The sequence below is a fragment of the Xanthocytophaga flava genome (assembly GCF_030068545.1).
GTDB classification, from domain to species: domain Bacteria; phylum Bacteroidota; class Bacteroidia; order Cytophagales; family 172606-1; genus Xanthocytophaga; species Xanthocytophaga flava.
On sequence record NZ_JASJOR010000006.1, the window covers coordinates 115343 to 173013 of the forward strand.

The 57671-nt window shown below is 39.1% G+C and carries 44 protein-coding genes (2 of these 44 running past the window's edge); 22 read left to right on the plus strand and 22 right to left on the minus strand.

Features of this window, described 5'->3' with window-relative positions; translation table 11 throughout:
• The 8 genes from QNI15_RS11090 to QNI15_RS11125 form a co-directional block, all read left to right on the plus strand.
• Positions 1–4, plus strand: partial view of a glycosyltransferase family 4 protein gene (locus QNI15_RS11090; protein WP_314031792.1) — the 3' portion only. 1238 nt of this gene lie to the left of the window's left edge; only the last 4 of its 1242 coding nucleotides appear in the window; its start codon lies beyond the left edge, outside the window; its stop codon occupies positions 2–4.
• Between the two features lie 193 nt (positions 5–197).
• Complete coding sequence (locus QNI15_RS11095; protein WP_314031793.1) at positions 198–1445, plus strand: efflux RND transporter periplasmic adaptor subunit; 1248 nt, start codon at positions 198–200, stop codon at positions 1443–1445.
• A gap of 30 nt (positions 1446–1475) precedes the next feature.
• The gene (locus tag QNI15_RS11100; RefSeq protein ID WP_314031794.1) at positions 1476–2975 is read left to right on the plus strand and encodes a TolC family protein; all 1500 of its coding nucleotides are present in this window, start codon (positions 1476–1478) and stop codon (positions 2973–2975) included.
• Positions 2976–3061: 86 nt separating this feature from the next.
• Positions 3062–3727: an ABC transporter ATP-binding protein gene (locus QNI15_RS11105; protein ID WP_313977158.1), complete on the plus strand. Its 666-nt coding sequence runs from the start codon at positions 3062–3064 to the stop codon at positions 3725–3727.
• Between the two features lie 53 nt (positions 3728–3780).
• On the plus strand, positions 3781–5028 hold the full coding sequence (locus QNI15_RS11110; RefSeq protein WP_314031795.1) for an ABC transporter permease: 1248 nt from the start codon (positions 3781–3783) through the stop codon (positions 5026–5028).
• Between the two features lie 33 nt (positions 5029–5061).
• Entirely contained in the window at positions 5062–6228 is a 1167-nt protein-coding gene (locus QNI15_RS11115) for an ABC transporter permease (protein WP_314031797.1), read from the plus strand.
• Positions 6229–6320: 92 nt separating this feature from the next.
• Entirely contained in the window at positions 6321–7691 is a 1371-nt protein-coding gene (locus QNI15_RS11120) for a sigma-54-dependent transcriptional regulator (RefSeq protein ID WP_314031799.1), read from the plus strand.
• The gene (locus QNI15_RS11125) at positions 7675–8964 is read left to right on the plus strand and encodes a sensor histidine kinase (protein ID WP_313995378.1); all 1290 of its coding nucleotides are present in this window, start codon (positions 7675–7677) and stop codon (positions 8962–8964) included. Before QNI15_RS11120 ends, QNI15_RS11125 begins: the two co-directional genes overlap by 17 nt.
• A 467-nt stretch (positions 8965–9431) precedes the next feature.
• On the opposite strand, the gene QNI15_RS11130 is transcribed toward QNI15_RS11125, so the two are convergent.
• From QNI15_RS11130 to QNI15_RS11140, 3 genes are read right to left on the minus strand one after another with little or no spacing between them, the layout of a single operon-like run.
• The gene (locus QNI15_RS11130) at positions 9432–10394 is read right to left on the minus strand and encodes an alpha/beta hydrolase family esterase (RefSeq protein ID WP_314031801.1); all 963 of its coding nucleotides are present in this window, start codon (positions 10392–10394) and stop codon (positions 9432–9434) included.
• A 57-nt stretch (positions 10395–10451) separates the two neighbouring features.
• Positions 10452–10994 carry a sigma-70 family RNA polymerase sigma factor gene (locus QNI15_RS11135; protein WP_314031803.1) on the minus strand — a complete coding sequence of 181 codons (543 nt, stop codon included), beginning with the start codon at positions 10992–10994 and terminating at the stop codon, positions 10452–10454.
• Positions 10995–11035: 41 nt separating this feature from the next.
• Complete coding sequence (locus QNI15_RS11140; RefSeq protein WP_390902181.1) at positions 11036–11758, minus strand: arylesterase; 723 nt, start codon at positions 11756–11758, stop codon at positions 11036–11038.
• A 235-nt stretch (positions 11759–11993) separates the two neighbouring features.
• On the opposite strand from QNI15_RS11140, the gene QNI15_RS11145 reads away from it, so the two are divergent.
• The gene (locus tag QNI15_RS11145) at positions 11994–12683 is read left to right on the plus strand and encodes an ABC transporter ATP-binding protein (protein WP_314031805.1); all 690 of its coding nucleotides are present in this window, start codon (positions 11994–11996) and stop codon (positions 12681–12683) included.
• 55 nt (positions 12684–12738) lie between these two features.
• On the opposite strand, the gene QNI15_RS11150 is transcribed toward QNI15_RS11145, so the two are convergent.
• The 5 genes from QNI15_RS11150 to QNI15_RS11170 form a co-directional block, all read right to left on the minus strand.
• The gene (locus QNI15_RS11150; protein WP_313977175.1) at positions 12739–13113 is read right to left on the minus strand and encodes a hypothetical protein; all 375 of its coding nucleotides are present in this window, start codon (positions 13111–13113) and stop codon (positions 12739–12741) included.
• Between the two features lie 517 nt (positions 13114–13630).
• Positions 13631–14983 carry a UDP-N-acetylmuramoyl-L-alanine--D-glutamate ligase gene (gene murD / locus QNI15_RS11155; RefSeq protein WP_314031806.1) on the minus strand — a complete coding sequence of 451 codons (1353 nt, stop codon included), beginning with the start codon at positions 14981–14983 and terminating at the stop codon, positions 13631–13633.
• Between the two features lie 47 nt (positions 14984–15030).
• Complete coding sequence (gene mraY, locus QNI15_RS11160) at positions 15031–16272, minus strand: phospho-N-acetylmuramoyl-pentapeptide-transferase (protein ID WP_313995390.1); 1242 nt, start codon at positions 16270–16272, stop codon at positions 15031–15033.
• A gap of 63 nt (positions 16273–16335) precedes the next feature.
• Positions 16336–17790, minus strand: coding sequence for a UDP-N-acetylmuramoyl-L-alanyl-D-glutamate--2,6-diaminopimelate ligase (locus tag QNI15_RS11165; RefSeq protein ID WP_314031934.1), 1455 nt, complete (start codon positions 17788–17790; stop codon positions 16336–16338).
• A gap of 177 nt (positions 17791–17967) precedes the next feature.
• The gene (locus QNI15_RS11170; protein WP_314031807.1) at positions 17968–18714 is read right to left on the minus strand and encodes a metallophosphoesterase; all 747 of its coding nucleotides are present in this window, start codon (positions 18712–18714) and stop codon (positions 17968–17970) included.
• Between the two features lie 223 nt (positions 18715–18937).
• On the opposite strand from QNI15_RS11170, the gene QNI15_RS11175 reads away from it, so the two are divergent.
• Entirely contained in the window at positions 18938–21334 is a 2397-nt protein-coding gene (locus QNI15_RS11175) for a TonB-dependent receptor (RefSeq protein WP_314031808.1), read from the plus strand.
• A 39-nt stretch (positions 21335–21373) separates the two neighbouring features.
• Positions 21374–22258, plus strand: a complete 885-nt coding sequence (locus QNI15_RS11180; protein ID WP_313995396.1) for a DUF4249 domain-containing protein — start codon at positions 21374–21376, stop codon at positions 22256–22258.
• 89 nt (positions 22259–22347) lie between these two features.
• Here the strand turns inward: QNI15_RS11180 and obgE are convergent, their stop codons facing one another.
• Complete coding sequence (obgE, locus tag QNI15_RS11185) at positions 22348–23334, minus strand: GTPase ObgE (RefSeq protein WP_313995398.1); 987 nt, start codon at positions 23332–23334, stop codon at positions 22348–22350.
• A 123-nt stretch (positions 23335–23457) separates the two neighbouring features.
• Complete coding sequence (locus QNI15_RS11190) at positions 23458–24036, minus strand: adenylate kinase (protein WP_313995400.1); 579 nt, start codon at positions 24034–24036, stop codon at positions 23458–23460.
• Positions 24037–24421: 385 nt separating this feature from the next.
• On the opposite strand from QNI15_RS11190, the gene QNI15_RS11195 reads away from it, so the two are divergent.
• Entirely contained in the window at positions 24422–25717 is a 1296-nt protein-coding gene (locus tag QNI15_RS11195; protein ID WP_314031809.1) for an esterase-like activity of phytase family protein, read from the plus strand.
• 27 nt (positions 25718–25744) lie between these two features.
• On the opposite strand, the gene QNI15_RS11200 is transcribed toward QNI15_RS11195, so the two are convergent.
• The 3 genes from QNI15_RS11200 to nuoK all read right to left on the minus strand — a co-directional run bounded on the left by QNI15_RS11200 (position 25745) and on the right by nuoK (position 29864).
• Positions 25745–27331 (minus strand): complex I subunit 4 family protein, encoded by a 1587-nt coding sequence (locus QNI15_RS11200; protein ID WP_314031810.1) that lies wholly within the window; start codon positions 27329–27331, stop codon positions 25745–25747.
• A 122-nt stretch (positions 27332–27453) separates the two neighbouring features.
• Complete coding sequence (locus QNI15_RS11205) at positions 27454–29472, minus strand: NADH-quinone oxidoreductase subunit 5 family protein (protein WP_314031811.1); 2019 nt, start codon at positions 29470–29472, stop codon at positions 27454–27456.
• Between the two features lie 71 nt (positions 29473–29543).
• Complete coding sequence (gene nuoK, locus QNI15_RS11210; RefSeq protein ID WP_313995409.1) at positions 29544–29864, minus strand: NADH-quinone oxidoreductase subunit NuoK; 321 nt, start codon at positions 29862–29864, stop codon at positions 29544–29546.
• Positions 29865–30015: 151 nt separating this feature from the next.
• Between nuoK and pbpC the strand changes: the two genes are divergently transcribed.
• Positions 30016–32412, plus strand: a complete 2397-nt coding sequence (gene pbpC, locus QNI15_RS11215; protein ID WP_314031812.1) for a penicillin-binding protein 1C — start codon at positions 30016–30018, stop codon at positions 32410–32412.
• Positions 32413–32436: 24 nt separating this feature from the next.
• Here pbpC and def read toward each other — a convergent pair whose 3' ends face one another.
• Entirely contained in the window at positions 32437–33015 is a 579-nt protein-coding gene (gene def, locus QNI15_RS11220; protein ID WP_314031813.1) for a peptide deformylase, read from the minus strand.
• Positions 33016–33141: 126 nt separating this feature from the next.
• Here def and QNI15_RS11225 point away from each other — a divergent pair, with 126 nt between their 5' ends.
• The 4 genes from QNI15_RS11225 (at position 33142) to QNI15_RS11240 (ending at position 40484) form a co-directional block, all read left to right on the plus strand.
• On the plus strand, positions 33142–33963 hold the full coding sequence (locus tag QNI15_RS11225) for a helix-turn-helix domain-containing protein (protein WP_313995414.1): 822 nt from the start codon (positions 33142–33144) through the stop codon (positions 33961–33963).
• Between the two features lie 167 nt (positions 33964–34130).
• Positions 34131–37067, plus strand: coding sequence for a glycoside hydrolase family 3 N-terminal domain-containing protein (locus QNI15_RS11230; protein WP_314031814.1), 2937 nt, complete (start codon positions 34131–34133; stop codon positions 37065–37067).
• A gap of 68 nt (positions 37068–37135) precedes the next feature.
• On the plus strand, positions 37136–39190 hold the full coding sequence (locus QNI15_RS11235) for a sensor histidine kinase (RefSeq protein WP_314031815.1): 2055 nt from the start codon (positions 37136–37138) through the stop codon (positions 39188–39190).
• 196 nt (positions 39191–39386) lie between these two features.
• Positions 39387–40484: an oxygenase MpaB family protein gene (locus tag QNI15_RS11240; protein WP_314031817.1), complete on the plus strand. Its 1098-nt coding sequence runs from the start codon at positions 39387–39389 to the stop codon at positions 40482–40484.
• A 9-nt stretch (positions 40485–40493) separates the two neighbouring features.
• Here the strand turns inward: QNI15_RS11240 and QNI15_RS11245 are convergent, their stop codons facing one another.
• Positions 40494–43871 carry a two-component regulator propeller domain-containing protein gene (locus QNI15_RS11245; protein ID WP_314031818.1) on the minus strand — a complete coding sequence of 1126 codons (3378 nt, stop codon included), beginning with the start codon at positions 43869–43871 and terminating at the stop codon, positions 40494–40496.
• Positions 43872–44283: 412 nt separating this feature from the next.
• Here QNI15_RS11245 and QNI15_RS11250 point away from each other — a divergent pair, with 412 nt between their 5' ends.
• Both QNI15_RS11250 and QNI15_RS11255 read left to right on the plus strand, forming a co-directional pair.
• Positions 44284–45132 carry a hypothetical protein gene (locus tag QNI15_RS11250; RefSeq protein WP_314031819.1) on the plus strand — a complete coding sequence of 283 codons (849 nt, stop codon included), beginning with the start codon at positions 44284–44286 and terminating at the stop codon, positions 45130–45132.
• Entirely contained in the window at positions 45113–47218 is a 2106-nt protein-coding gene (locus QNI15_RS11255; RefSeq protein ID WP_314031820.1) for a ComEA family DNA-binding protein, read from the plus strand. Before QNI15_RS11250 ends, QNI15_RS11255 begins: the two co-directional genes overlap by 20 nt.
• Before the next feature lie 626 nt (positions 47219–47844).
• Here the strand turns inward: QNI15_RS11255 and QNI15_RS11260 are convergent.
• On the minus strand, positions 47845–48480 hold the full coding sequence (locus QNI15_RS11260; RefSeq protein WP_313995426.1) for an NAD(P)H-dependent oxidoreductase: 636 nt from the start codon (positions 48478–48480) through the stop codon (positions 47845–47847).
• Between the two features lie 54 nt (positions 48481–48534).
• Here QNI15_RS11260 and QNI15_RS11265 point away from each other — a divergent pair, with 54 nt between their 5' ends.
• The gene (locus QNI15_RS11265; protein WP_314031822.1) at positions 48535–48762 is read left to right on the plus strand and encodes a hypothetical protein; all 228 of its coding nucleotides are present in this window, start codon (positions 48535–48537) and stop codon (positions 48760–48762) included.
• Between the two features lie 113 nt (positions 48763–48875).
• Positions 48876–50516 carry a pyruvate dehydrogenase complex dihydrolipoamide acetyltransferase gene (locus QNI15_RS11270; protein ID WP_314031824.1) on the plus strand — a complete coding sequence of 547 codons (1641 nt, stop codon included), beginning with the start codon at positions 48876–48878 and terminating at the stop codon, positions 50514–50516.
• A 483-nt stretch (positions 50517–50999) separates the two neighbouring features.
• Here the strand turns inward: QNI15_RS11270 and hslV are convergent, their stop codons facing one another.
• From hslV to QNI15_RS11295, 5 genes are all read right to left on the minus strand, one after another.
• Positions 51000–51539 carry an ATP-dependent protease subunit HslV gene (gene hslV / locus QNI15_RS11275; RefSeq protein ID WP_313977211.1) on the minus strand — a complete coding sequence of 180 codons (540 nt, stop codon included), beginning with the start codon at positions 51537–51539 and terminating at the stop codon, positions 51000–51002.
• Between the two features lie 206 nt (positions 51540–51745).
• A complete protein-coding gene (locus QNI15_RS11280) occupies positions 51746–52174 on the minus strand; it encodes a DUF5684 domain-containing protein (protein WP_314031825.1) in 429 nt (142 codons plus the stop codon).
• Between the two features lie 237 nt (positions 52175–52411).
• Positions 52412–52771 carry a hypothetical protein gene (locus QNI15_RS11285; RefSeq protein WP_313995432.1) on the minus strand — a complete coding sequence of 120 codons (360 nt, stop codon included), beginning with the start codon at positions 52769–52771 and terminating at the stop codon, positions 52412–52414.
• A gap of 20 nt (positions 52772–52791) precedes the next feature.
• On the minus strand, positions 52792–54024 hold the full coding sequence (lysA, locus tag QNI15_RS11290) for a diaminopimelate decarboxylase (protein ID WP_313995657.1): 1233 nt from the start codon (positions 54022–54024) through the stop codon (positions 52792–52794).
• Positions 54025–54471: 447 nt separating this feature from the next.
• Positions 54472–55323 carry an L-type lectin-domain containing protein gene (locus QNI15_RS11295; protein WP_313995434.1) on the minus strand — a complete coding sequence of 284 codons (852 nt, stop codon included), beginning with the start codon at positions 55321–55323 and terminating at the stop codon, positions 54472–54474.
• A gap of 363 nt (positions 55324–55686) precedes the next feature.
• On the opposite strand from QNI15_RS11295, the gene QNI15_RS11300 reads away from it, so the two are divergent.
• The gene (locus tag QNI15_RS11300) at positions 55687–56559 is read left to right on the plus strand and encodes an NADAR family protein (RefSeq protein ID WP_314031826.1); all 873 of its coding nucleotides are present in this window, start codon (positions 55687–55689) and stop codon (positions 56557–56559) included.
• Positions 56560–57034: 475 nt separating this feature from the next.
• On the opposite strand, the gene QNI15_RS11305 is transcribed toward QNI15_RS11300, so the two are convergent.
• On the minus strand, positions 57035–57671 hold the end of the coding sequence (locus QNI15_RS11305; protein ID WP_314031827.1) for a GAF domain-containing protein. 797 nt of this gene lie beyond the right edge of the window; 637 of the gene's 1434 nt are visible here — the last part of the coding sequence; its start codon lies off the right edge, out of view — the gene reads right to left on this strand; its stop codon occupies positions 57035–57037.

A 57671-nucleotide genomic window follows, 5' to 3' on the forward strand; every position in this document is an offset into this window, starting at 1 on the left:
ATAAGTATCTGTTGCATTAGATACTATAGAGCTTTCCCGTAAACGAACAAAGTGTTCAGAAATGAACACTTTTTCTTTTTTCAGTACTTGAGCACAAAAATCTCAAAAAACATATAACTCACTAGATATCAACACAATACCTCGTTTGGCACAAGAGTTGAAATATACCTGTCACCTTTCAAAAGAATTTTACGAAAATGGACAGAGAACTTTCAAACCAAACCCTTCGCCAACGAAAAATAAGAACCTATCTTAGCGGATTAGTAGGAGTTGCTATTATCACATCCGGATTTCTGTTTTTCCGTTCTTCTCTCAAGACAAGTATTTCTGTCAATAAAATCCGAACAGCCACAGCCGAACTGGGACCTATCGAAAATACGCTGACGGCATCCGGGGTGCTTATACCAGAATTTGAACAAGTAATCTCCAGTCCTATCAAAGCAGAAATAAAGCGGGTCATTGTCACACCCGGCACAACTGTAAAAATTGACCAACCTATTCTGGAGCTGGATAAGTCACAGACCATCAATGACTATGAGAAGCAGAAGGACCAGCTTGATTTAAAACGAAATGCGATTACGCAACTCCGTATCAAACTCCAGAAAAGTCTTTACGAACTCGAAGTAGATAATGCCATAAAAGACTTAAATATTGGAAGTCTGCAAGCCAAACTAAACAATACGCAACATCTTAAAACAGTTGGAGGTGCAACACAGGAAGAGGTAAACGAAGCGGACTTTAATCTGAAGACAGCCGAACTTGAAAAGAAAAAGCTTGCCAATGAATTGAAAACAATGAAACAGTCTGTTACAACAGATCTAAGAGAAATGGAACTACAGGCAAGTATTCAGGAAAAAGATCTTCGGGAACTTGAAACGAAACTGAAACAAGCCGAAATCACAGCTAAACGTAATGGAGTAGTTACCTGGGTAAATGAAAACATTGGCTCTAGTGTATCTGAAGGGGAACAACTTGCTAAAATAGCTGATCTGAATGGGTATAGCATAGAGGGTAGCTGTTCAGATACCTATTCAGAGATGTTGCGTACCGGCATGAGTGTCATTGTTAAAATAAACGAAATTATACTTCGTGGAAGTATCACCAACATACGTCCTACCATCAAAAACAACATCCTGACTTTTATTGTCGCACTGGAAAAGAACAATCATCCAGCATTAAGACCCAACATGAAAGTAGAAGTTTTCATTGTTACCAATGCATCTTCACGAGTGGTTAGGGTAGCTAATGGCCCTGCCTTTTCAGGCAAAGCAGAGCAATCTGTTTTTGTACTTGAGAATGGTGTAGCTCATCGCAGACAGGTACAGATCGGTGCTTCAAACTTCGACTTTGTAGAGCTCAAAAATAACATCAAGCCAGGTGAGACAATTATTATCTCTGATATGAGTGAATATGAACATTTGAATGATATCTCTATCACCAAGTAACTTATCACTCATTCTCTGACTACTACAACTATGTATTCATACTCACATAAATTCACATTACTCATTCTTCTTGTGCTATCACCTTTTGCGACGAAGGCAGTAGCACAAACGCTCTGGACACTTGACGATGTGATTGGTATGGCCAAGAGTCAATCTATTGCATCTAAACAGGCTGAAACCGAGCGAGAAACCAACTACTGGAAATGGCGGACCTACCAGTCGAACTATAAACCCCAACTCTCACTATATGGGAATCTGCCCGATTATAACCGTTCGTTTACACAGGTATATCAACCAGATGGAAGTATTCAGTTTCAACCTGTTATTAATAATAATGCACTAGCTAGCCTTTCACTTAGCCAGGGTATTGCAGCTACAGGAGCCTCCATCTTTGTCAATAGTCAGCTACAACGTTTTGATGATTTTAACAACAATGTAACCCGTTACAATAGTAGTCCGGTGTTGATTGGTTTCTCTCAGCCACTATTTGCTTATAATACGCTGCGGTGGGATAAAAAGATTGAACCTATCAAGTATCTGGAATCCAAACAAGCATATATTGAATCCATTGAAACTATTGCCATTAATACGACAGGTCTGTTTTTTGATCTTCTCCTGGCACAAACTAACCTGCAACTGGCAGAATTAAACCGGGAAAACAATGAAAATATCTATAAAATAGCTCAGGAAAGGTATAATGTAGGAAAATCTTCTACCAATGACTTGCTACAGTTAAAAATGGAGTTACTTAAAGCACAGAAAGCACTGATAGCCGCCCGCCAGAATGAGGAAACCTATTCACGTAATCTGAAATCATATATCGGCTATAGAAGTAATGAACATATTGTGCTGGTGATTCCGGATAGTATCCCTGATATGTACATAGATGCGACTGTAGCCTTAAGAGAAGCACTGGAAAACAGAAAAGATGCTCTGGCTTTTCGCAGAAAAATACTGGAAGCAGAGAGTGAAATTGCCAAAGCTCGTGGTGAGGTAGGATTCAAAACCAATATCAATGCCACGCTGGGTTACTCCAAGGCAGCGTCTACAATTTCAGATGCTTACAAGTCACCTCAAAATCTGACGACTGTGCTGGTTGAGTTTAATCTGCCTATTATGAACTGGGGACGTGCCAGATCACGACTGGAAACCAGCAGGGCCAACAAGAAACTTATTGAATATACAGTAGAACAGGACCGAAATGATTTTGAGAGAGGCATTTATACACAGGTGAATCTGTTAAATATGTTGAAAGAACAACTTAAGCTTACCAAAGAAGCAGAGGATATTGCCCAACAGCGTTATCAGATTGCCAAAGACCGATACATTCTTGGAAATCTCAGCATTACAGATCTTAGTCTGGCTTTGCAGGAAAAGGATTTATCTAAGCAGGATTACATTACTTCTTTGCGTAATTTCTGGACAGCCCATTATACTATCAGAAATCTAACGTTGTACGACTTTCTGAAGAATGAAAAAATCACAGTACCTGCATCCAGTGAAAGAACCTTCAGAAACAGCTCTCTATAAAAAATACTATCCAAACGCTATATCCTACAACCCGGTAGAGTCACCTAAACAAACTTCCTTCGGGATTCAGGAAGTATCAGATTACTATGATTAAGTTAGAAAATATCGAAAAAGTCTATCAGACAAAAACAATTGAAACACTTGCTCTTAATCAAATCAATGTGGAAATAAAGAAAGGCGAGTTTTTATCTATTATGGGTCCATCCGGATGTGGCAAATCAACCTTGCTGAATATCATGGGACTTCTGGATGAGCCATCCAAAGGTAATATAACCATTGATGATGAACCGATTACAAACTACTCAGACAAAAAACTGGCAGCATTTCGGAACAAAACCCTTGGTTTTATTTTTCAAAGCTTTCATTTGATCAATGATCTATCTGTTGTAGACAATGTTGAACTCCCTCTTTTATATCGGACCAGCAGTGCCAAAGAACGCCGAAAACTGGCAGAAGAAGCACTTGAAAAAGTGGGGCTCAGCAACCGAATGAAGCATTTTCCTACACAGTTATCCGGCGGACAGAAGCAGCGGGTTGCCATTGCCAGAGCTATCGTAGGTCGTCCACGAATTATTCTGGCTGACGAGCCTACAGGTAACCTGGATAGTGTAATGGGTAACGAGATCATGAATATTCTCACGCAACTCAACGAAAAAGATGGAGCAACAGTAGTGATGGTGACTCACGATGAACAAATGGCCAAACGTACCCACCGACTTGTCCGGTTATTTGATGGCAGCCAGGTTTTTTAGAGTTCTCTCATTTTAACAACTTAATTCCACAGGAAGATTAATCAAAGAATAATATGCTTATAAATTATCTAAAAATTGCCTGGAAGGTGCTGGGACGGAATCGGTTCTTTACATTCATTAGTCTGTTTGGGATCAGCTTTACTCTCATGATCCTACTGGTAATCACGTCCTTCCTGAGTCATCTTCTGGGCGAAAACTATCCGGAAGATAAACGAGACCGGTCACTTTATGTGATGCGTTCTGTAATGCGAAACACCAAACAGAATGGACAGATGACAGGCCCGATTTCTGCTTATTTTGTCATAAACTACCTGAAAAAGATGCAAACTCCTGAAAAAGTAGCATTCATGAGCTTTGTACCTAACAATGTTAATACGTTTGTAGGCAATAAAAAGCTCTCTCTTTTTGCCAAGTATACAGATGCTGAATTCTGGAATGTATTAAACTTTAGGTTCATCGAAGGCAAACCGTATCAGACAAACCAAGTCACCAATAGTGAGAAAGTGGTAGTTATTACAGAAGATACCAGACGACAATATTTTGGTGAGGGTGTGTCTGCTGTAGGAAAATATATCAATATCAACAATGAATCGTATCGTATATCCGGAGTTGTAAAAGAAGTTCCTATTACGCGTATCCACGTTTCGTCAGATGTATATATGCCTTATACACATGACAAAATAAATCTGAAGAATCTTGAGTACAATGGTCGGTATTGTGCCATTTTACTGGCTTCCACATCCGCTGACGTTCCAAAAATGCGGGCAGAGTTTGATAATATGGCAGCAAAGCTACCCTTACCTGATCCTAAATCATTTGATAAGTTAATTATCCATGCTGACGACTTTATTGACGGTATGCTTCGCAACTTCACAGGCATCGATGAAGAAAGTCCCAGAGATTACTTCATGCGAATTGGTGCTATCTTCGCCTTTCTGTTTATGCTGCTTCCTGCTGTGAATCTGATTAATGTCAATATCAGTCGTATTCTGGAACGTTCTTCTGAAATAGGTGTCCGCAAAGCATTTGGAGCGTCTTCTCCTCATCTGGTATTGCAGTTTATTGTCGAAAACATTGCCATCACCTTTATCGGTGGACTGATTGGTTTTGTAGGTGCAGGCCTGGTAGTATACATTATCAATAACAGTGGCCTTATTCCCTATGGAGATCTGACAATCAATTTCACTGTGCTGGCAACAGGTTTGACTCTCTGCCTCTTATTTGGAGTACTTTCGGGTGTATATCCCGCCTTTCGGATGTCTCGTCTTCATATTGTTAAGGCACTGAAAGCAGGTGAATAATTTTATTTCTTTTTGTTTTAAGACATTACTGATATGATAAAGCACTTATTCAAATTAATCTGGAATCAAAAGCGAAAAAGCTTTTTACTGATAACAGAGATCTTTTTCTCTTTTATGGTTCTTTTCGCAGTATTAAGCCTTATGGTTAAATACATTCAAAACTATTCAAAACCTATGGGCTTTGAATATGAGAATGTGTGGGTTGTAAACCTGGATAATCTTACAGAAACAGAAACTGATTCATTAGGTACTCCTTTTCATCAAGCCAGAGAGTTTATTGCCTCCTTTCCAGAAGTGGAAGCAGTCAGTTTTGCTTCTCAGAATCTTCCTTTTGCGGCATCCACTCACAACTCATCGGTTAAATATGGTAATATAAGCTCTATGGCACATATCTACACGGTAGAAGATACCTATCCTAAAACCATGAATTTACAAATGAGTAAAGGAAGATGGTTTAATAAAACAGATCAGGGTACTAAATATCAGCCCATTGTTATTACAGAACAACTAAGTCAAAACTTATTTGGCAATGAAAATCCAATTGGAAAAATTATTAAAGCTGATACTACCCATAAGGTTGTAGGTGTGGTGGCTAGTTACAAAGACAAAGGCGATTTTACAGACCCTGTTGCTGGGATATTTTTTCCTATTTCTGCTGGCAAAGACTATAAATCAAATATACTGGTTAAAGTAAAACCAGGAACTGGGGCTATCTTTGAAGCAAAATTATTCAAAGGGCTGGGTGGACTTCTAAGAGGATGGAATGTAGAAATTGAACACCTCACAGACAAAAAAGCCAATCAGAACAAATTGGTATTTATTCCTATGACCGTTCTACTTATTGTCTGCACATTTCTGATCTTTAATGTTTCTCTTGGCTTGTTTGGCATACTCTGGCAGAATATTAACCAACGAAAAGGAGAAATTGGGCTACGTAGAGCCATTGGCGCTACAGAAAAAGATATTTCCAAACAATTTATTGGCGAAGTAATGGTAATTGCAACGTTCGCTCTCATAATCGGTTTATTCTTTGCAGTTCAATTCCCATTATTACATGTCTTTGATTTAGCGGCTGATATTTATCTGATTGCCATGCTGATATCTGTTATTGTCATCTATCTGTTAGTAATGGTCTGTGCATTTAACCCAAGTCGGCAGGCTGCCAGCATCCAACCCGCTATGGCATTGCATGAAGAATAGACGTGGCGTACTTTCACAACTTGTTTTATGTTCAGGATAGTAAAGTAAAATCAAAAAAACCTTTACATCTTTGTTTATCTTAGATTCGAATCATGATCCTTATTATTGATGATGATAATGCTGTTGCCATTTCACTTCTTTTGTTACTGAGACAGGAAGGATTTGAAGCTCAGACAGCCAGCTCCCCATCTGAAGCCATACAGTTTGTCCAGAACAGCAAACCTGAACTGATTATCCTTGATATGAATTTTTCTATTGAGACATCAGGAGAACAAGGATTGAAGTTGTTGGAACAAATCCTGAAAATACATGCCACAGTCCCGGTTATATTAATTACCGGATGGGCAACTATTGATCTGGCAGTAAAGGGCATGAAAGCAGGTGCAAAGGATTTTGTAAGTAAACCCTGGAGCAATACACAATTGCTCCAATCTATTCGCACCATTCTGAGTCTTTCACAAACAAAGACCCAATCAATCAGTCGTAAAAAGCTAAACGAGAAATACTATTTTGACAATATCATTGGAGAAGACCCAAAACTATTACAGGTCTTGGAAACGGTTGGCCGTGTCAGCACTACCGATGCCTCTGTATTAATTATGGGTGAAAGTGGTACGGGCAAAGAACTCATTGCAGAAGCGATACATTACAGTAGCCACCGACAAAAGAAGTCCTTTGTCAAGGTAAATCTGGGCGGCATTTCGACAAGCTTATTTGAAAGCGAGATGTTTGGTCATAAGAGAGGGGCATTTACAGATGCCAAAGCAGACAGAGCTGGCCGATTTGAACTGGCACACAAAGGAACTATATTTCTGGATGAAATTGGAGAACTGGAACTAAGTAATCAGGTGAAATTATTGCGGGTACTACAGGATAAGACATTCGAAGTACTTGGTAGCAGCCAAACCCGAACTGTTGATGTACGTGTAGTAAGTGCCACAAACCGTGATCTTGAAAAGATGGTAGCAGAAGGAACATTTCGGGAAGACCTTTTTTATCGGATTAATCTTATCACGGTAAAGGTTCCAGCCCTGCGTGAACGCCCTGGAGATATTCCCTTGCTGGCAGACTTCTTTGTAAATAACCTGAAAGTCATTTACAATCGACCGGAACTCACTATTAGTAAACGAGCCAAACAATGGTTACAAACCCAGCCTCTGCCTGGCAATATCCGGCAGTTAAAAAACCTGGTAGAACGAACTGTACTTGTGACACAAAAGGATATACTGGAAGTAGAGGATTTTAGTTTGCAACCTGGGGTATCAACAACTGTACAACCAGTGGTAAAACAACCTGAAACTGGTATAATGACCCTGGAAGAAATGGAAATACAGTTGATCAGAAAGGCACTTGATTTTCATAAACATCGTATAGCCAGAGTAGCCCGGTCGCTGGGCCTTAGCCGCAGTGCACTCTATCGCCGGTTAGAAAAATACAATATTCCTTATGACGCTGAAAGTTAAGTATATCCTCTTTATTGCTCTTGTTCACTCTATTTTACTGGTATTCAGCTTTTACTGGCTCAAGGATAACAAAATACTATTCATTGTCACAGAGGCACTAATCCTTCTATCCATAGGTGCCTCTGTCATGCTCTATCAGGACTTCATTCAGCCTCTGAAGTTGATTATGACGGGGATTGATTCAATCAAAGACAAAGACTTCAATGTTAAGTTTGTCAAAACAGGAAAATATGAAATGGATCAGTTGATTGGTGTATACAATATGATGATTGATAAACTTCGGGAAGAACGAACGTTACAACAGCAACAACATTTTTTTCTTGAGAATCTGATCCAGGCCTCTCCTACTGGCATTATTATATTGGACTTTGATCAAAAAATAGCTTCAATCAATCCCAAAGCTGCACAATTTATTGATCTAACAGATCAAACTATCTTTGGAAAGGCGCTTAATGAAGTCTCACATCCATTACTGGAGGCATTAACAGACCTCCCTTCCGGCGAATCCAAAACAGTAAGTATTAATGGCATTGAAATGTATAAATGCCAGAAATCGCATTTTGTTGATCGTGGCTTTCAACGCTATTTTATCACCATTGAAGAATTGTCCGCAGAATTGCTCAAAGCAGAAAAGAATGCCTATGGAAAAGTAATCCGGATGATGGCCCATGAGGTAAATAATTCCATTGGTCCCATCAATTCCATTCTGGATTCAGCGCTTACCTATAAGGCAATCGAGAAACCTGAGTATATACACGCTTTACAGGTAGCAATGGAGCGCAATCAACGTCTCAATATTTTTATGCGTAATTTTGCAGATGTAGTGCGTCTTCCTCAACCACAAAGGGAACAAGCAGATATACATCATATTATCAGAGATGTAGCGACACTTATGGAGCAACAAGCTATAGCAAGTGGCATTGAGTTTGACATTGACATACCTGATTTGCCTTTTCTTGTATTTATTGATGTTCAGCAAATAGAACAGGTGCTGGTAAACATTATAAAAAATGCCATTGAGTCTATTGAGCAGAATGGCAAAATAGAATTTATCAGCAAACCAGACCTTCGCACCCTGATAATTCAGGATTCGGGCAAAGGCATTTCAAAAGAAGCTGCTGCACAGTTATTCTCTCCCTTCTTTAGTACTAAACGTGAAGGTCAGGGAATAGGCCTGACTTTAATCCGCGAAATCCTTCTTAATCATAACTGTGATTTCTCTCTTCAAACCCTGGCTACTGGCTACACAGAATTCCAAATTGTGTTTGAGTGATCATTTATTTTCTCTTACTATTCTTCAGACAAATTCCTCTTATAGAACCTTAACCAAGATTCTAGTTATATACAGCGAATATCAGAATACTGATCGTGTTTTATACTTATCAGAACTCTGATAATTCGTAGAAATAACTGGAGTTCCGATTACTGATAAAAGCGACCGGAATTCCAGTCAAACTCAAAAGTGAACAGAGTTTAGGTCAAATGAGAAAATGACCATTATTCGAATATTTTTTCAATATGATCGGTATTCCGGTCAAAACTCAAAACGATTCGAATAATGGTCATTTTATACTTTAATCAAAGAATCTGAGGCGTTCCCAATTATTTTCTTGTGAACAGAATTCCGGTCATAATCTAAATTACATACCAATCATTGACCACCCGCATCTTTTTAAAACTGGTAGCAAAAGCCATAAGCTGTCTATAACCTGGTTTGTTTTCACAACCATTGTAGAACAGCTATTTCAGACTCATAAAAAATTCCCAGATTAAAACCGGGACATCTACATCAGTGTTCATGTATCCCATCTTTTTAATAGGTATTCGGAAATTCCGATTGGAGATAGTATGCCCTCCATTAGCAATACGTATAAAACAAATACGTTTTTCTGTAACTGGAGCCATGTAGTCTTTCCGAAACACAGTAGGATTTGTATTGGGAAAAGAAGAACTTTTATACTTATCAGAGAGACATTGGCTAATTGTAAGCCAGTGCGCTACTGTTTCTTCTACGCTTTTTACCAATCCAAAATTTTTGCCATCCAGTATAATTTCACCTCCCTGATAAGGAACAATGGGATCATTTTCTCCACTTACAAACAACATTGATACAGGTTGGCCAATATCCTCACAATCATCATTGCTAGCAGCTGGCATATTGCTACCAATAACGGCGAACCCTTTAAACCATTCCGGGTGTTGTCTGGCAAGTTTCATTACCATGGTACCTCCATTTGAAAAGCCAACTGCATAGACTTCCTTTTTATCAATCTGATACCCATTACTAAAAAAAGCAATGATCTGCTCTGTAAAACCAACATCGTCTATCTGCAACTGTTTAGCAGGATAAGGAGCAGTTTTTCGGCAATCGTTCCAATTGCTCTCGTAACCTTGCGGATAAACTATAATGGCATCTTTTGTCATGTCTGCCTGCTCATCAAATTCATGCCCTGTAAACACCTGCATCAGACTCGCCCACATTCCAGTACCATGATAGGCAATAATCAGTTTGGGATGGGACGAAACTTGTCTAGGTACATGATACACAAATGTTCGCTCAAAATTGCCAATAGTCAGGGTTGCCTTTTTAAGAGGATTAACTAAATTCCATCGATAAGCATAAAGACCTATGATTACGGCAATCAGGCCTATAAAAGCGATAACTACTACTACTAACTGATACATCTTTTTCTTTGTAAACATTCGAATTTTCTATTTTTCAGAACAGACGAAAGGCACAAAAAAAAGACTCAGAAAAAATCAGCTAATTTTTTCTGAGTCAACAAAAGAGGGCTTTTTATAGTCTACGACATTCCCATATACATCATTTGTAAGAAAACAATTGCTTTTTATGGTATCCTTCAATTTTTGACGGGCACGTTGGATTCGTGATTTTACTGTACTTAAAGGCAGTTGATGTTTCTTTGCATAATCTGTTTGCTTCACACCTTCAATTTCAACCGCAATCATAAGTTGTCGTTCTTCCTCTGGTAATATGTCAATCAACAGTTGGATACACTGTAACACTTCTTCATTGCCTTCATTACTATATTCTTCCATAGAGACCAACTCTCCTATTTCCTGCGTTAGCAAACTCTGTTCACGCCGATAATAATCCATTAAAGTAGTATATACAATCCGCTTGAGCCAGGAAGTAAGTTTATCTTCATGCTGAAGTGTTTGAATAGACTGATGTACTTTAATAAGTACTTCCTGAGTCACTTCATCAATGATATGCTTATCGGAAGTTAACTTGTGAATATAGGCAGTAATAATACTATATATTTCCTGATATGCTTTCATGACTCTTTTTTGAATGTATGTCTTATATTATACATTTAGACTTACAAAGACGGTTGTGTAAGCAGAGGCTGTAAAACAGCCCACACATTTTCGGCTACTATCTTGTTCCCTTCTGCTGTGGGATGTATGCCATCTGCCTGATTTAAAGAAGGTATTCCTGCTACTTTATCCAGCAGGAACGGAATCAGGACAGCCTGATTGGCTTCTGCCAGCTTAGGATAAAGCTCCTTAAACTCAGTAATATACTTTTTACCCAGATTAGGAGGCATCTGCATACCTGCTAATACAAGCTTTGTATCTGGATTTCTGGCCTTTACGGTATCAATAATTGCCTGCAAATTTTTACGGGTATCAGAGAGTTCAATCCCACGCAGACCGTCATTTGCTCCTAGTTCAAGAACAAATATATCTACAGGTTGTCGCAACACCCAGCTGATACGGGCTTTCCCTCCAGCAGAGGTCTCACCACTCAAGCCAGCATTGATAACAGTATATGGCAACTTCAGCGAGTCTATCTTTTTCTGTATTAGCGAAGAAAATGCTTCAGTAGGGTCTAATCCGTATCCGGCAGTAAGGCTATTTCCGAAAAATAAAATAGTCTGCTTTTTGGCAAGAGGCATCTTATTTGTCTGGCTTGAATCGTTTACATCGGCCTTTTCGGAGCTGGTTTGATCCTCAGTTGACTTGGAAGAACAGGCAAACAATGTTAATCCCATAACCCAAAGGACAACAAAATGATAAATGGTTGTTTTCAAGGTTGACATTTGAACTGTTATTATGTATTGTTGTTAAATCAGATAACTATAAAAGATTCAATCTCTGAAAATTTTTTCTGTATCTATCCGTCTTTTAAAATATAGGGTAAAATTTCAGACTTGAAAGATACTATTTCCCTATACGAATCAAAACGGATTTTATTGGATGGCACCTTTTTATGCAGATAATTTCTAATGCACAAAGGGTACCATTGTAATCATCAACCCGACAAAACATATATTCATGTCTATTCTACGTGTGCAGGACTTAACCAAGTCTTATCAAAGTGGTGGTCGCACTCTTACAGTGCTGGAAGCAGTAAGTTTCGAATTACAACCTGGTGACACATTTTCCATTGTAGGTCCTTCAGGCAGTGGTAAAACTACTTTGCTAGGGCTATGTGCAGGTTTAGACAGAGCCTCTTCCGGAAGTGTATACCTGAATGATATATGCCTGGATAATCTTACAGAAGACCAACGTGCTGCCGTACGAAATGAACATGTAGGATTTATTTTTCAGAACTTCCAGTTGCTGCCTACTCTTACAGCACTGGAAAACGTGATGGTACCAATGGAGTTAAGAGGAACAAAAAATGCACGAACTTACGCACAGGAATTGCTCGAACGTGTAGGACTTGGGCAGAGAGGCCATCACTATCCTACTCAGTTATCGGGAGGAGAACAACAACGGGTTTCTCTGGCAAGAGCATTTTCCAACCGCCCCAAAATCCTGTTTGCCGATGAACCTACAGGTAATCTGGATGATGAAACCAGTATCAAAGTCGAAAACCTGTTATTTGAGCTAAATAGAGAGAATGGCACCACACTAGTTCTGGTGACTCACGATCTGGAACTTGCAGCAAAAACACAGCGAGTTATCCGTATTAAGGGAGGTAAAGTAATAGCAGATAGTATTACTGCTGCTGTTTCATAAAAAGAAGGGCTTCTCTATACAAAGAAGCCCTTCTTTTTACTATAGACCAAGTGTATTAGTCTTTCTTATTATTCTTATTCAGAGAGTCCTGCACCATAATATCATTTTCCTTCACGTTTGGTGCATTATCCGCTTCTGTATTACGATTCTGACGTTTGTAGTTATCCGTTGCAGTCAATGGGTTTACAACCGTTTCTACCGTTCTTCCAGGAGCCACAGTTGCAACTTCTTCTTTTTCAGTCTGTGGGTTCTTATAGTTACGTTTTACCTTCACAGTCTCCTTGCGATCTGTAGAAACAGCCTTAGTGACTTTCTGTGATTTACTGGTTTGTGTAAGACCATATGGATGTTTATAGTCACCAGAGCTTTGTGCTTGCACAGCTACAACTGAAACAAGGACGAATATAAATATAGAAAGAAGCGTTTTCATAAATGTAAAATTAAAGTTTAAATACAATTACTAAATAAATTAACAAATGCAATTCTCGTACCAAAACAAACAAAAAAGCTTCACAAATAAAAGATATTCTCAATTTTTTAGATCAAAAAGTAGTCATTTACCTTACATATTACCTGTTTTTATTAAACATTGAAATAAAAACAAAAAATCAGACAATAAACATTTCAATGGAAAATATACAAATAATACAATTAATTAAGAAAAGAAAAAAATAAGTACTTATACTCATACTCATTTTTTCAAAACTCACTTTCCCTAAATCATAAGTAGATCCCTTTAAAACACGTATAAATCTCAACACCAATCCAACGATTTACACAAATGGAAAACTAGTATACCTTATAAAACAAGCCTGCCAGCAAAAGCGCAAAAAATGAAAATAATTAAACCAGACTATCTGTGATATGTGCTATATATAATTGCCCTAAATAGAAAGAGCCTGAACATGTAAAATGCTCAGGCTCTTTCTATTTAAAAAAATTTTTTTTCATTCTCGGCTTACTACAGCTTTTCGGAACTGATCTCCCCGATCTTCATAATTACGGAACAGGTCAAAACTGGCACAAGCTGGGGAAAGCAATACCACATCTCCAGGCCTGCCAATTTCCGTACCTAATGTGATAACATCTTCAATACTCTGGCTCTCATAAATAGCAGGTATTTTTCCCTTAAAAAATGCCTTCAGTTTGCTATTATCTTTTCCTAAACAAATAAGGGCTTTTACTTTCTGTTTTACCAGTTCTTCTATTTGAGTATAATCATTTCCCTTATCTACACCACCCGCAATCCAGATCAATGGTTCCTGATCAAAACTACCTAAAGCATAAAATACCGAATCTACATTTGTTGCTTTAGAATCGTTGATAAATGTAACCCCATTTATTTCGCCTACTTTCTCTAATCTGTGAGGAGCGTTTCTAAAAGTCTGCAATCCTGCCAGAATAGCTGTGTCATGAATACCCACAATCTGACAGGCTACCAGTGCACAGGAAATATTCAATGCATTGTGTACACCTTTTAATGGGAGGTCTTTTATAGCTATCTGTATTTCTGATGTATTAAAACTTGTTCTGAGTAACGAATCTGTTATATACGAAAGGTTTGTAGTATTTAACTCTGATCCTTCAGGACTGGTTGTAATTGGCAAAGCAAGAGGCTTCAACTCTATAGTTTCCAGCTTGTCTTTAATGGGAGGGCTATCTCTATAATAGATAAAATAGTCCTCAGGTGTTTGAGACTGAATGACCCGAAACTTTGAGTCAATATAATTCTCAAACTTATAATCATACCGATCCAGGTGATCTGGTGTGATATTGGTCAGTATGGAAATGTATGGACGAAAAGTATAGCTATTATCTAACTGAAAACTACTCATTTCCAATACATACCAGTCAAATTTATCCTCAATTACCAGTTCTGCAAAACTATGCCCTACATTTCCTGCTAGTCCTACATTGAGGCCAGCTTCTTTAAATAAGTGGTAGGTTAATAGTGTTGTGGTAGTTTTTCCATTAGAACCAGTTATGGCAACAAGCTTTGCTTTTGTATAGCGTGACGCAAACTCTATTTCAGAAATGATAGGAATATTCAGCGCTTTTAGTTTCTTGATGATATCAACCTTATCAGGAATACCCGGACTTTTGATTACTTCAGTGGCATCCAGAATCAAGTCTTCAGTATGTGTTTCCTCTTCAAACGGAATAGCATTGTCCCTCAACGTTTGCCGATAACTTTCCTGTAATTTTCCTTTATCGGATAAAAACACCTCAAATCCTTTTGCTTTAGCCAGTAAAGCTGCTCCTACTCCGCTTTCACCGCCACCCAAAACAACAATTTTCATATGATTCGTAAATTAACTGCTGAGTAAAATCTCTAAGTGGATATTGACTACCGTAATTTTAGTGTTGCAATACTAAATACAGCCAGAATAATGGCAATGATAAAGAATCGGATTACGATTTTCGATTCATGATACCCCAAACGCTGGTAGTGGTGATGTAACGGAGCCATTTTAAACAGTCGGTGCTCTCGCGCATATTCTATCCCCCTGCGTCGTTTCTGGTATTTAAAGTAATATACCTGTAAAATCACAGAGATGCTTTCTGCCAGGAATACGCCACAGATGATTGGAATCATTAATTCTTTACGAACAATCAGTGCAATTACCGCAATAATTCCACCTAATGTTAAACTACCTGTATCACCCATAAATACAGAGGCGGGATAGGAGTTATACCACAGGAACCCTACACACGCACCCACAAAGGCGGCACAGAATATTACTAACTCACCAAGGTGAGGTATGTACATAATCTTCAAATAGTTCGCAAAAATGGCATTACCTGACAAATACGCAAATAGTCCAAGGGTAAGTCCTATAATTGCGGAGATGCCTGCCGCTAATCCGTCTATACCATCTGTAATGTTAGCTCCATTGGAAACAGCTGTAATAATAAAAATAGCCACTAGTACATATACTATCCATTGATAATCATCTGGGAGGAAAGGCAGGATCTGGCCATAATCCAGCTCGTTATTTTTAAAGAAAGGAACTGTTGTCGTTAATGACTTGATATCATGGTATTTAGAGGCAGCAATGTTATCATAATTGATACGGCCTTCGTATTTACGAATCACTACATTATTGTTATAGTAAAGTGTAAGGCCTATGATTAATCCTAGCCCTATCTGACCTACTATCTTAATTTTACCTTTTATCCCTCGATCCCCAGCAAGCCATGGTAGGCTACTTTCTTTTTTGAAAACCTTCACATAATCATCTAAGAATCCTATCAACCCTAACCAAACTGTACTAACCAATAATAAAATAATATAGACATTATCTAACCGGGCAAACAAAAGTACTGGCAATAATATAGACCCGATGATGATAAATCCACCCATGGTTGGTGTGCCCTTCTTTTCCGCTTGTCCCTGAAGGCCCAGATCTCTAATGGACTCTCCTACCTGTAATCGTCGCAGAAGATTAATAAGTTGCTTTCCGTATATAGCTCCAATAGACATAGCGATGATCAACGCCATACTGGCACGAAATGAAAGAAAGCGGAACACGCCAGCACCAAAGAAATCAAACTGTTTGTCTAAATAGTCAAAAAGATAGTAAAGCATCTATATAATACGGGTTAAAAATACAGCAAATTAAGGGGATTGTATAAGTATGGTATGTATACCTTAAGCTTCAAATAGTTCTGTTATAATTTTCTTGTCATCAAAAGGATATTTTACTCCTTTAATTTCCTGATATGTCTCATGTCCTTTTCCGGCAATCAGAATAATATCTCCTGGCTGTGCCAGTGCCACTGCTTTAGCAATAGCTTCTTTTCTATCTATAATTGTCTGTACACGGTTACGATCCGTAATTTTTACTCCTTTCTCCATATCTGCTAATATGGCCTCTGGCTCTTCAAAGCGAGGGTTGTCAGATGTTAAGAGTATCTTATCGCTTAATTTACAGGCAATCTCCGCCATTAATGGGCGTTTTGCTGCATCACGATTGCCACCACACCCTACAATTGTAATTACTTTACCTCCGTCTTTCAACTCCTGTATAGTTTCCAACACATTTTCCAATGCATCAGGAGTATGTGCATAGTCTACAATTCCAATTACTCCCTCGGCAGATCTCACCTGATCAAAACGACCCGGTGCAGGTAAAACATCTGATAATTGCATCAATACTTCTTCGATAGGCTCTCCTAATAATATAGCAGTAGCATACACTCCCAGAATATTATAGGCATTAAACTCTCCAATCAACTTAAACCACACTTCTTTCCCTTCTATTTCCATCTCCAGCCCATGCAGCGTATTGGCAATCAAACGTCCTTTAAAAGGAGCAGGATTCACCAGCGAAAAAGTGGCTTTACGGGCACTTGTATTCTGAAGTATTATGAGTCCCCGCTTGTCATCCAGATTTGCCAGTGCAAAGGCAGAGGAAGGTAGTTCGTCAAATAGCTTCTTCTTGGCTTTAATATAATTATCAAATGTCTGGTGAAAATCCAGATGGTCATGTGTAATGTTTGTAAATATAGCTCCTGTAAACTTTACTCCAGCTGTCCTTTCCTGTACAATAGCATGTGAACTGGCTTCCATAAAAGCATGTGTACACCCAGCGGTAACCATATCAGCCAGTAGAGCATTAAGATTTATGGCATCCGGAGTGGTATGTGTGGCTTCTACAGGTTTGTCGTCAATATAATTACGTACAGTAGACAACATTCCTGTCCGGTATCCTAATCGGCGAAAGAGTTGATACAATAAGGTTACAGTTGTAGTTTTACCATTAGTCCCTGTTACAGCTACCAGTTTAAGCTTTTCGGAAGGATTACCATAAAAGTTAGAAGCTATAAATCCTAAAGCTTTGGCACTATCACTAACCTGAATATACACAACTGAAGCAACCTGTGTTTCAGGAAGCTGCTCACATACTATAGCTGTGGCACCCAGTTCAACAGCTTTTGCGATAAACTGATGACCATCGGTTTGTGTACCACGTACAGCAGCAAACAGACTCCCTGGCTGCACTTGCCTTGAGTCCAGACACAACTTTGTGATTTGTTGAGTAGTATCACCTGTAATAGCTAGTACAGGAACACCTTGCAATAATTGAGAAAGTGAAGCAGCCAAAGGATTTTCGCTATTTGTTGATTGATATTTACGTAAAAAATCGAATAATGTCGGCAAAAATAATATCTTTTTTGAAGTGCAAACTTATTTGGCAGGAATAGTCGCATAAATCTGCTAATGCATTGACTACCTATATATACTGAAAGAACTTCTGGTATTATTCTACTGTATTATACTTTAGCCTACGTTCTTCTGTTCATATAACTCAAATGTATCCAGATTCAGTGCCAGTAGCTTACCTACGTTTTGTAAAGGAGAAATACTTTTTAACTGCTCGACTACAGGGCCATAATAACAGCCATTATCCAAGGGAATAATATTGTTTCGCTGCTCTATTCTATGACGAATGATATCCAGGTCTGTGATATCATGGCCATGTATAATAGTTTTTTGAGTAGGATTATGCTTCAATCGTCGGATGTTAAGCATTGCGTCAAAGTCCTCGAAAGGTTGTGGGCTGGAAAAACGAAAGCCTGCATGCACCAGATAAAACCGATCAAGCTCAAAATAATATGCAAGAGAATCAAAGAAGGCGCTATATTCCGGCAATAGATGCATATCCTTGTCGAGCAGTTTATATAGTTTCTCTGATTGCATGCTTTGCAGAAAGAACTTCTGATAAATGCCCTGATGGTAGTGGGAATAATTATCCAGAAAGTTCTCTTCATGGTTTCCCTTTAGAGGAAAAATCTGATATCCTTCTTCCTGTAATTGTAAGATAAAATCAATAACACCCACACTATCAGGTCCCCGGTCTATGTAATCGCCTAGTAGAAAAAGTTGATCTGTATGTCTTAGCTGAAGCTGATCTTCAACCAATGTTCGAAAAGTATAAGCAAATCCATGTATATCGGGCACCACGAAACGCCTGCCACCAATAGGATTGGGGATACTAAAGTTTTTATAACTGAATAAAGAGGGCATGTAACTTTCTATATAAAAATGACTTCAAAGATACTTTATATACAACTTAATTTGCATAGCGTCTACTCCTTTAAATCTGCCGTTGGCGGGATCATTTCAGCGTTTCATCCAAATTATCTATTTTATATAAAGGAAACTGATATAGTTTTACGTCTTACAATAAAAATCGGAGACTACTTTTTTAATCTGAACACTTTCTTAAGTTATTATCAAACCTAATGCTATGAATCAACTTTATCGATGCATGTGCCTCTTTGTAAGCTATCTCTTATGTACTCAGCTTGCTCTGGCACAGGAAAAATTTACTATCAGTGGGTATGTCAAGGATAGCAAGAATGGCGAAAACATGATTGGAGTAGCCGTTTTTGTCAAAGGTACATCCAATGGTACTGTAACCAATGAGTATGGATTTTATTCTCTCACCCTGCCTTCAGGTACATATAGCATAGGTATCTCTTATGTCGGCTATCAGTCTTTTTATAAAGACATCACATTAAATGCAAATGTAAAACAGGATGTAGAGCTAACGGAAGAAGGAGTGCAGTTAAATGAAATTGTTGTTACAGCCGATCGCCCGGATGCTAACGTCAGAGATGTGTCGATGAGTGTCAACAAACTGGATATCAAAACCATCCAGAAAATACCCGCCTTTTTGGGTGAAGTAGACGTAATTCGTAGTATTCAGTTGTTACCTGGTGTAAGTACCATTGGTGAAGGAGCCACAGGGTTTAACGTTCGGGGAGGAAGTATTGATCAGAACCTTGTCTTGATTGATGAGGCACCTGTATACAACTCTGCCCACTTATTCGGATTTTTCTCTGTATTCAATCCAGATATTGTGAAAGATGTAAAGTTAATCAAAGGAGGTATTCCTGCCCAATACGGAGGGCGTTTGTCTTCTATTTTGGATGTACGAACTAAAGAAGGAAACAATAAGAAATTTTCAGGACAAGGTGGCATAGGGGTTATATTCAGTCGCTTGTCACTAGAGGCTCCACTGATTAAAGACAAGGCTTCTTTTGTAATCGGGGCGCGTAGATCGTATATAGATGTGCTAGCAAAGCCGTTTCTGAATGAAGATTTAAAAGGCAGTAAGTTTTATTTTTATGATTTGACATCTAAGGTCAACTACATCATTAACCCCAAAAATACAGTCTATCTGTCTGGCTATTTTGGTCGGGATGTATTTGGCTCTCCTGATTTTCGCTTTGCATGGGGAAGTACTACAGCCTCCGCTCGTTGGAACCATCTTTACAATGATAAGTTGTTCATGAATCTTACTGCTTTCTATAGCAATTACGACTATGAACTTGGATTTCAGGACAATATTGAAAAATCAGAATTTAATTGGAATGCTAAAATTATAAATCTTAGTATAAAACCAGATTTTACCTATTATATAAATACCAAAAACACACTCCGTTTTGGTGCTCAGGGACTGTTTTACAACTTCCACCCAGGAAATACTGTTGTAACAAGTGAAGGCATACCAAGAGAAAATAGTCTTCCTAATAAATATGCACTGGAAAGTGGGATTTATATAGACAATGAACAGAAAATAAGTTCAAAGCTAACTATTCAGTATGGATTACGTTATTCTCTGTTCCAATATCTGGGTTCAGGAGATGCCTATTATTATAATACTCCTGCTAATGGTGAAAGACGCCAGCCTTCCAACATCAAACATTTTAATTCATGGAAAACAATAGCTAGCTACAATAATCTGGAACCTCGTTTCTCTGCAAATTATACATTAAATGATAGAAGCTCTGTAAAAGCCAGTTATAATCGCACAGCTCAATATATTCACCTGGTTTCAAATACTGCGGCCTCAACACCATTAGATGTATGGACGCCCAGCACTAATAATGTCAAACCCCAGTTAGCAGATCAGATAGCCTTAGGATATTTCCGAAACTTTCAAGAGAATACCTATGAAGCTTCTGTAGAGGTGTATTATAAAGAGCTAAAAAACCAACTTGACTATGTAAACAGTGCAAATCTTCTGTTGAACTACAATCTGGAAGGTGACCTTCTTCAGGGGATCGGTAGAGCCTATGGGATGGAATTTTCAGTAAGAAAAGCAACAGGTAGATTAACAGGCTTTATTAGTTATACGCTGGCAAAAACAGAACGTCGTTTAGCTAATACTATTATTAATCATGGAAAATGGTTTCCTAATCGATTTGATCGCCTACACAATTTGAGTGTAACTGCGGATTATATGCTGACACCATTGTGGAGTATTGCAGCTAACTTTGTCTATCAGTCTGGTACACCAATTACCTTCTATACCAATAGAGCAGAATTTGGGCAATTGCCATCAGTTCCTTTGTTACCTAATGAAGATCGGAACAACTCCCGCAACCCAGATTATCATCGGTTAGATATTTCTGCTACGAAGAAAAATAAGAAGAAAGAAGGACGTAAATGGGAAAGTTATTGGGTATTCTCTGTGTATAATGCATATAATCGACGTAATCCATTCTCTATTTATTTTCAGAATAATCCTGATTACAAGTATGCAGAAACCAATAATGGAGTGCCTAAAACTCAGGCAATCCGCTACTCTATCATAGGTTCTTTTGTACCTGCGGTTTCTTATAATTTCAAGTTTTAGAACTATCCGTTATTTTACTCAATAACAAATTAACACTCTATGAAATATATATCTTTGTTTATAATTGGGCTTCTAACTACTTGTCTTTTATCCTCTTGTGAGGATGTAATACAGATCGATGTAGCACCTGCCGAATCTCAACTGGTAATTGATGCATTCATTAGTAATACTTCCAAAGCACAAACTATTAGATTAACTAAAACCGTCCCTTATTTTGAAGAAGGTGATGCGCCTACTATAAGTGGAGCAGAAATTGTGTTGAAAAATGAGACAACTGGAAGAGAGTTTATTTTTACAGATACGCAAACTAATGGTCAATATACCTGGACACCCGCAAGAAATGATAGTATAGGGAAAGTAGGTGATGTATTTCTACTTACTGTTCGCTATGATAATAATGAGTATCAAGCATCCAGCCATCTTAACCGCACTACAAAGATTGATTCAATCACAGTAAAATATGAGAAAGAATCTGGAGATGATAAAGCAGGGTATTATGCACGATTCTATGGTTATGACCTAGCAGGCCAGAAGGATTATTATTGGATTAAATCTTTTAAGAATAATCAGTATCAGACTAAACTTCTCACCTACGCCACTAATGCTATTGGAGGTACAGACGATATAGAAGGCACTACAGATAGCCTTGCATTTATTGAACCAATAAGCAAAGCAATTACAGATGGGGATGATCCTTTCCAACTTGGGGATAAAGTCAGGGTTGAGATATGGTCTATTACCCAAGAGACTATTGAGTTTTTCTCTCAGGCAGAGGCTCAGATCAATAATGGAGGGTTATTTGCCCGTCCACCAGAAAACCTTCGAACTAACTTTACAAATAAAACAGATGCCAGTAAAAAACCGGTAGGATGGTTTTCGACATCAGTTGTTTCAGAACTGGAAGGCATGGTTGAAGACAAATGACATAGTTATTGTAAAACAAAACGCCTTTACTAACTTGTATCAGTAAAGGCGTTTTGTTTTATTATACTCCTGTCAAATAAACTAATCAATTAATGTAACGCTGTCCATATCATATCTTTCATCTCCTGAATACCCAACCCTGTTGCTGATGAAATAGCCACATGCGGAATATCAGCTGGTAGCTGTTTCAGTAATTTTTTCTTTTCTTTCTCATCAATCAGATCACACTTGGAAAGAACAATAATCCGTTTCTTATCCAGTAATTCAGGATTATATTCTTCCAATTCATTGAGCAGAATCTTATACTCTTTTCCTGCATGTTCTGTAGTAGCAGCAATCAGAAACAACAAGCTTGAGTTCCGTTCGATATGCCGCAGAAATCGCAATCCTAGCCCTCGTCCCTCAGCAGCGCCTTCAATGATTCCCGGAATATCAGCCATTACAAATGACTGGTCTCCTCGATACGCCACAACCCCAAGATTAGGCACCAGGGTAGTAAAAGGATAATCTGCAATTTCAGGTTTGGCGGCAGAAACAGAAGCCAGCAAAGTTGACTTGCCCGCATTAGGAAAACCTACCAATCCTACATCTGCCAGAAGTTTAAGTTCCAGAATAACCCAATCTGCTTTACTTGGTTCACCTGGCTGGGCTTTTCGGGGAGCCTGATTAGTTGGAGTTTTAAAATGGTCATTACCTAAACCTCCTTTACCACCTGGAAATATTAGCAGCTCTTGTTTATCGTGTGTAATCTCCCCTATTATTTCATCTGTTTCAGCCAGCTTGGCAACTGTTCCAATCGGTACTTCCAATATTTCATCCTTTCCCTGAGCACCTGTACGACGATTTCCTTCGCCAGGTTTCCCACCTTCTGCCATAACATGTTTGCGGTACTTAAGATGGAGAAGTGTCCATAACTGCGAGTTTCCTCTCAAAATAATATGTCCTCCTCTTCCTCCATCACCACCATCCGGTCCACCCATTTCAACATGTTTCTCACGACGGAAGTGCATTGAGCCTGCTCCACCGGAACCAGACTTCATGTGTATTTTTACGTAATCTATAAAGTTAGATGACATGACTTAATTTTCGTTTTTATAATTTCCTCAACCAGAATCCGCTTCTAAACAAAAAAGCCCACAAAAGTAGTGTTCTTTTATGGGCTTTTAAAATAAATCGTTTAAGCAGTGTCTTTATATACCTTAAGAAGCAATTACTGCATCTATTTCCTGACACAAATTCTGGAATATAGTCTCAATATTACCAATACCATTCACCACAGATACTTTACCCTGTCCTTCATAGTATGGCAAAACATGAATTGTCTTTGTGAAATATTCATCTATGCGCTTCAACAGCTTTTCTGCTTCATCATCCACACGTCCACTTATTTTCTGGCGTTCAGCAATACGTTCCTTAATCTCGTCTTCTGTTACATCCAGTTTAATTACCAGGTTAATACTTTCTCCTTTACCAGCCAGGAAATCATCCAGTGCCTGTGCTTGTGCTACTGTACGTGGGAAACCATCAAAGATAAACCCTTTTGCCTGAGGATTTTTTTGTACTTCCTCTTCCAGCATATCAATAGTTACCTGATCTGGTACCAGAAGTCCATCTGCCAGAATCTGTTTTACCTGTTTACCCAATGCAGTTTCTTCCTTGATATGCATACGAAACAGATCGCCGGTAGAAATATGAACCAGCTGGTATTTTTCAATCAGTTTGGCCGATTGAGTGCCTTTACCCGCTCCCGGCGGGCCGAAAAGTACAAGATTTAACATGGATTATATACTGTTTGCAGGTATCTGGTTTAGTGCTTACCCTTCAATAACTCAATTACGTTTCGGTTTTCTGATTGAACCCTAAAAAGATTTAATGTATGAGAATAACAATTATGGGCTTACAAAGATAAAATTCTAAACGTTAGAATGTATTCTTTCTTATCAAGAATCCTGCAATTACTTAAATACAAATCAACTTTTCAAATATATATTATAGTTTTTCTCAAAAATTTCCTCTTTCCATACTCTGATTCAGACAGAGCTCATCCTCAAAATAAACTTTTCTAAAGAATACAATTATAGTATTCGATAATTTTCCCGTAATCTCCAGATAATATTTGGTTTGTTTCTTTGCCGGACCATATGATTCAAACCATTTTTCTTTATGAAACACAAACTACCTGGTCTATCGATTGCCAGTCTTTTCCTTTTACTCCTTTCTTGTCAGAGTGATAATCCTGCTCCATTTACGTATCCGGATTCTGCACTTCAGGCATCACCCAAAATTCTGGCAACTAATACAGCTGGTGTAAAAGTCTACAATGGGGGATTCGGCTCCGGATTAGCAGTTGTTCCTAACTCAACCGGAAGCTTTTATTTGCTTACAGACCGCGGACCTAATGTAGATGGTACACTAAAAGATTCCAAAATCTTTGCCAAGCCTGATTTTACACCGCTGATCGGTAAGTTTACTTTAAAGAATGACTCACTGGTTTTGGAAAGTACTATTGAACTTAAAACCAGTACAGGTGTAAAACTCACCGGCTTACCCAATCCTCCAGGCTATGGGGCTACGGGTGAAGGTGCGTATGATACAAATGGTAACCTGTTGGATAATGACATCGAAGGAATTGACTCTGAAGGGTTGGTTGCAGCAGCAGATGGAACTTTCTGGATAAGTGACGAATACGGCCCACACATTACCCATTTCTCACAAAATGGGCAAACGATTGAACGTATTAATCCGTTTGGTACAGGTACAGGTGGACGTAAGCTTCCTGCAGTTTTTGCAACCCGTCGAGCAAATCGCGGCATGGAAGGCTTAGCAATAACTCCTGACAACAAGACTCTTGTAGGTATTATGCAATCAACTATGTATAATCCATCCAGTGCTGCAATTGTTAATAAGAAGCTAACTCGTATTGTTTTCTTTGATATAGCTACAGCAGCAACCAAACAGTATGTATACTTACAGGATGCCAATGGATTGTCCAATTGTGATATTGTAGCGATTACCAATACAACCTTTCTGGTATTGGAACGCGATGGGGATTTTCCTCAGGATAGCAAAAGCCCTGCTGTATATAAACGAGTGTATAAGATAGATGTTAGTAGTGCCACAGATGTATCAGATGCTACAAATGGAGCTAATGGTAAGCTATATGGAGGAAAGACACTTGAACAGTTAACTGATGCCGAACTACAAAGTAATTCCATCACTCCTGTGACCAAAACCCTGGTAGTAGATCTTCTTCAGGCAATTCCAGGCTATCCACACGATAAGCCAGAAGGATTAACAATTATAGACAACAATATGATTGCAGTTGCCAATGATGACGATTTTGGAATTCTTAATGATACCAATACGCCTAATAACTATATGGCAAAGGTTCTGCCTGCTACCAATAAAACGGATCGGGGAACTATCTATTTTATAAAACTTTCAACCTCTCTTAAGTAAACTATAGAACAAAAGTCTTGAGATAACTCAAGACTTTTGAATCATGTCTACTAATGTCATAATCGTTTTAGACATAGGAGTAAATAAGAGATTAGGGAAAATTCCGAATGCTAACGCCAATAGAGCCAGTATAATCAACATTGTTTTCTCCCGCAAATTCAGATCTGTTAACAAAACAGCCCATTCTTCTCCTCCTTTGGACCAGTATTTTCCGAAAAACATCCGTTGCAACGTCCATAGGAAATATGCAGCACCTAATACAAGTCCAGCTACAGCCGCCAGTATTACCCAACGCGGGATGATATCTGTGCCAAATGTGCTCATAATTGTAAAAAACTCTCCAACAAATCCGGAAAAACCTGGTAATCCCAATGAAGCAAAAAATGCTACAATGGTCATTCCTGTATAAACAGGCATCTTGGTTGCCAACCCACGATAGTTTTCAATGGTTTTGTCATGTGTTCTATCCTGTAACACACCCACCAGTAAAAATAACATAGCAGACAGAATACCATGGCTAAACAATTGATACATAGCTCCATTAATCCCTTCACTTGTCATCGAAGCAATTCCAATGAGCACAAATCCCATATGACTTACAGAAGAATAGGCAACCATACGCTTCAAATCGTGTGAAGCCATAGCATTTAAAGCCCCGTACACGATAGAGATCCCACCCAAAATTGCCATCCAATCTGAATAGATCCATCCACTATCCGGGAAAATTGAGATTCCGATGCGTAGTAATCCATATCCACCAATCTTTAACAAAATACCAGCCAGAATTACAGAGATAGGTGTTGGGGCTTCCACGTGTGCATCAGGCAACCATGTATGTACAGGTACAGCTGGTAATTTTATGGCAAAACCTGTTAGCAATAACAAAAATGCCCAGCGACGTGCGGGCATATTAATCAGCCAGCGGGAATTTTGCCAGTTTAGCAAAGAATCAGGAATAAAGTTGGCCCGATCAGCAAGTGCAAGCAAATTAAATGTATAGGTATCTTTTGGATACTGCACAGAGAAAGCCAGCATAATCATAACTAACAGAATACATACCGACCCGACCAATGTGTAAATAAAAAATTTAATAGATGCATACTCTCTACGTTTGCCTCCCCAAATCCCGATCAGGAAATACATAGGAAGCAACATAAATTCAAAGAACAGGAAGAATAAAAAGAAATCCAAAGCAGCAAAACATCCGATTATACTACCAGAAAGCAATAAAAAAAGTGAATGAAATCCCTTTGCCTTATATTCGATATTCCAGGCAGATATAGATCCAATAAATAACACCAGTGCAGAAAGTAGAACCATTGGCATATTCAAGCCATCCAATCCTACAAAATACTGAATGGCGATTTTATTTATATCCCCAACAGCTATCGTAATCCAGTCTGCTTTCTCCACAAACTGCATGGCTTTCTCATTAGAGATACCAGATAGATCAGGATTAAAATTTAAATATACCCAAACTGACAGTCCAAGATTAATTGTACTGATGATGAGTGTAATCCATCGATACAAATAGTTTTTTCCACCAGGCAAAGCAAGTATTCCCAAAGAGCCTGCTACTGGCAGGAAAATGAGTATGGTAAGTATATGTTCCAATTAGAAATATAATTTGATGTACTATGGTCTTTTTTAATGTAGAAGTATTTAAACACAAAGAGCCGATAGAATACGTAAGCTCTAGAGATCAGAATAAATAGCTTCGTAAGTAGCTGAATCTATCAAATAAATACAACCCAGATGAGTATCAGCAATAATCCTAACAAAGCCGCAGTAAACATACTTTGTATCCGACTTCCTGCAATTGATTTACTCAGTATTCCTATTTTACCTGCCATATAAGCAATCAGATTTACACCTCCATCTATAAAAGTACGGTCAATCCAACCAAGTATATGTGCAAATGTCACTGTGAATATGCCCCCCATATCAATTGCTCTATCTATAACACTACGATCAATCCAGGATGTAATCTTTTTAGCCAGGAATGTAGTACGAACTAATATCAAGTGTGCGATTGCCTCAGTGTAAAAAAAGTGATAGGAAACTTTACGAACAAATCCAGGAATTAAGCGATTGGGGCGTCCTGTCCTCCATAAAGCGATACCCAACCCGATTGTCACAAGTCCCAGTGAAAGAATCAATGTATACTTGTGAGCTATAGCATGAGTAAATTCTTCCCACAAACCAGCTGTATGTTCATCTGCTGCCATTGGATATGCTTCAAAAAACCATCCTTTCATTGCATCCCAGGGAATCCAGGAAAACCAGAAAAAAAACGAAAGAATAGCCAGTATTCCTATTACTCGGCGCATTACTGCAGGAGACTCTTCAGTAAACTCATTGATGTATCGCAATTGATCATCATACAAAGCGAAGTATCGTGGCTGCCCACCAAAAATCAGTTTAAGTTGTCGACCTGTATACAATGCTGTACATAAAACACCCAGAAAACCCATAACAGGAACAACTAAAGTCCAATCCAGTGCACTTCCCTGAAATGACCAAAGCAACATCTGATTCAGAATAAAGTCCTTGGATAAAAACCCGGATGTCAATGGCAAGCCGGCAAGTGCCAGTGAACAGATTACAAAACAAAGAAAGGTAACTGGCATTTGCTTACGTAGACCTCCCATATTACGCATATCCTGTACATCAAAATCAGGATCTGTGATATGCATATGATGAACTGCTTTGTGTAGAGCATCTATAACAGATCCTGCGCATAAAAACAGACCTGCTTTGAAAAAGGCATGAGTAACCAAATGAAACAACGCGGCTTCTGGTGCACCAACACCAATTGCTGCCATCATATATCCTAGCTGAGAAATAGTAGAATAAGCAAGCACTCTTTTGATGTCCTGTTGGAACAACGCAGCAAATGCACCTGTAAACGCAGTAATACCTCCAACGATAGCGGCTAAGTTCAGGATATTATCTTCTAAAAAGGGAAAAGTTCGTATCATTAGAAAAACTCCTGCAGCCACCATAGTTGCTGCATGGATAAGAGCAGAAACAGGTGTGGGACCAGCCATGGCACGTGGTAACCAGATGGCCATAGGATACTGAGCGGATTTCGTACCTGCAGCACAAAAAATCCCATAGCCAACCAACGTCATCCACCAGGTATTTTCAGGAAACACAGCATTCTGTGTGAGCAGGATAAAATCCGAGCTACCAAATTGCAGATAGATAAACATCATGGCCAGGAGTAAACCTGTATCTCCAATCCGATTAATAATAAAGGCATTGCGGGAAGCACGATACGCATCTGGTTTTTCATACCAGAATCCAATGAGCAGATAGGAAGCTACACTAACCAGTTCCCAAAAGAAGTAGAACAAAAAAAGATTATCTGCCAGCACCAGTCCCAACATGGCAAAGGTAAATAAACTCAGATAAGCAAAATATCGGCTATATCGGGAATCGCCTTTCATATAGGCAGTCGAGTATATCTGCACCAAGGCTGATATAAATGTCACCAGGATGAGCATTATTGCTGAATACTTATCCAACAATAATCCCACGTTAAATTCATGCACAAAAACAGAAAACCATTTCACCTCATAATGAAGTGTTTTAACAGGAAAGACTTCTGATACTGCAATTACAGAACAGACGAAGCTTGCGATAACAGCTGAAATGGCGACCCAATCTCCCTGACGAGGTAGTTTTTTTCCCAAAAAAAGGAGGCATAAAAAGGCAATTAAGGGAAGAAAAAGAGCAGCAAAAATCAACATCTGATATTAATAGGCAAATGAAATTTTAATTACGGATTTAATTATTATTTCCTCATATCATAAAGTAGTTGTCAGTCTTTTTTGGAATCTTTTACTTCATCCAGATTTACAGTGCCAAAATACTGATATACTTTCAATACAATTGCAAGAGCTACAGCAGCTTCGGCAGCAGCAACTACAATGACAAATAAAGCAAACACCTGACCCTGCACATTCTCAGGATATTGTCGGTTAAACGCTACAAAATTCAGATTGGCAGAATTGAGAATCAATTCAATTCCCATTAATACCACAATGGCATTACGCTTGGTAATTATCAAAGCGATTCCAATACAAAACAAGATAGCCCCAACAAGCAGAAAGTGCGTTACAGGGATAACAGATTCAGACATTACAAATAAATCAAAGATGTCAATCCAGAGAAGACAATCGTCCTATGCCAGCAAAAGTATAAAAGAATATTGAGTAGGATATCTTAATCTCAACGAAAAATCGTTTTTTCTATATAATTTTGAATACCAGCACTGCCATATTGTCTATTACATGAAATTTTCTCTGAAGAAACAACTACCTTCTATTCCTCAATCCCCGTTAGGTAATGCCATTATTACTTTCATCAGAAACAACCACGACAAACACTGGTTTCGCTGGACAAAACGAATAAGTCTTACATTAGTAGCATCTATACTGCTCTTTCTTATACTCAATTCTATTTTTCCGCTTCATACCAAAGTGGAGTATGCTCAACTGATTACTGCCAAAGACGGATCTGTTTTGTATGCCTTCCTTAGTCATGATGACAAGTGGCGGATGAAAACAGAATTAAATGAAATTACTCCAGAACTGCGTAAGGCTATCATTCATAAAGAAGACCGACTATTTTATTATCATCCGGGAGTTAATGTTATGGCAATTGGACGGGCAGTAGTTAACAATATATTTACAGGAAGAAAGACATCCGGAGCTTCTACCATTACCATGCAGGTAGCCCGGCTGTTGGAACCAAAACAACGAACTTACGGCAATAAAATTATTGAGATTTTCAGGGCATTACAACTGGAATGGTATTATTCCAAAGATGAGATATTACAATTGTACCTGAATCTTGTTCCCTATGGAGGCAATGTAGAAGGGGTAAAGTCAGCTGCCTTACTATATTTCGGGCAGTTACCCAATCGTCTCAGTGTTGCTCAGATCACCACACTGGCAATTGTTCCTAATCGGCCTACCTCTCTCTCCCTGAACCGCAATCCGGTTTTATTAAAACAGGAACGAGACAAATGGCTCAAACGATTTCAGGAGGATGAGATTTTTAGTGATACTCTCATTGATGATGCTATTAATGAGCCTCTACAGTTACGACGTACTCCTTTACCCAACATAGCACCTCATCTATCTTATCGGTTACATACTAAATATCCGGAACAAGCCATTCTGAAAACAACCTTAAACCGAATCACTCAGGATAAGGTACAACAACTTGCTTACAACTATCACAAACGTATTCGCAAGTATAATATTCATAATCTGGCAGTAATTGTTGCAGATAATAAGACACGGGAAATAATAGCCTACATTGGCTCACCGGACTTTACAGACAATGACCATGCCGGACAAGTAGATAATGCCAGGGCAATCCGGTCTCCAGGTAGCACATTAAAGCCACTGGTATATGCCTTAGGTATTGAAGCAGGTAAAATTACCCCTAAAACCATGCTACTGGATGTTCCTTCTCAATTTGGAGGCTATTCCCCGGAAAACTTTGATCAGAAATTCAATGGTGCTGTTACAGTCGAGAATGCATTAGTCAACTCGCTCAATATTCCAGCGGTTAAAGTATTGGAAGATATTACAGTCCCTGTTTTTGTTAATAAACTTAAGGCTGCCCGTTTTGAGCAAATCTCACGGGATGAACGCAAGTTAGGTTTATCTGTAATTCTGGGAGGTTGTGGTACTACACTCGAAGAGCTGGTTGGCTTGTACAGCTCATTTGCCAATGAAGGCTTATTTACACCTATTTCCAGTTTTCAGTCTTCTGATGGAGAAAAAAAAACTACGGTTCGGCTGATATCCAGACAAGCAGCGTATATGATCAACGAAATACTTATGCAGGCCGTACGTCCTGATTTGCCTACAGGCTATCAAAATAGCTATCATGCACCACCTATCGCCTGGAAAACAGGTACATCGTATGGACGTAAAGATGCATGGAGTATTGGATATAACCGTAAATATACAGTTGGAGTATGGGTAGGAAACGCCAATGCCGAAGGAGTGCCAGAACTCACAGGAGCAGATATTGCCACACCTCTGTTATTTCAATTATTTAATACCATTGACTACAATGCTGCCGGAAGTCGGTTACTGGCACCCAAAAATATGCCATTGCGTTTGGTGTGTACAGAAACAGGGTTGTTACCTGGAGACTATTGTACTCATCAGGTGGTCGATTACTATATCCCTCTGATCTCCAATACACAGACCTGCAAACACATGAAAGAAGTACCCGTATCAGCAGATGAGAGCTTCTCGTATTGTACAGCCTGTCTTCCTGAAAGCGGTTATAAGAAAAAGCTATATGAAAACCTCCCTCCTGCCCTGGTTTCATTTTACAACACATGGAGCGTAGCCTATCGTCGTATTCCCCCACACAATCCATCGTGTACACGTGTATTTCAGTCAGGCGCTCCACAGATCGTAACTCCTGCCGATGGACGTGAGTATATGGTAGATGCCACAGAACCGCCTGAAATGTTGTTGACCTGTCATGTAGATAATGATGTAAAACAGGTTTATTGGTATATCAATGATAAGTTTTACAAAGCTGCCAAAGCTACAGACAGGGTCTTTTTTAAGCCAGATTTGGGAGAGGTAAAAATCTCCTGTAGCGATGATAAAGGAAGAAACACCAATATCAGTATTGTTGTCAAAAAAATGTAACTATCCAAAATCAGAACTATCTAATCAATCTGCAAAAAGCATTGGATATCGGGTTCTTATTCTTTGATGTCCAATCTTTTTCAACTTTCCCTCCAGCAGTCTTCTTCGTAAAGGACTCAAGGTATCCAAAAACAGCCTGCCTTCAATGTGATCATATTCGTGTTGAATGATACGGGCTGTTTCATCATAAAATGTGTCAGTATGCCATGCAAACTGTTCATCCTGATAGGACATTACAATACTTCGACTTCGAGATACCTTTTCATGTATATCCGGAATACTGAGGCAACCTTCTTCATTTAGCCAATTTTCATTACTATATTTTTCAATAACAGGATTTAAAAATACTTTCCGGATACCTGGTGCATCTCTGAACGGCAATTTTTTATCTGAAGGCATTTTTGCAAATCCGCTTGTACTATCAATTACAAATAATCGTAAGGAAGCACTAACCTGAGGAGCGGCCAATCCAACTCCCCCAGCATGGTCCATAGTTTCCCACATATTGGCAATCAGTTGAGGAAGGTCTGGATAATCCGTAGATATCAACTCACCTCTCTTACGTAAAACAGGCATTCCATATGCCACAACAGGTAGTATCATATATTCTTTTTCACAAAATTGCAGCGTATAAGTTATTGCCCATAGTAATTTTTAGACAGTTGACTAATTTATCACAGTATGAACCTGCTACATGTCTATTCTTGTTCATGATAAAATTAGCTGCTTATGCCAGTAGAACTATTCAGACATATAGTAAAAAAAGAATCCTCCTCTTATTTTCAGACCTTTACACCATCCTCTGATCTGACATCAGTTATTGAATACTTTTTTCTCTATACCATAAAATCTTCCCAAAAAGAAGAACTTGCTTTTGCAGATGGTATCCCCATTCTGGCATTCTTAGTAAAGAAACCCTCAGCAATTCAATTTCATACAGCAACAGACACACTGGCAACAATAACAGAAGGTTATCTAAGTGGATTCTTTTTAGAGAAAACTTATATTGAGCCTTTATACCCCAACCAGCAGATGTTAGGAGTTCGCTTTAAAGCCACAGGTCTCTATAATCTATTGAGAAAGCCCTTGTCAACATTAGCAGGTCAGATATTTCATGATGTGGATACTTTATTTGGGGGGAACAAACCTGTGCTCAATGAATCATTTACTATTACAGAAAAAATAAATGCAATTGAGAACTGGATACGTGAACAGCTCAAAGATCATATTGTCTCAACAAGCTTATTTGAAGAAATCATCTCTTATATCTGTACGAATCAGAGCGAAATAAATCTTCGTGAACTAGCAGTGCGTTTTAAGGTGAACTATAAATGGATCGAACGTAAGTTTCTGGTATATATAGGACTCACACCAAAAGAATTTATACGGTTACAACGTTTTCTTCCTTGCCTCTTTGAACTACAGGAAACGAATGGTATTGACTTAATGGGTTTAGCTATTAATCATGGGTTTTACGATCAGAACCATTTTATTAAAGAGTTCAAGCGGTTCACACAGAAAACACCTTTACAGTTTCTTAAGCAGGGTTAATTTGGCACTTCAACAACCGCTCATTTGAAAGAACTGATATAGTATTTTCAAATTGAGTTATCCAAGAAGATCACACCATATATCTCCTAAATCTACTCTTTACCAAAATTTCCTTCCTTACATCCTGAAAAAATGTAATTTTACCAGAAACAAAATTCGTATAGACCTTGAAAAAATCCATTCTTCTATTTGTGGCGATAGCATTACAAGTATCCATTGTCACAAATGCGCAAAACTTGCCATTCTCTGATTATAATCAACGCTGGGTAGATTCTGTTTTTCAAAAGCTTACTCCCGATGAACGTATAGCCCAACTTATTATGGTAGCTGCCTATTCCAACCGGGATCAGGCACACATTGATGCGGTTAGTGAATTAATACGAAAACAAAAAATTGGTGGATTGGTATTTTTTCAAGGTGGCCCTACACGTCAGGTGCAACAAACAAACTTTTATCAGTCTATTTCTAAGGTACCACTACTAGTTGCAATTGATGGAGAGTGGGGACTTGGTATGAGACTTGATAGCACAATAAGCTATCCTTATCAGATGACACTGGGAGCAATCCAGAATGATAGTTTGCTTTATAAAATGGGTGTAGAAGTAGCCCTGCAATGTAAGCGAATGGGTATCCAAGTCAATTTTGCCCCGGTAGTAGATGTGAATAACAATCCTAATAATCCAGTTATCAACTATCGTTCATTTGGGGAAAACAAGGAAAATGTAGCCCGCAAATCTATTGCCTATATGAAGGGGATGCAGGACAATCATATTCTTACTACTGCCAAACATTTTCCCGGACATGGTGATACAGATGCGGATTCTCATTATGATCTACCCCTTATCAAAAAATCAAGAACCCAACTGGACTCGCTGGAATTATATCCGTTTCGTAAAATTATTGAAGCAGGTATTGGCGGGATTATGGTTGCCCATCTGAGTATCCCGAGCCTGGATTCTACTAAAAACCAACCTTCCACGCTTTCAAAGCCTATTATTTCCAACCTACTCAAAAACGAACTGAAGTTTTCCGGTCTGGCATTCACAGATGCGATGAACATGAAAGGAGTAACTAAAAATTATACTCCTGGAGTGGCTGATGCAAAAGCCATTCTGGCTGGAAATGATGTGTTGGAATTTACAGAGGATGTTCCCAAAGCAATAGAAGAAATAAAAAAAGCCATTCGCGAGAAAAAAATAACTCAGGCAGAAATAGATGCCCGTTGCCGTAAGGTGCTGGCGGCTAAAGCATGGGTTGGGCTTGACAAATGGAAATCTATCAGTCTTACCAATCTGTCAAAAGACTTGAATACACCAAAAGCAAAATTACTAAACCGTCAACTCACTGAAGCGTCACTAACACTACTCAAAAACGAAAACACGTTCCTTCCTTTACAAAAGCTGGACACTTTACAGATTGCGTCTGTTTCAGTAGGTGCAGAGAAGACAACTGCTTTTCAGCGAATGCTGGCAAAGTATACCTCTGTACAACACTTTACGATTTCCAAACAAGCAACTGCCGCAGATATAAAAAAAGTAAAAGATGCCTTAGCAAAATTTGATCTGGTGGTTGTTGGAGTGCATATACCCAGTGTAAGACCAGCCAAAAATTATGGTATCACAGAAAACATGCAAAAAGCCCTCACAGAACTATCATCTATCACTCAGAAGGTAATAATATGTCATCTGGGTAATGCCTATACATTACCTAAGTTCGATTTTAGCAAAGCCACTGCTATAGTCACAACTTATCAGGACAATACAATTGCTCAGGAACTGGCAGCTCAGGCACTATTTGGTGCAGTCAGTATGTCTGGCAAGATGCCTGTTTCAGTATCTCCGGTTTATCCTTTAAATGGTGGTCTTGGGATGAATTCAATTCATCGCCTGAAGTATACCATGCCTGAAGAAGTGGGTATGAACTCTGAATTGCTGGAAAGAAGAATTGACTCAATGGCCAACATTGCTCTCACACAGAAAGCAACTCCAGGATGTCAGGTACTAGTCGCAAAAAACGGAAAAATAATATTCCATAAAACCTACGGATACCTCACTTACGACAATCAACGACCAACACAGGAAGATGACTTATATGATCTGGCATCGGTAACTAAAGTGACAACATCGGCTCCTGCATTAATGCGTTTGTCGGATGAAGGTAAATTTGGTCTTGACAAAACTCTGGCAACTTATCTGCCAGAGTATGGAAATTCCAACAAAAAGGATATCCAGTTCAGAGATATTCTGACACATCAGGCACGTCTTACTGCCTGGATAGCATTCTGGAAAGAGACAGTAAAAGAAGATGGAGAACGGAACCACAAGCTTTTTCGTACAGACTCCTCAAAAAGATTTCCTGTAAAGATTGTTGATAATCTGTGGCTGAATAGAAAGTATTGTAAGAAGATTTATAAGGAGATTAATGATTCACCTTTGTTACAAGAAAAGAAGTATGTGTACAGTGACTTGTCCTATTACCTATACCCTCGTCTGGTTCAGTTACAGACAGGCAAGCCTTTTGAAACCTATCTGAAAGAAACGTTCTATCTGCCCATAGGTGCTACACATCTTACCTACAAACCACTAAGATATTATCCCATCGATCAGATTGTACCTACAGAATATGACTCTCTATTCCGGAAAACATTAATTCATGGGACAGTTCACGATGAAGGAGCTGCCATGCTTGATGGTCTATCTGGCCATGCCGGATTATTTGGTACAGCCAACGATGTAGCCAAAATGATGCAGATGTATCTTCAAATGGGAGAATATGGTGGTCAGCGTTTTATCAATGAGGCAACATTGAAAGAATGGACTCGTTACAATGATGTAAATTTCAGTCGTCGGGGCATTGCATTTGACAAACCAGACCCTAAAAGCCCGGGACTGAGTGCCGCCGCTGCTTCTAGTGCTGAAAGTTTTGGACACTCAGGCTTTACTGGTACATTTGTATGGGTTGATCCTAAATACCAGCTTGTGTATGTATTTATGTCTAATCGTGTCTACCCAACACGCAATAACAATAAGCTTGGTTCGTTGAATATCCGGACAGGAGTATTACAAACGATCTATGAAGTAATACAGAAAGGAGAAGCCAAATAGGGATTTACCTCGCATTATTACTATTGCTCTAAAGTTCATATATTGTGCATGAAAAATAACACTTCTAGATGAAGTATACAGCCATACTATTTTTAATTACTTGTGGCACTTGGTTATTTAGCTTTCCTGTTCGTTCTGAGGTTATTAGCCCAAGTGTAGGTGTTGGTCGCGCAGATAGCCTGTATGCATTGACAGAATCCAGTGAGATATTCGTTGACGCTACTGCCTCTCTATCTTTTGCACAAGTTCAAAAAACGCCTTTCCGTTCTATTTCTCCTGATATACTAAGAAAAGCCAGATGGAATGATATCATTTGGCTTAAAGTTACTGTCACCAATACTGAAGAGGTTACAAGCCAATGGTTGTTACATACAGGGAAGGCAAGTTTTATCGACATTTATATTCAACAACCAGATGGAAAGCTACAACATAAAAAGTCTGGTTACTATCGAAAAAACTCAGAACGAGATGAAATCAGAGGCAAAGAAAACTCAGCTAATATTCAGCTAAGGCCTGGCAAAACAACACTTTATATCCGTTATCAGAACGAATTAAAGATTGGAGTTGCACCGCGTTTATTGTTACAACCTGTTACAAGCTGGAACGAATTTATTATCGAAAGAAATTTATATGAAGGAATAGCACAAGGGGTATTACTGGTGCTATTTTTGTATAATTTTCTCTTGTACTTTATTCTTAAGCGTACCACATACCTTTACTATAGCCTCTATATCCTTTCGCTTTCTATTTTTTATATCAACGTATACAATCTCGGCAAAGAAATTTTACTTGGAGAGTTTCCCCGTATTTTTGATTACAACTGGGCCACCTTACAGATTGTAGTCATCTTCCTTTTACTCTTTATTTGTAATTTTCTGGAAACTAAAAAGAAGTTTCCCCGCAAGCATCGGAATATGCAATGGTTAATCACAGCCAATCTTATTTGGGGTGTTAGTGGTGCCATATATTTGTTTTTCTCTAAAGATCTTGGAACCATTTTTCTTATTCACCGATATTTCAATCTTATTCAATTTGCCAATATTGTAGTCTTACTGGTACTGTTCTGGACAAGTAAAATTCGTCTTGCACGGTTGCTGGTATTGGGTACACTACCTGTATTTTTAGGAGGCGTATGGGATGTTCTTTTCCGCAATGCCAGTGATGTCACTACAGTACACATCAATTATTTCCAGGTAGGAGCTATTATTCAGCTTATTCTTTTTTCATTAAGTATCGGATTTAAAATGAAGGAAGAAGAACGTAAGCGACGTCGGGCACAGGAGAAGCTGATTGGGCAGCTACAGGAAAATCAAAAGCTGAAAGACAAAATTGCAGTTGCACTCGAAAGAAGAGTAAAAGAACGTACCCAGGAATTGCTCGTAGCCAATAATGACCTGTCAACATTAAACCGGGAAAAAGCACGGCTTATTTCCATTATAGCCCATGATCTGAACTCTCCGCTTAATGCTCTCAAAGGGTTACTACAAATCTTTGAAAACGATCTGGTTTCGGAAGAAGATCTCAAGCAACTGATTCCTGAGGTAAGCAAGGATGTAAACTATATTGCAAACCTGTTTAATAACCTGCTGGCGTGGGCTCGAAGTCAAATGGAAGGCACTATTCTGCAACCTAAAGAGATTGAGTTACAGAGTATCGTCAATGAAACAATAGAATTACTAAGTTCTCAGGCAAAGAAAAAACAGCTTCAACTGAAAAGCTTACTCACAGAGCCATTGACAGCCTATGCAGATGAAGAGATGATCAAGCTTGTGGTACGCAATCTTATCTCTAATGCCATCAAGTTTACTCCAGAAGGAGGAACTGTGACTATTGATGCCTTATGCAAAGGACCATTTGTTGAAATATCTGTTCAGGATACAGGCAAAGGTATATCTGAAGAAAACCAACAGAAATTATTTAATAACGAGTTATTTACATTACGAGGCACCCACAACGAAAAAGGAAGTGGCCTTGGCTTGATTCTTTGCAAGGATTTTGTAGAACGCAATGGTGGCGAGATATGGGTAGAGAGCAAAGTATCTCAAGGAAGTGTATTCCGGTTTACAGTTGCTTCCTCTCTTTCACAACAGGCAAATCAGGAATCACCCATAGAACTATCCTAATCTCTCAGGGGTTGTCTACATTATTTTATAAAGGCTACCAAATCTGTTCATTGAGCTTTTTTGATACTAATTTAGACATCCTCTCAGAATTAAATTAAAACCATTTGATTCATCCTCTTGTTATTCAGTAGGTACCTGATGTTTTGCTGATTGTCCATCTGGCAAAACATCAGATTGAACAGATAATATTGTATCAATGAATCAACTAAACGAAAAAACAGCTTTCTTTTCTGAGCATTTATTACAAGGAATGCGAACAAAAGCTGATCCCATTGCAGATACAGTAGTTCACTACCTGATGCAATCCGGGCAACGGGAAAAGCTCTCTTTGTATTGGAAGATAATTGAGCGCAAAGAAAGATCTTCATCAGAAATACCTTTCCAACTACAAAGTTATCTCTACCAAACAGAATCTGTTCCTTCATGGGTTAATCTCAGGCGTTTGGAAAGTGGGCAACATTTTTTTGCCAGAAACGCCCGATCTATTCTTTCTATTTTGGGGTGCCTATCCTTGCCTTATTGTTATGCTGCTGCAGATGGAGCTCAGGTCTTGTTGCTTTCACAACGTATTCATCAGGATACTTACCAACGCCTGGCAGAGACCGCACAATTTCTGCTGGATGTATCTTCTCCCAAAGCATTCTCTACAGGAAATGGTATCCAAAGGATACAACAGGTCAGGCTTATTCATGCTATTTCACGTTATTATTCATCCCATAGTCCTCAATGGAATGCCCAATGGGGAACTCCCGTCAACCAGGAAGATATGGCAGGGACTAACCTTGCCTTTTCCTACATTGTTCTGCAAGGACTTCAAAAATTAGGTTTTCAGTGGACAAAAGACGAGGGTGAAGATTTTTTATATCTGTGGAATGTAATTGGAGCCATGTTGGGAGTTGATCAGCAACTATTACCAAACAACCTACAGGAAGCCTACTGGCTTGATAAAAAAATTGCCAAACGCCATTTTCGTCATTCAGCAGCAGGAGTTACTCTCACACAGGCATTGCTAACCTGTTTGTATGACATAAACAAAGAAAGCCCTGTAAGTCAGAAATTTATCCACGCCTACATGCGCTATTTATTAGGTAATGGTGTGGCAGACATGCTGGAGATCCCATCTGCAGATGGGGTAAATGCGTTGGCTCCTCTGTTCAGATCTACCAATGTACTGAATGCCCTCACCCGTGTAGGAAAGCGGGAGGAAAAGCCCCAACACATCACCCAAACACTGGCGTATGAATTAAAGCAGGGAGTAGATACCCATCTCAGATTGCCTGTGGCATTTGGATAAGTGACGACTTTATTCAGCTGCAGGAGCAACTTCTGCCTCTGAAGGAAGGATCAGAGCTAATTCGGATGCAACAGGAAGCTTAGGAATAACAATCCTGAATACTGTTTCTTTATCAAAACCTGTAACAAACTGTACGCTTCCACCCAATCGTTCGAGAGCCAATTTGGATATATACAGGCCAAGTCCTGTACCACTGGAATTTACAGTTCCACGGAAAAACATAGTAAACAGCTTGTTTCTCAGGTTTTCCAGAATACCCATTCCATTATCATGTATTTCTATCTGAATAGTATCATCCACCTCTTCCAGATATACTTTTACATACGGATTATTCGGATCTTGCTGATATTGAAAGGCATTTTCAATCAGATTGTGTAAAACGATTGACAATAGCGATTTGTCAGACACGACCTGCCAATCAGATGTAGTAATCAATTCAAATTGTGTATTGGAATAAGCTGGCCGAGCTTTGATCTCTGATGCTAAACGTTCTATCGTATTTACTAAACTCACAGGTTCATTGTAGATTTCAGCATTCCGTATATCATACATTTTCAGGATTCGTACCAGAGTATGATTGGCTTTGTCACATGTTTTATCAAGCAAGGAGAAGTAATCTTTCGCCTTAGGATCTTCCACATCCATTCCAGCCACCTTACATAATCCGGAAAGACTCGCCAATGGTCCTTTGATATCATGTGAAGCCCGATAAATAAACATATCCAGTTCCTGATTACTCTTTAACAAGCTTTCATTGGCAACCTTAAGCTGATGGGTACGTTGTTCTACTCTATATTCCAGATCATTGTTTATAGCTCTTAACTCTTCATTAATCTGTTCGATTAACTCTTTCGCCTCTGTGAGTTTGATATTTTTCTCTTCAATATTATTCTTCTGGTTTTCAATTTCTGCATTCTTTTGAACAAGTTCTGCAGTTCTTTGTTGCACTAGGCCTTCCAGAATCTGTTTTTGTTTTTGAAAGAAACGAATTCTGCTTCTATAATATAACAGAATAGATCCCAGTACGAGAGCTATACCTGAAATACGTGCCCACCAGGTTTGGTACCAGGCTGGATGAATGACTACATGAATAGAAGCCCAGGTATTATTCCATTGGTTGTATTTATCGGCAGCTTTTACTTTAAATGTATAGGAACCCGGGTCCAGATTGGTATAAGAGGCTAAGCGTCTGCTGCCCACACTCTTCCAGTCTTTATCTACTCCTTCCATCATATAGGCATAGCTATTTTTCTCTGGATTCAGATAATTCAGAGAAGCAAACTCAAATTCGAAGAAGTTATCTTTGTAGTCAAGATTTATGACAGACAAATCATACAAAGGCTTAGCAAACTCTTTTTTCTTATCAAATAATGTAAAGGAGGTAAGATAGATTGGTGCTACATATGGATTCTCAAATACCTTATCAGGATTGAAACTAATAAAATGTCTGCTACCACCGAAGAATAACTCTCCATCATAATTTTTGTGGGCAGCCCATTGCTGAAATTCATTACTATACAAACCTTCTTCTGTAGTAAAGTATCGGAACTTATTTGTTTTGGGAGTAAAGCGCACCAGCCCTTTAGAGAAAGTACTTATCCATAGATCTCCATTCTTATCCGAAAGCATCCCACAGACATTGTTTTCCGGTAAGCCATTTTGGGCATTTACACGCTTGAAGGTATTACTCTGGGAATTAAACTGACAAATTCCGGCATCTGTCCCAATCCATATCTGACCATTACTTTCTGCAATAGCCCGAATCGAATTACCAGGCAAACTTCTCAAGGAGTTTCTCTGTGCCTGATAATTGTTGAAGGTGTTAGTCGCTATAGTAAAGACTGACAATCCATTCTGTTTGGTACCTAACCACAAGTTTCCTTTCTCATCATCGTAGATCACTTTAATTGTATTTCCACCAATAGATGCAGGATTTTTAGGGTCATGTATATAGGTATGAATAGTCTCATGGTATGGATCAAACTTGCAAAGTCCTCCTTCATAGGTACCAATCCATACAATACCTTTTCTGTCCTTATATAAAACTTCAATCCCATTACTACTTAACTGGCTATTACTTGAAGTAAAAGAACGAAATGTTTTCAGATGTTTATTATATCGATATAGCCCATTTTCTGCTGTTCCTATCCATATATTTCCAATATCATCTTCAGCAATAGCAGTAATAGTGTAATCAAAACCCATCAACTCGTTGGTAACTGGTAATTTATAGCAGGTATACACATCCTGAAGCCTGTCATAAGCATATACTGCCAGTCCGTCTGCAAAGGTGCCACCAATCCATACTAGTTGTGCTTTGTCCTCATAAATTGCAGTAATAGCGCCATCTGTAAATTTAGGTGTAGTACCCGCACCACTTATATAGGACTTAAATACTGCGTTCTGAGTATCAAACTGATCTACGCCTGTACCTTCTGTCCCTATCCATAAGATACCTAATTTATCCAGTAACAGTGTATTAATGTCATTTCCACTCAGACTGGCAGACTGGATAGGATTTTGTTTATAGGTATTGAATTTGTTTCTAACCGGATCAAAAGAACTTAAACCTCCTCCTTTTTCTGTGCCAATCCAAAGAATGCCCATATTGTCTTCTTTGATTGCCCGGATGAAATCACTGCCCAATCCTTTTACTGTCTGGGTTGAGAAGTACTGTACCTTACCTGTTTGTTTATCAAAACGTGCTAAGCCTTTACCATATGTCCCTAACCAGAGATATCCTTCACGATCTTCCTCGATTGCATAGATATCTGTATTTTCCTGATTTAAATAGGTAGAGAATTTCTGCTTTTGTACTTCAAACTTACAAAGACCACCTCCAAAAGTACCTAACCAGAGGTCTCCATGCTTATCTTCATGTATAGTAATGATATTGCTGCTTTTGAGCCCATTGACATTGCCGGGATCACTCTGATAAGAGGCTAACTTTTGCGTTTTTACATCAAACTTTACCAACCCTCCACCAAATGTTGCGATCCAGATATTGCCGTTCCTGTCTTTATGTATATCAAATATCGTATTGGAAGTCAGCGCCTTATCAGTTGCAGTTGAGTAAATGACTCCTTTGCGGGTCTGTGGATTGAGACGAATCAGCCCGTTGTCATAGGTACCAACCCAGATGTATCCTTCATTGTCTTCAGCCAATGCACGAACATCATTGCTGGGTAGACTCTCATTATCTTTAGGATTATTCTGAATAACCTGAATGGTATATCCATTATAAATATTGAGGCCATCTTTAGTGGCAAACCAGATAAAGCCTTTACTATCCTGCAGGATAGCATGTACATCTTTGTTTGACAGCCCCTGTTTTGTAGATAAGTTCCTGAAACTCAATTCACTTATCTGTGAAAATCCTGTTTGCATTCCATATAAAAAAGCCAAAACCAAGCCCATAAGCCATTGTGGCCTATAGCATAGAGCAAGCTTCTTAGGATGGAAATACTGTAAGAAAATCATTATTTAAGAGAATATGCCATTTATTCTTTTATCAGTCTACTAAGTAAGTTACTTTCCAGGCAATATATCTTCTTTGTTTGGCGGCATTCTTACATACGTAACGAGATATAACAAAGTATAGGAATTCTCCCTCTCTCAAAATCAAAAAACAAATCTTAGCCCCTGATTTACTTCAGAAAAAACAAAGTATGATATGCTGTATTATTTATGCTTAAAATATTACAATGCACGTCTTTCAGTCTATTTTACCATTCATGGAATCGTTGCCATTGATAATTTTACACACTTTTTTATATGTTACACACCACATTTTTTACATTTGAAAAGGTTATTATTTTTTTCTTCTCTTCTAGTAATACTTAGTATTCGTATCGTTTTTGCAAGTGGAGAGCCAAATCCGGCAGGAGCTCGTGCTTGGGGACTTGCCAATTGTGCTGTTACTTTTACAGATCCCTGGTCTGTATGGAACAATCCCGGAGGGCTTGCTTATTCAGAGTATTCTCACCTACTGGCAAACTATAACATTCGATATGGTATGTCTGGATTTCAAACAATGGCTGTCGCTTATGTGCATCCTTTATCAAAAGGTGTATTGGGTGCTACTCTTAGTCGCCTTGGTGATGAGCTGTATAATGAAACAACAGCAGGAATCTCTTATGGATATCTCTGGAAGAATATCAGTATGGGTTTACGGGTAAACTACCTCCAAACTGGAATGCAGGAGGTAGGCAAGAAACAGACTGTGTTGTTTGAAATAGGCACAGTGGTCCAGTTATTACCACAGCTTTCAGCGGGTGTCCATATATATAATGTATCCCAAAGTAAATTGGACGCCTCCACTAATGAACGTATTCCTACAATCATGAAGGCAGGTTTGGCATACAAGCCTCATACTAAGCTCATATGGACTGTAGAGTTGGAAAAGGATATAGATTTTGCGGGTACTTTTAGAACCGGGCTGGAATATGAAATTGTGAAAAATCTGCGTTTACGCACAGGTATTGCCAGCCGTCCACAACTTTATTCCTTTGGTATTGGCTTTAGCCCTAAGAAGTTACAACTGGACTATTCTTTCCAAACACATTCTACCTTAGGATTATCTCACAATCTGTCTCTCAGTATTCGTCTTCTAAAAAAGAAAACCACTGATGAATCTACTAAAAGCTAAAAGACTTATTCAGGTGCTGATAGCTGTAGTGCTTTTTTGTAGTTGGGTAGACATAGTAGAAGCACAACAGCCCGCCAGAAAAGAAATAGACCTGGATGATTTTGCTCAGCAATTATTTGCTACCCAAAAAGAAGACGCCAATTTTGATGATCTCTATGAATCTCTTTTGCAACTATATACACATCCATTGGATCTGAATCTTGCAACCCGTAATCTATTAGGCTCGCTATATATACTGTCAGAAGCTCAGATAAACTCTTTCGTTGACTATCGTAAAACCAATGGCAGATTACTTTCTATCTATGAACTGCAGGCTATACCTGGTTTTGATATACCGACTATACAAAAGCTATTACCCTTTGTAACTGTTTACGATAATGGCAATGCATCTGATACCCGTTCATTGTGGAAACGAATACTGACAGAACGTAGTAATACATTGTTGCTACGCTATGACCAGACACTGGAAAAGAAAAAAGGATTTCTACCTCCAGACACTACCCGTGATGGGTCACTAACACAGCGATATGCGGGCTCTGCTGGTCATTGGTATGCACGCTATCGCATCAACCATCCGGGCGATTTCAGTTTGGGGTTTACTTTGGAGAAAGACGCAGGTGAACAAATAGCCTGGCAACCATCACGTTATCAGTATGGAGCGGATTTTTTCTCCTGGCACTTGCTGCTGGAAAATAAACGGCGCTGGAAAAAAATTGCGATTGGTGACTATCAATTGCAGATTGGACAGGGTTTACTCCTGTCAGCAGGTTTTTCAGTTGGAAAAGGCGCTTCTACAGTTGAAACCATACGACGGAGCCAGGTCGGTATTCGTCCTTACACATCTGTTATGGAAACTGGCTTTCTGCGAGGAGGTGCTGCTACCTATGTATTAGGTAAATTTGAAGTAACAGGCTTCTATTCTCATATACATAGAGATGCAAATGTAAATGATAGTGATTCATTGACAGATAGCTATATTTCCTCTCTTTTACTTGCCGGCTATCATCGCACGCCTCATGAGTTAGCAACCAGAGCCACTGTACTAGAACAAACTTCAGGAGGGGATATTACGTATAAAAGTGCAACAGGAAGGTTTGAAATGGGAGGCACATTTATCTGTACACAGTATGAGACTCCTATACAAAAAATCCCCCGAAGATATAATCAATTCGAGTTTTCTGGAAAGAACAATACAGGCATAGGGCTACACTATAGTTATGTATGGCAAAACTTTAACCTTTTTGGAGAAGCAGCTCGTTCATCGAGTGGCGGCCTTGGAGTTGTATCAGGTATTATAGGTAGTTTATCACCTCGTTTATCCACCTCCCTACTGATCAGACAATATGATCGGAACTTCCATACGTTTTATGGAGGGGCCTTTGGCGAAAATACACGCAACATCAATGAAAGTGGTATTTACTGGGGAGTAAAATTCAACCCCACCCGACGTATTACTCTTACAGCATATTATGATAGCTACCATTTTTCCTGGCTAAAATATAGGGTTGATGCACCATCCGAAGGCTTCGATTATTTGCTTCGTCTAGCCTGGCAGCCAACTAAAAAACTCCTGTTATACACACAATATAGAGAAGAACATAAACAACGAAACGAACCTGATCAGGATTCTCCCATCAATTTTATTACAGAGACTATTCGTAAACAATACTTATTTAACATAGACTTTCAGGCTAATGACTATCTTTTTCTGCGAACTCGTGTCCAGTTCAGTTCTTTTAAACAAAGTACACTGACAACCGGATATGCTATCATGGAAGACCTTACTCTCAAACTACGTCGCTGGCAGATTAGTACACGCTTTGCCTTGTTTGATACAGAAGATTATGACAACCGGCAGTATGCCTTTGAAAAAGATGTGTTGAACAGTTTCTCTGTTCCTATGTATTATCTTCGGGGAGCAAGGTATTATCTACTCCTTAATTATGATGTGACTCCACGTTGTTCGGTATGGTTTCGGGTAGCACGAACCTCACTTGTCAATCAGGATACAATGGGGTCAGGACTTGATCAGATCAATGGACCTCAACGTACAGATATAAAAGTACAGGTGCGGTATCATTTGTAACAAAAGTCACCCCAAATGTAAGGATGAGTTTTTATTCAAGCAGATCTCTTGTATATGCATTGTTCTATGCAAAAGTTTTTCAGAGGATGAAAAGTTAGTTCTTTATTTTATGAAGAGATTGCATACTGTTCACCACATTTTTGCTTTTGAATATAACTTCGATCATTTTTTATTTTGAACGGAATTCCGATCATTTTTTTCTCTTGCGCATAGTTCACTGCAAAAACAAAATCTGATCAGAATTCACCGCAAAATTACAGATTGCATAGAAACAGGCACAAGACAGATTTTATTGTGAATTGATTGCAGGCATAAGACCCTTATCTTGTCCCATAAATTTTGCAATTTTGAAGAGTTTAGAGAAAAACACTCTTTTTATCTTATCACCCTTCCTGTCCTCCTGAAAGGAACCCGTGACAAGACCGACGGCCTGTGTAATTGGAGACTATTTATCTCTCATAAAGAGAACATGGCTCTATTTGTCAGGAGATCCTTTCAGGAGGACAGAAAGAGTGTTTTTTCTTTATTTACAAACCTCTTTTCCAGAAAAGTTATGGAATAAGACTTGTTGTAAATCTAGCCTAGCCAGAATGCAGGATGACTTCTATTACATCAATAATTTAATCTCAGGCTACAAGTTCTGTAAAAAGCTCAGCACGATCTTTCCGTACTTTTGCTGCACCTGCCAGAAAATCTTTCTCTTCATCCCGATAACCTAATGCCAGCAATACCACACTCCCAAGGTTCTTTTCTGTAAGGCCTAATAATTCATCAAGGGCAGCGGGGTTAAAACCTTCCATGGCGCAGGAGTCTACTTCTTCAACAGCAGCAGCTACCAATCCAAATCCCAAGGCAATATATGCCTGACGGGATGCCCAGTTTTTGATTATTTCTGGTGGCATAGAAAGCAATCCGTTTTTGATAGAGTCGGAAAATCCGTTCAATGAGTCGACAGGGATGTTGCGGGTACGGGCAATACGCTCCATATACGTGCTAATATCTTCTTCGCTTACAGATAATTGTGAAGCAAAAACCAGCAAGTGTGACCCTTCTTGAATCTGAGGTTGTGGACATGACTTCTCGTAAACTTTAGCTTTCAAAACCGGATCAGAAATTACTATAACCTCATACGGTTGAAGACCTGCAGAAGATGCCGATAATCGAATAGCTTCTAGTATGGCATCTATTTTTGCTTGTGGTACAGGCTGCCCATTCATTTTTTTGGCAGCATAACGCCAGTTTATTGCTTCGTTAAATTGCATTGTAGTCGATTTTAAATGGTTAGAATTGTTGCCACAAAGCTATCTGCCTTTACTATGCAAAAGATAGTAGTATCCCAAAGGTTAGTGGTAACCTTTGGGATAGTGGTTTTGCAGAATGAGGCAACAAGCCTGTATAAATGTCCATTTTCACTACCAATCGTAGATCAGAACAACAATTCTATCTTTGCCAAGTCTCTTATTAACTCAAATACATCGAATAATGAAACTAAATCCTTCAGAAACGGTTTCTTAAAACAGGAAGCATTTCAATTACCTGTGTAAAAAAAAATGCCTTTTCTGTGCTGCCTTTTGCCTATTTATAAATACACCTGTATATTTGGTGTCCTAATGAGTTCTACTGATTTTCAATTTTAATTCTTTCGTACTGAGAAAAAATGGCTGAAGCAATACGTATGCCCAAGATGAGTGACACCATGACCGAAGGTGTCATTGCTGGTTGGCTGAAAAAAGTAGGTGATACGGTCAAAACCGGCGACGTTCTGGCCGAAGTAGAAACCGACAAAGCTACTATGGAGCTGGAGTCCTACAATGAAGGTACAATCTTATATATTACCGATCAAAAAAACGTTCCTATCGATGGTATTATCGCCGTTGTAGGAAAACCGGGCGAAGATTTTAAAGCATTACTGGATGGAAAAACAGGTGGATCTGTAGCAACACCTCCTCCGGCTGCTGAACCAAAAGCAGAAGAAAGCAAGCCTGCTCCTGCACCAGTAGCTGCTACTCCAGCTGCTAATGTAAAAGCGACATTGGTTCCAATGCCTCAGATGACAGATACCATGACTGAGGGAACCATCGTAAAATGGCATAAACAAGTAGGTGACACAGTAAAATCTGGCGATTTGCTGGCAGAAATCGAGACAGACAAAGCTACGATGGATTTTGAATCTCCGGAAGCTGGTACATTGTTGTATATCGGTGCCAAAGAAGGAGATGCTGTAGCAGCCAAAGCTCCACTGGTAATCATTGGTGAAAAAGGTGCTGACTATCAGGCATTGTTAGGTGGAGGAGCTACGGCTACTGCCTCTACACCTCAGGCAGCAACAACTAGCAACAATACTGCTTCTGCAACAGAACCTGCCAAGCAGCCAACTACTTCTGTCTCTGATTCTGACGAACGTGTTAAGATATCTCCTCTGGCAAAGAAAATTGCGGAAGAAAAAGGTGTTAACATACAGCAAGTGAAAGGAAGTGGTGAGAATGGACGTATCGTAAAACGTGATGTCGAAACATTCACTCCTTCTGCACAACCAACATCTACTCCTTCTACTACCCCTGCTTCTCAGCCAGCAGCAGAAAAAGCTCCTGCTAAAGCTCCGGTAGTAACAGGTCAGGAAAGTTACGAAGATGTGCCTGTATCTCAGATGCGTAAAGTTATTGCACGTCGTCTGGCAGAAAGTATGTACAGCGCGCCTCACTTCTATCTGACTATTGAAGTGAATATGGATAAGGCAACTACTGCCCGTGAAGCTATGAACCAGTATTCACCGGTTAAGTTGTCGTTCAATGATATCGTGATCAAAGCTACTGCAATGGCATTGCGTCAGCATGCAGCGATTAATGCATCCTGGTTAGGCGACAAAATCCGTTACAACCACCATGTGAGCATTGGTATGGCTGTTGCTGTACCTGATGGACTGCTGGTGCCTGTTATCAAAAACGCAGATATCAAATCTCTTTCTCAAATCTCAGCTGATGCTAAAGAACTGGGAGGAAAAGCGAAAGATAAAAAACTGCAACCTCAGGAGATGGAAGGAAGTACCTTCTCGATTTCTAACCTGGGTATGTTTGGTATTGAAGAGTTCACTGCCATTATCAACCCTCCAAACTCTTGTATCCTGGCAGTAGGTGGAATCAAACAAACACCTGTTGTAGTGAATGGAGAAATCAAAGTTTCCGGAATTATGAAACTGACGTTGTCTTGCGACCACCGTGTTGTAGATGGTGCTTCAGGAGCAGCCTTCCTGCAAACATTGAAAGGACTTCTGGAAGATCCTATGCGTATGCTGGTATAATCAGAAACTCATTTTCTATAAAAAATAAAAGAGTCTGTTTCAGAACAGGCTCTTTTGTTTTACAAGAAATGAGTCATCTCGAATTTTGAGTAAAAGGTGTCATTGAAAAAGTAAGAAAAAAGGTTACAAAGAGAGCAAAGACGACTTAAATCGCGAATGGTCGTGTAGGTGCGTAGGGCTTCTTTTCTGCCGCGAGGTTGGCCTTTGGCCTTGCGGGTGGAAGGATCGGAGAAAAGGGTACTTTTTGGCCTACTTTTTTGGACAAGCAAAAAATGAAGAGGTCTGTGGAAGAATGATGTAAGGGATAATAAACCAATGTAGGAAAAGAAATTTCTAAAAAACCAATCAACACATGTACTCTTTTTAAAAGCATAGGTGCTGTTTTTTTTAGAACAAACTCATATCCAACATTTGGGATGACTCATGTATAACACAAAATAGCCTGTTCTGAAAACAGGCTATTTTGTGTTGTATATACGTAGCTCAAAGCTTCTCTACCACCAGATTATGATTGGTATAAATACAGATATCCGCTGCAATATGCAGGCTCTCTGTTACCATCTGTTCTGCTGTCAGTTGTGGTGCATGTTTCTTCAGAGCAATAGCCGCTGATTGAGCATACATACTTCCTGAACCAATGGCAGCAATGCCATTATCAGGTTCCAGTACATCACCTGTTCCGGAGATAATTAAGATTTCTTCGTTAGTAGCCGCAATCAGCATTGCCTCCAGACGACGCAAAAAGCGGTCTGTACGCCAGTCTTTTGCCAGTTCTATAGCAGCTCGCTTAAAATTCCCACCGTAGGCATTCAGTTTTTCTTCAAATCGCTCCAGCAATGCAAAGGCATCGGCAGTAGAACCAGCAAAGCCTGCCAATACTTTGCCATCCATGAGTTTACGAATCTTGCGGACATTGCTTTTGGCAACGGTATTTCCCATAGTAGCCTGGCCATCTGCTCCAATGGCAACCTGACCATTATGTAATACAGCAACAACGGTAGTTGCATGAATCTTTTCCATCATATATTAGTTAATCAGAATTGAGTAATGCAACAGAGTACGTTATACTCCATTGTGATACTATTGACGTTCAAGTTTAAATAATATTTGCAGAAAAGAAAAAGTTCAGATAGAGAAGGATGCAAACAAGGGAAGATGGTATCGTTCTAAAAACAAAATCCCTTTACCTGAGAAGAGTAAAGGGATTTTTGTAAAGGATTTATGCACGTTTAATTATTGCTATTGTAAAGATCTTTATTTACAGGAATAGGAACTGTGCCATAGGTACTTCTGGCAAATTGGTAATCGGGGTCTCCTGCAGGGCCAAGGTATTCAGCATCACCAAAAGCCAGCATTGGCAGGAATATAAACCCTAAAAAGAGCATACCAACAGTATAGCCTTCGTCTTTCCCAAAGCTTTTGCATAATAGATTTAACGTCCAGATCAGAATTACTATATTAACAATAGGAACAAAGAGTAATAACGTCCACCAGGCAGGTTTCCCAACTATTTCAAGCTGAACAATAAAACCATAAATAGGTACGATAGAAGCCCAGCCCGGTTTTCCAGCTTTTTCAAATAACCTCCACCAGGATACAATGGCTAGAATAATAATACCTACATAGATTAAGAATAAAACTGAAAACAGAGCAAACATACTGTAAAGCAAGATTTGTGTTACCTACTCTATTAGAACCGGGTTTTCGGTGTTCCCCATTTATTTTGTAGTAAATTTACTTCTAAAGGAGAAACTTATTATTTCAGCAGCACATCTTTCCTTACATAGGACGTTTTTACCTATTTTTTCATACTATCGACCCTATAGAACATGTTACCAGCAACATTTTCATGGTTAATGTGAATGAACCCAGAAAATGTTTTTTGAGGAAAAACCTTAAGATTGAAAATACTGCTCGACTACCTCAATTTTTCCTACAATGTGCTGGTTAAATTCTTCCAGTTCTTCAGCGGGAATCCACAATTCATCATAGCCTTTGCCTCCTACATTCTGTACAGGAAATTTTTTGAGATACGCAGCATCTACTGCAAACTGAGTGACATACCCATTGCCATAGGCAGGAACATTCCAGTCTACTGTAATCTGACGGGCATACTCCAGGTTTAGTACCGGATAAAAAATGGGCTGCTCAGGGAGCCTGGGAGGGAACTTTGTCCAGCCGGATTGCTCAATAAGATCCAACTCTTTTTGAGCAACCGGACGGTACAATATAGTAACAGATGACATCTCTGACATCACAGGTAGTTGAAAAATGATTAAAAGTCTAGTAAAATCTGATTACGAAGAATGTCTTCCATTGTCTCACGTTCACGAATCAGGCGAGCTTCTCCTTTGTAGACTAATACTTCTGCCGGACGAAAACGGGCATTGTACTGGCTACTCATGGTAAAGCCATAGGCTCCGGCATTCAATAATGCCAGCACATCATCCGCACGCACTTCATTTAGCTGACGGTCAGAGCCTAACGTATCTGTCTCACAAATATACCCTACTACGTCATAGGTTTTAAGCTCACCTTCAGGATTGGATACATTCACGATTTCATGGTAAGCATCATACATCATGGGGCGAATCAGATGGTTTAAGCCTGAATTAACCTGTACAAAGGTGATGGCTGGTGTCTGTTTTACCTGGTTAGCCTTTACAAACAATACACCACACTCACTTACCAGATATTTACCGGGTTCAAACCACATCTCCAGTTCGCGACCATAATCTTTGCAGAAATCTTTGAAGGCAGCAGAGAGTTTTTCACCTAGGTCTGGCATGTTGGTAGTTTTGTCACCCTTTTTATACCCGACTTTAAATCCACCACCAAAATCAATAAAGGCAAGGTCTGGAAACTCTTTTGCTACAGTAAAAAGTACATTAGCTCCCTGGATAAAAGCTTCCGGGTCCAGAATATCTGATCCGGTATGAATGTGCAGCCCATTGATAACAATGTTATATTTTTTAACCAGGGTATGTACATCAGGCAGTTGTGCCAATGGAATACCAAACTTTGAGTGTTCGTGTCCTACCTGAATTTTGGCATTGCCACCCGCACGAATATTGGGTTTCAGCCGGATACAACAGGGAACAGTATTTCCAAAGGTCTTTCCAAACAGTTCCAATGTAGGCAGGTTATCTACATTGATAGCTACACCCAACTCTACAGCTTCCTGTATTTCTGAGAAATCTACTCCGTTGGACGTGAAGGTAATATCCTTAGGCTTAAATCCGGCCAGTAATGCCTGCCGGGCTTCTGCTACAGATACGGCATCAATGCCAATGCCTTGTGTCTGCATCAGCTTCAACACAGAAATATTGGTCAGTGCCTTACATGCAAACTTAATCCGCAGAGGAACGGTATTGAAAGCGCTTTTAAGGTTATTGATCTGGCGAATAATCACATCCGCATCATAGACATAGAGAGGTGTTCCAAATTGCTGGCAGATATCAAGTACATTAAGTCCTTGAATCTGATACTGTTGACCGGAAAGTTGCATGTAAATTGAGAAATCCCTTGCTGCTAACAGCGTTTGTAGTTGAACAGATAAAATGAGTCTCAAAAATAGTATCTTTTTTTATCTGATTCAGCATTATTGGCAATCAAGGTTCAGGTATCTGCTTCATTATCTTACCTGCACTTAAAAAATGCCAATAGCAAATCTCCATTTTCCAGACAGTTCGGACAGATCGGACAGATCTAAAAAACATTTTATAAAAGGGGCAATACGTCAAATAACGTATCTAGCTGATTAATAAATAATTACAAAATAGGCATTACAGATATTGCCTATTCACTCTGAACATGAAAGTTAGTTTGGAAATTTCCAAATAAAACAACACGCTGTTTATCAGATACTTAAGCAACCGCAATACTCTATCCCCTTTATAAAATGTTTTTTAGATCTGTCCGATCTGTCCGAACTGTCTGGAAAACTGTGTTTCCACTAACGCAATAAAGGTACCTGGTCTAATCTGGGTGTTTGTACAGATGTGACCTCAGATATAGCGGCCTGGTTATGATCCATTTTGGGGGCAGTTTGGAGTGTCAGGTTTGGAATGGCGGGTTTCACAGGTTTTACTGCCCTGGAAGGAATCTTATAGACAGCAATTTGCTTCAGACAGAAGTATTGCAGGTTACTGGCCCGGCCTGTAGAAGCTGTAAAGCCCCATATCACCTGAGTAGCCCCTTTAAACACTTCGTGAATCAGGTCCTTCTTGCCGGAATAAACTATATGTCCATCCAGAAAAACAGTGATCAGCTGTTTTTCTGGATTCCACCGAAACCTGAAGTCATGGAGTTTGCCATCTTCCAGGTTATAATTATCCATATTGTTGTTCCAGTACTGGGTATGAAAGTTGGTACCATTTTCCAGATAGGCGGCATGATCACAGTAAGGGTCGTTCTGGCGGGCATTGTAATAAGTATCAAACTCCACAGCGACAGAAGGAGAAATATAATTACCAGCCACATAGTCTTTGCTCCAGCGACCATATCCCATACACTCGCCCCAGGTCCCAAAGGCCTGATATTGATTGGGGTCATTGTGTACCACAAAGGTAATTCCGTCAGCTCCTTCTTCTTTTGTACCCAGATAAATATCGAACTGAATCTCAAAGTAGGTATTCAGATTCAACTTTTGTGTACTGTATGCGAGTCCTTCTGAATACGGAACATCCGGAGTAAGTTGTATGCAGCCTCCATCCATTGGAGCCGCATCGCCCATAAGCTTAAATGGCGATTGTGCAGAGCCTACCGCCACTACCATACCTGCCAAAAGGAGTAAAGGTACACGCATAGTGGTACAAAATTAGGTTGGTAAATCTGTAAGGGAAAGGCGGCTCGCTGAATGTATAGGAAAGATACAAAACCAAGTGGTAAAAACAGCAAGTATTCCAGTATTTTTCAGATGAAAAAATAGAATATAACCTATAGTACTGACTACTCTCTCCTGAACAATAACACAACAAAAGCCTTTTTAATTTTATGCTATAGTACTGACTATGAAACAAATGTCGCTTCTCATATTAGATTTGCAGTCTTTTATCTGTTATTGAACAAAACCTAACCTGCTCAAACTACGTTTTCCCATTCAAAAATTAAGTGCATTTGAAAAACTCTATACAATACTAAAATTCACTGTCTATAAACTAAACCACCTATGAATCCATCTTTTACACTAGATAGTCCTATGCCTCCTGTATGGATTATGTATCCTCATATCTCACAATACAGCATTGGCTGGCGAATGGGTTATGGAGAAGGATATAAATTTAAGTTGGGGGATTGGAAGGAAACCTTATCAGAAGAGCAACAACGACAGTATGAAGAGTTATTTCCTCATCCGGTATTCTGGAGGGAATATTACAACCCTGACTATGACTTTGAAGACATTGAGGATTTTGAATGTGGGACTGTACAATTATGGCACAAAAATGGTGAGATGCAGTATTCAAGAGAAAAACTGACCGAGCAGGCCAAATCATCTCCACTTTCCTACCTGTTCTTCTGGAAGCCTAATCCTGATGCACTGGGTAAGTTTTGTCTGGGACAGTGGCAACCATCTTACTTTGAAGTTGATACAGACGAGTACTCCTGTGCGGAACAATATATGATGGCCGAAAAAGCCAGACTTTTTGAGGATACGGAAACAGAGAGCAGGATTATGCAATCAACAGACCCAAAGGAAATGAAAGCCTTTGGACAGAAAGTAAAAAACTTTGATCAAAGCATCTGGGACAAAGCCAAATATTCCATTGTCCTCAATGGCAACTATTACAAGTTTGCCCAAAACAAAGATATGCGTGACTTTCTGTTATCTACAGGCAATCAGATTCTGGTAGAGGCTAGTCCACTGGATACAATCTGGGGTATTGGCCTGGCTGAAGACAATGCAAAGGCACTGGACCCGACTACCTGGCAGGGCAGTAATCTCCTGGGATTTGCCCTGATGGAAGTTAGAGATGAATTGCGGAAGGTTTATAAAAACTACCATATCATTGACTGGACCAAACTGAAAGAGTACACAGTTTGATAGAGCCAAGAAAAAGACTTGGAAAGCTTTTAAACTTCTTATAGTACGCTCCCCTATCCCTACTTCGATTTTCTTTTTCTATTATACTTAATCTAAAGCCTAAAGGAGAACAGGTGGACTGCAAATGACCAACAACCTTAAATACAACCCTTCTTGCCTAATGTGCCTAGAACTATGCTCATTACAAATTTTGAGTTTAGTTCTAGGCATACAATAAAATAAGGAGGCAGTCTCTATTGCTATTCTCAAAAAAGTTTTTGCCTAGAGTTTACCGCAAATTTTTTGTTTGATTGAAATTCATCACAAAAAATTGTCTGCGTTGAATACCGATCAACAATCTCATCTACATAAAACTATGCACACTAACTTTATATCAGGATATTGGAAATAAAATAGTCAGGATATAATCAGATAGGTAATTATATCCCTCTATCCAATAAAACCCTGACTGCTATAAAATCAACTAAGAGAAGTTTTACACTTTCAACTGCCCCTCCAGTTCCTTAATCCTGTTTTGCAGACGTGTAACCTCTTCTATACGCATCTCTTCCATCTCAGCCTGACGACGTTCCATCTCTTCCTGAGTAGCAGCCAGTTCTTCCATATTCTGGCGCATTTCCTCTTCCTGGCTGCGCAACATTTCAGTTTGTTGCTTTAATTCTTCCAATAGCTTTTTTGTATTCTCATTTGTTCGGGTGGCCGAAACGGCAGAGGCAATACTTTCTGCCAGTTTTTCTACCAGTTCTATCTCATGCTTTTCAAATACATTAAAAGACGCCAATTCCAGTGCACCCTCTACTTCATCATTGAGTTTAAGTGGTACTATCAATATACAGCCAGGATTAGCTTTACCCAAGCCAGAAGTTATATGAACATAATCATTGGGAATATCGGTAAGAAAGATGGTATCTTTTTCCAGAACTACCTGACCTATCAATCCTTCTCCTATCTCTATTCGTTTTTTCAAATATTTTTTGCGATCATAGGCATAACAGGCAGTCAGTTCCAGATAAGGATCAGACTCTTTGTCCTGAAGAATAAAAATTCCGCCCTGATTAGCTTTCAGATATTTGACCATATGCGAAATGATTTCATACGAAAGTGACTGAATA

Excerpts from the sequence above, each read along its gene's own strand:
- QNI15_RS11095 (WP_314031793.1), top strand. The coding sequence starts at position 198 with ATGGACAGAGAACTTTCAAACCAAACCCTTCGCCAACGAAAAATAAGA.
- QNI15_RS11100 (WP_314031794.1), top strand. The coding sequence starts at position 1,476 with ATGTATTCATACTCACATAAATTCACATTACTCATTCTTCTTGTGCTA.
- QNI15_RS11105 (WP_313977158.1), top strand. The coding sequence starts at position 3,062 with ATGATTAAGTTAGAAAATATCGAAAAAGTCTATCAGACAAAAACAATT.
- QNI15_RS11110 (WP_314031795.1), top strand. The coding sequence starts at position 3,781 with ATGCTTATAAATTATCTAAAAATTGCCTGGAAGGTGCTGGGACGGAAT.
- QNI15_RS11115 (WP_314031797.1), top strand. The coding sequence starts at position 5,062 with ATGATAAAGCACTTATTCAAATTAATCTGGAATCAAAAGCGAAAAAGC.
- QNI15_RS11120 (WP_314031799.1), top strand. The coding sequence starts at position 6,321 with ATGATCCTTATTATTGATGATGATAATGCTGTTGCCATTTCACTTCTT.
- QNI15_RS11125 (WP_313995378.1), top strand. The coding sequence starts at position 7,675 with ATGACGCTGAAAGTTAAGTATATCCTCTTTATTGCTCTTGTTCACTCT.
- QNI15_RS11130 (WP_314031801.1), bottom strand. The coding sequence starts at position 10,394 with ATGTTTACAAAGAAAAAGATGTATCAGTTAGTAGTAGTAGTTATCGCT.
- QNI15_RS11135 (WP_314031803.1), bottom strand. The coding sequence starts at position 10,994 with ATGAAAGCATATCAGGAAATATATAGTATTATTACTGCCTATATTCAC.
- QNI15_RS11140 (WP_390902181.1), bottom strand. The coding sequence starts at position 11,758 with ATGTCAACCTTGAAAACAACCATTTATCATTTTGTTGTCCTTTGGGTT.
- QNI15_RS11145 (WP_314031805.1), top strand. The coding sequence starts at position 11,994 with ATGTCTATTCTACGTGTGCAGGACTTAACCAAGTCTTATCAAAGTGGT.
- QNI15_RS11150 (WP_313977175.1), bottom strand. The coding sequence starts at position 13,113 with ATGAAAACGCTTCTTTCTATATTTATATTCGTCCTTGTTTCAGTTGTA.
- murD (WP_314031806.1), bottom strand. The coding sequence starts at position 14,983 with ATGAAAATTGTTGTTTTGGGTGGCGGTGAAAGCGGAGTAGGAGCAGCT.
- mraY (WP_313995390.1), bottom strand. The coding sequence starts at position 16,272 with ATGCTTTACTATCTTTTTGACTATTTAGACAAACAGTTTGATTTCTTT.
- QNI15_RS11170 (WP_314031807.1), bottom strand. The coding sequence starts at position 18,714 with ATGCCCTCTTTATTCAGTTATAAAAACTTTAGTATCCCCAATCCTATT.
- QNI15_RS11175 (WP_314031808.1), top strand. The coding sequence starts at position 18,938 with ATGAATCAACTTTATCGATGCATGTGCCTCTTTGTAAGCTATCTCTTA.
- QNI15_RS11180 (WP_313995396.1), top strand. The coding sequence starts at position 21,374 with ATGAAATATATATCTTTGTTTATAATTGGGCTTCTAACTACTTGTCTT.
- obgE (WP_313995398.1), bottom strand. The coding sequence starts at position 23,334 with ATGTCATCTAACTTTATAGATTACGTAAAAATACACATGAAGTCTGGT.
- QNI15_RS11190 (WP_313995400.1), bottom strand. The coding sequence starts at position 24,036 with ATGTTAAATCTTGTACTTTTCGGCCCGCCGGGAGCGGGTAAAGGCACT.
- QNI15_RS11195 (WP_314031809.1), top strand. The coding sequence starts at position 24,422 with ATGAAACACAAACTACCTGGTCTATCGATTGCCAGTCTTTTCCTTTTA.
- QNI15_RS11205 (WP_314031811.1), bottom strand. The coding sequence starts at position 29,472 with ATGTTGATTTTTGCTGCTCTTTTTCTTCCCTTAATTGCCTTTTTATGC.
- nuoK (WP_313995409.1), bottom strand. The coding sequence starts at position 29,864 with ATGTCTGAATCTGTTATCCCTGTAACGCACTTTCTGCTTGTTGGGGCT.
- pbpC (WP_314031812.1), top strand. The coding sequence starts at position 30,016 with ATGAAATTTTCTCTGAAGAAACAACTACCTTCTATTCCTCAATCCCCG.
- def (WP_314031813.1), bottom strand. The coding sequence starts at position 33,015 with ATGATACTACCTGTTGTGGCATATGGAATGCCTGTTTTACGTAAGAGA.
- QNI15_RS11225 (WP_313995414.1), top strand. The coding sequence starts at position 33,142 with ATGCCAGTAGAACTATTCAGACATATAGTAAAAAAAGAATCCTCCTCT.
- QNI15_RS11235 (WP_314031815.1), top strand. The coding sequence starts at position 37,136 with ATGAAGTATACAGCCATACTATTTTTAATTACTTGTGGCACTTGGTTA.
- QNI15_RS11240 (WP_314031817.1), top strand. The coding sequence starts at position 39,387 with ATGAATCAACTAAACGAAAAAACAGCTTTCTTTTCTGAGCATTTATTA.
- QNI15_RS11245 (WP_314031818.1), bottom strand. The coding sequence starts at position 43,871 with ATGCAAACAGGATTTTCACAGATAAGTGAATTGAGTTTCAGGAACTTA.
- QNI15_RS11255 (WP_314031820.1), top strand. The coding sequence starts at position 45,113 with ATGAATCTACTAAAAGCTAAAAGACTTATTCAGGTGCTGATAGCTGTA.
- QNI15_RS11260 (WP_313995426.1), bottom strand. The coding sequence starts at position 48,480 with ATGCAATTTAACGAAGCAATAAACTGGCGTTATGCTGCCAAAAAAATG.
- QNI15_RS11265 (WP_314031822.1), top strand. The coding sequence starts at position 48,535 with ATGCAAAAGATAGTAGTATCCCAAAGGTTAGTGGTAACCTTTGGGATA.
- QNI15_RS11270 (WP_314031824.1), top strand. The coding sequence starts at position 48,876 with ATGGCTGAAGCAATACGTATGCCCAAGATGAGTGACACCATGACCGAA.
- hslV (WP_313977211.1), bottom strand. The coding sequence starts at position 51,539 with ATGATGGAAAAGATTCATGCAACTACCGTTGTTGCTGTATTACATAAT.
- QNI15_RS11280 (WP_314031825.1), bottom strand. The coding sequence starts at position 52,174 with ATGTTTGCTCTGTTTTCAGTTTTATTCTTAATCTATGTAGGTATTATT.
- QNI15_RS11285 (WP_313995432.1), bottom strand. The coding sequence starts at position 52,771 with ATGTCAGAGATGTCATCTGTTACTATATTGTACCGTCCGGTTGCTCAA.
- lysA (WP_313995657.1), bottom strand. The coding sequence starts at position 54,024 with ATGCAACTTTCCGGTCAACAGTATCAGATTCAAGGACTTAATGTACTT.
- QNI15_RS11295 (WP_313995434.1), bottom strand. The coding sequence starts at position 55,323 with ATGCGTGTACCTTTACTCCTTTTGGCAGGTATGGTAGTGGCGGTAGGC.
- QNI15_RS11300 (WP_314031826.1), top strand. The coding sequence starts at position 55,687 with ATGAATCCATCTTTTACACTAGATAGTCCTATGCCTCCTGTATGGATT.